Here is a 56,867-nt window from a genome sequence, read left to right on the forward strand (position 1 = left end):
CCCCTACTCCCCTACTCCCCTACTGCCCTATTGCCCTACTGCCCTACTGCGTGAGCATCATGCCCTACCAATCCCCGATCTCCCCCGGCCGTTCCTGGTACGAGGACACGGCCGGCCCGCGACCCGAGTATCCGGCGCTGGACGGTGACCGGAGCTGCGACGTCGTTATCGTTGGGGGCGGTTTCACCGGCTTGTCGGCGGCGGTGCATCTGGCCAAGGCGGGCACCAATGTGGTTTTGATCGAGGCGTATCGCTTCGGAGACGGCGCTTCCGGGCGCAATGGCGGCCAGCTCGGCACCGGGCAGCGCGCCTGGGCCGAGGAATTGGAGGCCGAGTATGGGTTTTCCCGCGCCAAGGCACTGTTTGACCTCGCCGAGGAGGCGAAGGCGCATCTGCTCGAATTCGCCGCCGCCAACCAGATCGATATCGACTACATGCCGGGCCAGCTCTCGGTTGCGCACAAGCCGCGCTATGTCGACGACTACAAGGCGCATGCCGAGATCATGGCCAGCCGCTTCTCCTATCCGCACATTTCGTTCATGGACGCGACGGAAACTGCGCAGCGGCTGGGCTCGACAGCCTATTTCGGCGGGACGCGCGACACCGGCACCGGCCATATCCATCCGATGAAACTGGTGATCGGCACGGCGCGGGCGGCGGCACAGGCCGGCGCACGATTGTTCGAAGCGACGCCGTCGACCGGCATTGTTTCGAGCGGCGGCACGGTGAAGGTTTCGACAGCCAGGGGGACGATCACAGCGCAGAAATGCCTGATCGCGGTCAATGCCTATGGCGGCACGCTCGAACCGGTGAGTGCCGCGCACATCATGCCGATCGGTTCGTTCATCGGCGCGACCGTGCCGCTTGGAGCGGATTCGAACGTGCTGCCGGGCGGCGAGGCCGTCGATGATTCCCGCTTCGTCGTGCGCTACTTCCGCAAGTCGAGGGATGGCCGGCTGCTGTTCGGCGGACGCGAGGTCTACGGCGTCAACGACCCCAAGGACATCCATATCCATATCCGCCGCCAGATCGCGGAACTCTATCCCGCACTAAGGGACGTCGAAATCACGCATGGCTGGGGCGGCTATGTCGGCATCACGGTGCCGAGAAAGCCGTTCGTGCGGGAAGTGATGCCGAATGTGATCTCGGCCGGCGGCTATTCCGGCCACGGCGTCATGCTGTCGAACTTCTTCGGCAAGCTCTATGCCGAAACGGTAGCCGGCAACCGCGACCGGCTAAAGCTGATCGAGGATTTGAAGATTCCGCCGTTCCCGGGTGGCCGGCGCTTGCGCGCGCCGCTGCTTTTCCTGGCGCTCAACTGGTTCGCGTTGCGCGACAGGATTTAACAATTGTTGAGTAATATCATGGGGGCCGCGACATCCAAGCGTTGCAGAATCTTCAGCAATGGCGCACTGATGCCACAATCGCGGGCAAAAAGTGCAATCTCTAGGCGAATATAGACGGGGATTTTCTGCGGGCCCGCCCGCTGTTTGATTTGGGACCGGTGTGATCGACGCACGCATTGCGGTGTTTGATCGAAGAACATCGGCCCCTTATGGAGGTGGCAAGAGTGAGAGAGCCCTTCAGTTTCGGTGCTCCGGAACGTCGGCGCTTTGCCATGCAGTTCGGCTACGACATGCGCCCGTCATTCTGGCAGGAAGTTCGTTCGAACTCGCATCTGGTGATTGCCGCGGTCGGCACGGCCGCGCTGCTCGGCGTGGCCGCGGTGGCACTGTGGCTGGCATTGCCGGCGAACGAGCGGCAAGCGGTTGCCAATCCAGAGCAAGCCATTCCGGCCGTTCCGGTGAAGACGACGAAGATCGCGCCGGCGGGGATCACGGTAGCCGCGGCGGCGGTGCCGCAAGCGGCGCGAAAGTCCGACCAGGTCTCGCCGACCGTGGCTGTCTCGGAAGCCGCCATTCCGGCGCTCGCGGCGAACGATCCGCGCTGGACCGCCTCCCAATCGAAGACCGCACCGGCTGCTTCCGGCCAGACGGCGAGCAAGGCCGGGCAGACGCCTGACAAGCCGGCGGCGGCGGCATTCGCGCAACCCGCTGCCGACACCGACGCCGCCACCGAGCTCGCCAAGGTCGCCGCACCGGCGCCGGCGGCGGGCAGCAGTCCCGATGGCGCGCAGACTGCCGCCATTCCCGCCGCGCAACCACAAGTACCGTCGCAGCAATCTGCCGCGCAGGATGACGACAGCAAGGCCGAACCGCGCAAAGCGACCGCCGGCACCGGGCGCATCCTCAGGGCCGTGACCATGCGCAGCGGCCCGAAGAAGAATGCGGCCGCCATCGTCACGGTGCCCGCCAAGACCTCGGTGCAAGTGATGAGTTGCAAGCGTTGGTGCCAGATCGTCTACAACGGCAAGACAGGCTGGGTCTACAAAACCTACATCAAGACCGGCGCCTGACGCACCAGCGCCACGATCAAGGCAGGCACGGCCGAGCCGATCTTTGGCGCAGCGATGACGGTGTGCGTCAGATGCAGCGACCGCCGTCGACCTCCAGCGCAACGCCAGTGATGAAGGCGGCCTCGTCGGAGGCCAGCCACAGTGCCGCATTGGCGATGTCGAGCGGGGTCGAAAGCCGGCCGAGCGGGATCGAGGCGCGGAATTTCTCGCGGATTTCGGGTGTATCGGCGCCCATGAATTTTTCCAGCATGCCGGTCTCGCCGGCCACCGGACACAGGCAGTTGACGCGGATGTTCTTCGGCGCGAGTTCCACCGCCATCGACTTGGTGGCGGTGATCGCCCAGCCCTTCGAAGCATTGTACCAGGTGAGGCCGGGCCGAGGGCGCAGGCCAGCGGTGGAGGCCGTGGTCAGGATGACGCCCCCGCCTTGCCGCTCCATGATCGGCACGACGGCAAGGGCAGCATGATAGATGGCCTTCATGTTGACCGATGTGATCAGGTCGAACGTCGCCTCGTCGACTTCGAGCATGTCGCCATTGCGATGGGTGAACCCGGCATTGTTGACCATGATGTCGATGCGGCCGAAGGCGCTTTTGGCGGCATGGACCATCTCGTCGAATTCGGAGCGCTGCGAAACGTCGGTCTGGGTCCAGATCGCCGCCTCGCCGATCTCGCCGGCTACGCGTTCGGCACCCTTGGCGTTGAGGTCGGCCACGACGATCCTGGCGCCCTCCTCGGCGAAGCGGCGGGCAATGCCCTCGCCGAAACCCGAAGCGGCCCCGGTGACGATGGCGACCTTGTCCTTCAGACGCATGTTTTTCCGCTCCCTGGGTTCATCGCGTGGCTTTTACCGCGGGCTGCCGGCGTCATGGCCCGTGCCGCGACAGGCAAAGCGCTGATTCTCCCTTAGCTTTCGTCACATTCACGTCCTATGCTGCAACTGCGAAGGCTTGGCGGAGTTGTCGTTTGCCGACAAGCCTCCGCCTGGTGCCAGTGTCAAGCGCACATCTGGACCGACGCAAATATGTAGCGATCGGTCGTCGATGTGACACCATGGCACTGGAAAATTTAAATCGATTAGCATATATCAGCCGCGTACTCGCGACCGGCGTCAAAGCGGATAGACCATGACCAGCCAGATCATCCCCGTCGACCCTTTCGACTTCATCATTTTCGGTGGCACCGGCGACCTGTCGGAACGCAAACTTCTGCCGTCGCTCTACTATCGCCAGCGCGACCATCAATTTTCCGAGCCAACCCGCATCATCGGCACGTCGCGTTCGAAGATGAGCGATGACGAATTTCGGGCTTTCGCCAAGCAGGCTATTTCCGACCACGTCAAGGCGGCCGATATCGATCCCAAGGAGCTCAAGACCTTCCTGGCGCGGCTTTCCTATGTCCCGGCCGATGCCACGAGCGGCGCGGGGTTCGACAGGCTAAAGAAGGCGATCGGCGACAGCGACTGCATCCGCGCCTTCTATCTGGCGGTGGCGCCGGCGCTGTTCGGCGACATCTCGCACAAGCTGAAAGAACACGATCTGATCACGCCGAATTCGCGCATCGTGCTGGAGAAACCGATCGGCCGCGACCTCGCTTCGGCGCAAACGCTCAACGATCTGGTCGGCGACGATTTCCACGAAAGCCAGATCTTCCGCATCGACCATTATCTCGGCAAGGAAACGGTGCAGAACCTGATGGCGCTGCGTTTTGCCAATGCGCTCTACGAGCCGCTGTGGAATTCCGCCCATATCGACCACGTGCAGATCACCGTCGCCGAGACGGTCGGCCTGGAAGACCGTGTCACCTATTACGACAAGGCCGGCGCGCTGCGCGACATGGTGCAGAACCATATGCTGCAACTGCTCTGCCTGGTGGCCATGGAAGCGCCATCGTCGATGGACGCCGACGCCGTGCGTGACGAGAAGCTGAAGGTGCTGCGCGCGCTCAAGCGCATCAACGGCAACGAGGCGCCGAAGCACACGGTGCGTGGACAATACCGCGCCGGCGCTTCCGCAGGCGGGCCGGTGAAAGGCTATGTCGAGGAGCTCGGCAAGGACAGCAACACCGAAACCTTCGTCGCGATCAAGGCCGAGATCGGCAACTGGCGCTGGGCAGGCGTTCCGTTCTACCTCAGGACCGGCAAGCGGCTGGCAACCCGGGTCTCGGAGATCGTCATCGAGTTCAAGCCGATCCCGCATTCGATCTTCGGCGGCGACAGCGCCGGGCCGATCTTCGCCAACCAGCTGGTCATCCGGCTGCAGCCCGACGAAGGCGTCAAGCAATTCATCATGATCAAGGACCCGGGTCCGGGCGGCATGCGGCTGCGGCAGATTTCGCTCGACATGAGCTTCGCGCAGTCCTTCGACGGCCGCGCGCCGGACGCTTATGAACGGCTGATCATGGATGTCGTGCGCGGCAACCAGACGCTGTTCATGCGCCGCGACGAGGTCGAGGCCGCGTGGAGGTGGATCGACCCGATCCAGAACGCCTGGGAAAGCGCCAGGCAGGAGGCGCAGGGCTATACGGCGGGCACCTGGGGACCTTCGGCCTCGATAGCGCTGATCGAACGTGACGGGCGGACATGGCACGAGAGCAATTGAACAGCGCCAGCTACAACTGGAATGGCTTTTCCGACTGCGCGGAACTGGCGGCTGCGCTGGCCGGCCGCGTCGCCGACCGGCTGGCAAAGGCAATCGCGGCGCGCGGCACGGCGTTACTGGCCGTTTCCGGCGGCACGACGCCGGCAAAATTCTTTGCTGCCCTGTCGGGAATACCGATCGCCTGGGACAAGGTAACGGTGACGCTGATCGACGAGCGCTTCGTGCCGGCCTCCTCGCCGCGTTCCAATGCCGGACTGGTGGCCGCCAATCTGTTGCAGAACGCGGCTGCGGCGGCACGGTTCGTGCCGCTCTATCACGAAGCCGTCAGCATCGAGGATGCCGCGGCATCGGACAATGCGGCGCTCCAGTCCCTGCCCTGGCCGCTCGACGTCGCCGTGCTCGGCATGGGACCTGACGGCCATACCGCCTCATTCTTTCCCGACGCCGACGATCTGGCGAAATTGCTCGACCCGTCCTCGCACAGGATCGTGCTGCCGGTTCATGCGGCAAGCGCCGGCGAGCCGCGGCTGACCCTGTCGCTGGCGCGCATCGTCGATGCCGGCTTCCTGGCGCTGCACATAGAGGGCGAGGACAAACGCACCGCCTTCGACGGCGCGACCAGTGCCGGGCCGCGAAAGCCTATCCGCGCCGTGCTCGACGCATCGCCCCGGCCCGTAGAGGTTTTCTGGGCACCCTGATTTCAACTTGCTGCGGTCCCGGTAATGGCGGGAGGATGTTTCCGGGACCATCGCCTGAAAGGACCGACACCATGACCGCCAGACGCGACATCGAAGCCATCACGGAGCGCATCCGCCAACGCTCCAAGCCGGGCCGCGAGCGCTATCTCGGCCGCATCGGCAGCGCATCGAACCAGACCGCCAACCGGGCGGTGCTGTCCTGCGGCAATCTTGCCCATGGCTTTGCCGTGTGCAGCCCCTCGGAGAAAGTGGCGCTGGGTGCCGACAAGGTGCCGAACCTCGGTATCATCACCTCCTACAACGACATGCTGTCGGCGCATCAGCCCTTCGAGACATTCCCGGCGCTGATCAAGGAAGCGGCGCGGGAGGCCGGCGGCATCGCCCAGGTTGCCGGCGGCGTGCCGGCGATGTGCGACGGTGTCACCCAGGGGCAGCCGGGCATGGAGCTTTCGCTGTTCTCGCGCGATGTCATCGCCATGGCGGCCGCGATCGGCCTGTCGCACAATATGTTCGACGCCGCCGTTTATCTGGGCGTCTGCGACAAGATCGTGCCCGGGCTGGTGATCGCGGCACTGACCTTCGGCCATCTGCCGGCGGTGTTCATTCCGGCCGGGCCGATGACGACAGGCCTGCCCAACGATGAAAAGGCCAGGGTTCGCCAGCTCTACGCCGAGGGCAAGGCAGGCCGCGCCGAACTGCTGGAAGCCGAGTCGAAGTCCTATCATGGACCGGGGACCTGCACCTTCTACGGCACGGCCAACTCCAACCAGATGTTGATGGAGATCATGGGCCTGCACACGCCAGGCGCTTCCTTCGTCAATCCGGGCACGCCGCTGCGAGATGCCTTGACCCGCGAGGCGACCAAGCGGGCGCTGGCGATCACCGCGCTTGGCAACGCCTATACGCCGGTCGGGCGGATGATCGACGAGCGTTCGATCGTCAACGGCGTGGTTGGCCTGCACGCGACCGGCGGCTCGACCAACCATACCATTCATCTGATCGCCATGGCCGCAGCCGCAGGCATTGCGCTGACCTGGCAGGATATTTCCGACCTCTCGGAAGCGGTACCGCTCCTGGCGCGCGTCTATCCCAATGGGCTTGCCGATGTGAACCATTTCCACGCCGCGGGCGGGCTCGGCTTTCTCATTCGCGAGTTGCTCGACGAAGGGGTGCTGCATGAAGATGTGCAGACGGTATGGGGCGAAGGCCTGCGGCCTTACGCGGTCGAGGCAAGGCTCGGCGCTGACGGCAATGTGGTGCGCGAAGCTTCGCCGCGCGCGAGCGGCGACGAAAAGGTGCTGGCGCCGTTCAAGAAAGCGTTCCAGCCGACAGGCGGCCTGAAAGTGCTTTCGGGCAATCTCGGCCACGCCGTCATCAAGACTTCGGCCGTGAAGCCGGAGCGGCGCATCATCGAGGCGCCGGCCAAGGTGTTCGACAGCCAGCAAGGGCTGAACGAGGCCTTCAAGGCCGGCACGCTTACCGGCGACTTCATCGCCGTCATCCGCTTCCAGGGACCGAAGGCCAACGGCATGCCGGAACTGCACAAGCTGACCACCGTGCTCGGCATCCTGCAGGATCGCGGCCAGCGCGTCGCACTGGTCACGGACGGGCGCATGTCCGGCGCCTCCGGCAAGGTGCCGGCGGCGATCCATGTCACGCCGGAAGCGGTCGAGGACGGCCCGATCGCCAGGATCCACGACGGCGACATCATCCGGCTGGATGCCGATGCCGGCACGCTTGAAGTCCTGGTACCGGCAGCGGAATTCGCGCTGCGTCGGACGGCGGAAGCCGATCTCATCGGCAATGAGTTCGGCTTTGGCCGTGAGCTCTTCGCCGGATTCCGGCAGCTGGTGGGTCGAGCCGACCATGGGGCCAGCGCGTTTGGAACCGACGCAGCGGAATTCGCGCTGCAATGAAAAGGGACGGCTCCTGGCCGCCGTAGCTGAAATGTGGATTACTTGGCCGTAGCTGAAATGTGGATTACTTGCTTGTCGCAGGGATCGTCGTCAAAGTCGGTTATTTTGTTGCGAAGATTAGGATTTCTGACAATCGGACGTGGCCGAAAGGGCAAAGCGCAAGGCTTTCCGTAGATAACTCGTCCCACTGTGCTTCTGGAATGCAACTGCTCTCCGCTGGCGGCGTACGCTCGCTGTTCATGATTCCTCCGAATCACCACAAAATCGCGATTTTTTGCCAGCTCGCCATATGGGCAAATTCGCGAAGCTGCCGAAACCTACGACATGCAAGCCGAAGCTCCTCGGCAACGCCAGCTATGCGACGACCTTCGCCACCATGTCCGGATGCTGACCGATCACGCGCACATAGGCGATAGCGAAATCCGGCGCGGTTGCCCGCGCCTGCTCCCAATCGCGTAGCGTGCCGACCGGAACCCGGAAGCGGCTGGCGAACTCGGACTGCGACAGGCCAAGCCCGGTCCTCGTCTTGCGGATCAGGCGGGCGCGCTGGCCCCGGTCCATCGCCTCGGCCGTCACGTCGAAGTCTTCGGCGTCAGCCAGGTCAGCAGGTAGCGAGATATGCTCGTTCTTCACCCTTGTTGCTCCTTCTCACTGAGATGAAGCGGGGCTGTTCACCCCGCCAGACGAAGACCCCGGTGAACAGCTTCTCCCCGACGATGCCGACCACCTTGAACCGTTCCTCGCCGTCGATCTCTCGGATGGAGGGGATAATCAGATGGTTGTCGTCCTCAAAAATCCGATCGCCAAAGGCTAGCGGTAATTTGTGCTTCTCGCGGATGGCCGCATCCTTGGCAGAGTCGAACCTGTCTTGCGGCATGGGCTACAATCATACGGGATTTCCGTATAGATCGCAAATCCCTTTTCACTCGTGAAATGTCGAGGGTTTTAGGAGCGCGACAAACCTACAGAGGAAAGGCGCTCAAAGCGCTCGGTATGGTAACTGGAGCCGCTGGGTAAACCTTCGCTCGGCCGGCTAAAGCGCCGGCGATTTCGGGCAGCACATTCATCGCATCTCGGCCATGGTCGAGCTTTCAGCACGGCCGGAATGTCGTAGGTGTCGTTGATTGACTTGACGGTTCGCCAATCGAGACCGGCCTGGTAGGCCGGCTCGTGGGCCGCCCCTTCTGTTGCTGACAACCAAACCCTACTGAACCGTGATCTCGGCCCGTTCGCCAGCCTTGACTGTCACCGGCATCTCCTTGTCATGACCCTCATCCGACATATGCCGGACGACGACATAATCGCCGGCGGGGATCGTCTGCTGCCAGTTGTCGCCGTAGTTGAAGCCGAGCGATTTGCGCTTGCCATCGATGTCCTTTTTCGACGAAAACACCTCAATCGAATAAGCGCCGGGCGCCGATATTGCGAGCACGCCCGCATCGAGCACGACCTTCACGTCCTGGCTGTCGCCGGGCTTGATGCTGAAAGGCTGCTCGACGACGGCGAGATCGAGCGTTGTCACCGCCACATAGTCGTCGGGCGGCAGCCAGAACTTGCTGTCGGCCCCATAGGAGTGCTCGACGCTGTCGCGGCTGCCGTCGATCTTCTTCTTCGCCTTGACGATCTCAAAGCCGATGGCCGAATTGTCGGCCTTCTCGCCGCCAGACGTATAGTAGGCATTGAGCATGGCCTGGCCGACGCCGACCACGACGTCCTTTTCTACGGTCTGCCCGGCGGCGAGCTGGATTGTTTCCGTCACCGTGCCGGCACCGATCTGCACCGTCACCTTCTGTTCGCCCGCCGGCACGATGGCCTGGGTGTCGCCGTAATGGGTGGTGCTGCCACCGGGATAGGCGAAATCGACGCGGGCTTCGCTGCTGATCTCGGCACCCTGGCTGGCATGCGGGTGAATGATCAATGTGCCGGCGTTCAGGATAAAGAGCGGTTTTTGGACCTGGCCGGCCTCGATCTTGACCTTCTGCTCGACCTTGGCTTCGTCGTCGCGCGCGACGACGATATAGTCGCCGGGATCGAGTTTGCCGCTATAGCTGCCATATTCGGTGGTGACGGACTCGCCGCGCGAGCCGTCGGGGTTGGCTTTGTAAATCTCCCAGGCATTGCCGTCGGTGATCGGCTCGCCGCCTTCGGCCATCACCACGGTCGGCTGGAAATTGAAAGCAGGCCTTGCAGGCTCCGGCGCAGGCGCTGGCGCTGGCGCCGGTTCGGTTGCCGGCGCCGGCGCGGGGGGCGGTGACGGCGCCGGTGCGGCGACGGTTTCGACCAAAGCTTGCCGCAGCGCCTTCTCGTCGGACGCCTGGATGTACTTGCCGCCGGTGTTGTCGGCGAGGCAAGCGATCTGCTTGCCTTCGTCGGCCGTAAGGCCAAAGCCGACAACGTCGGCTGTGAAATCGACGCCGGACGATTCGAGTTCCTTGCCAAGCGCGCAAGGATCGCCGCCACAGGTCTCGAGCCCGTCGGTGATGAGAACGACGGTCGCCTTGTCCTCGGTGTATTTCAGCGCTTCGGCCGCCTGCTTGACGGCTGATGTCAGCGGCGTCTTGCCGAGGAATTTCATGCTGTCGGCCGCGGCCGAAATCGCGCTCGCCGAGCCGGCCTGCGGCGGTACGATCAGCTGGATGTCCTCGCAACTGCCTTTCTTGCGATGGCCATAGGCCATGAAACCGAGTTCATCGTCGGCGGGAACCGATTGCAGCACGCTTCTCAGCGACTCACGGGCGATTTCGAGCTTGGGCCTGCCGTCGATCTGCGCCCACATCGACCCTGAAGCGTCGAGGATGATGATGACCTTGTTCGCGGCAAAGCCGAATGTCGTCATCGACAAAAGGAGAAACGCCGCAGCGACGCTCCGTGCAAGTCCCGCCATCAAAATCTCCTGAGTAGCCGCCCGTCCGCCGGCTGAAGCTATTTGAGCCCACCCTGGGACACAAGCCCGGACGCGGCTTGTCCGCGGCTTAGTAGGTGGTGCGGCGCTCTTCGGAAGGCGGGCGGCCAAACTGCAGCCGGTAGCTCTGGGCAAAATAGGAATGCGAGGTGAAGCCGGTGGCGATCGCCACATCGAGGATCGGCATGTTGGTCTGGCGCAACAATTCGCGCGCCCGCTCCAACCGCAGCCGCATGTAGTAGCGGCCGGGCGTGACGTTGAGGTGGCGCAGGAACAAACGCTCCACCTGACGCACCGAAAGGCCGGCCGATTTGGCGAGCTGCACCGCCGAGAGCGGCTCGTCGAGATGGTCGGCCATCAGCTCGACGATGCGCCTGAGCTTCTCCGACTTGCCGGTGAGATCGCGCTCCGGCCCGACGCGCTGGCGGTCGCCGGCCGAGCGGATGCGCTCGTGCTGGAACTGGTTGGCGACGCCATTGGCGAGGTTCGAGCCGAAGTCGCCGCGCACGATCTCCAGCATCAGGTCGATCGAGGTGGTGCCGCCGGCGCAGGTGTAGCGCTTGCGGTCGATCTCGAAGACGTTGCCAGTGCAGTTGATGTCGGGAAAGCGCTCGACGAAGCCGGCGCGGTTCTCCCAATGGATGGTGCAGCGATAGCCGTCGAGCTGGCCGGCCTCGGCCAGCAAATAGGATCCGACCGACAGCGCGCCGAGCGCATTGCCGCGCCGGCCCCAGCTGCGCAGCGCCGCCAGAACCTTGCTCTTGCCGGGAAATTCGGTGGTCAGCCCGACCGAGACGAAGAGGATGTCGACCGGCGGCAGGTCGGCAACCGCATAATCGATCTTGAGCGGCAAGCCGTTGGACGCCATCACCGGATCGCCATCGGCCGATACCGTCGTCCAGCCGTAGAAATCGCGGCCGAGCAGCCGGTTCGCCGAACGGAACGTGTCGATCGCGGCGGCCAGCGAGAACATGGAGAACTTGTCGACCAGCAGGAATGCGAATTGCCGGCCGCCTTGAACGGGATCATTCATGACCGGCCGTTCCAAGGGAATAGTTGGGTTCGGCAAAGCTGCTGCTTTCTGGTGGTCAGAAGGAGGGCCGTTTCAACCCGGCCGCAAGGTAGGCGGAGGCTAACGTATTGGCCATCAGCATGGCAATGGTCATCGGCCCGACGCCGCCGGGCACGGGCGTGATGGCGCCGGCGGCCTTGGCCGCTTCGGCATAGGCGACATCGCCGACGAGGCGGGATTTGCCCTCCCCCTTCTCTGGGGCCGGGATGCGATTGATGCCGACGTCGATGACGGTTGCGCCGGGCTTCACCCAATCGCCCCTGATCATCTCCGGCCGGCCAACGGCGGCGACGAGAATGTCGGCGGTGCGGGCCAGCCCCGGCAGATCCTTCGTGCGGCTGTGCGCGATGGTGACGGTGCAATTGGCGGCGAGCAGGAGATTGGCCATCGGCTTGCCGACGATGTTGGAACGGCCGACGACGACGGCATTGAGGCCCGACAGATCCTTGCCGCGCACGCGCTCGATCAGGAGCATCGAGCCGGCGGGCGTGCAGGGAACGAAAGCGGTGTCGAGTTCGCCGGTGCCGAGCTTGCCGACATTGATGAAATGGAAGCCGTCGACATCCTTCTGCGGCGCGATCGCCTGGATGACCTTACCGGCGTCGATGTGGGCGGGAAGCGGAAGCTGCACCAGGATGCCGTTGATGGCGGGATCGGCGTTGAGGTCGGCGATGATCTTGAGCAGCGCCTCCTGGGAGGTGTCCGCCGGCAGCGTGTGCTGGACCGAATGAAAGCCGCATTCCTTGGCGGTGCGGGATTTGGAGGCGACGTAGACCTGGCTCGCCGGATCCTCGCCGACGATAACCACGGCGAGGCCGGGCTGGATCTTGCCCTTGGCGACAAGCTCCGCGGTCAAGGTCTTCACCGTCCGCACCACGTCTTCGGCAACGCTTTTGCCGTCAATCACTTCGGCCATATGAATCACCCCTCGATACGTTCCGCCAAACCGGCCGCGTCTGAAAATGCGGCGCTTTGGATCCTTTTCTCAATCGCGTGCCGAAGCCTGCATGGCCCGGCCAGCCGGGCTGCGTCTCCGGCAAGACACCGCGCGGCATTTTGACGAAAATTCGAACACGCAATCCCGTCAAAGCGCCGTCCGATGCCGTTTACGCGAAACCGGCCCGCTTTTGTTCGACACAGGAGACTATCTTGTGGCTCAGAAATAGCGGCGGCCGGCGCGGCTCTCGGTAAGCTCGCGAACAGCCTCGCGAAATTCGCGCAGGCTGGCGCGAATTTCCTCGATCGACGCCTGCTCGGCGCCCTTCTCGGCGGCGGCGGGCTGCTCCAGCGGCGCGGCGGGATAGGCCGACGGCTGAGCCGGAGCGGGTGCGGCCGGGTAGGGCATGGGCGCGCCATAGGGCGCCGCGGCCTGGGGATGACCTGCCGCCGACCGCGTCTGCCAAGGCTGCATGTGCGGATAGACCAAGGGCTGCGCATAGGGATGGGACGAGGCCGGATACATCGCCTGCTGCGGCACCAGGGGCGACCGCAATGGCGGTCCCATGGGCCGCGTATAGCCGGCGTCCGCGTCTGGCTGAAAAGATGGCCGCGGATAGTCTGGAGCTGGCGGGCGATGTCCAAAGGCGGAATCCGGAGCCGGATAGTCGGGAAATGCCGGAGTGCTCGCCGGCCGGCCCTCTTCGGCGACAGCGGCCGATGCAGATGCACCGGGAAACGCATCGTCCTGCGCCTCGGTGCCGGGCTTGCGGGACACGGCTTTGCGCAGCCTCGACATCAGCAAGCCGATCCGGCTTGGACCCTCGGTGGCAGCGGCTCCGGGCTGCGCGGCAAGCGGCGGCACTGATGCTGGTGGCGGCGGCGGTGATTGCGGCGGCGATGCTTGCGGTATCGGCGGCGCCGGCGGAGGCGGCGCCCGGAATGCCTGGTCATCGAGCGGCGCCCGGCGTTCGTCCATCTTGCGGTCACGGCGGGATCGTGACCCGGCGGTCTCACGCAGGCTTTCATAGGCGCCGCGCATGGCGCCGAGACCGACGCCGGAGGCAAAGCCCAGCAGCAGGCCGGCAAGCGCCACCACGGCGCGCGACGGCCCGTTCGGCTCCAGCGGAATGGAGGCGGGCGAGATGACGCTCATATTGGCGGTGTTGATATTCTTCTGCTCGCCGGTCTCCTTGGCGCGCAGGAGATATTGCTCATAGACCGAGCGCTTGGCCGAGGCCTCGCGTTCCAGTTCGCGCATCGAGACAAGGTCGCTGTTGACGTCGCCGCTGCGCACCTTCATCTGCGCCAGGCGGGAAGCAAGGTCCTGTTCGAGCTGGACCGAGCGTTTCAGGTCAACCTGCAGCGACGACGCGATGCGGCTGAGTTCGGCGACGATGCGTTCGCGCGCGCCGGTGAGCTGGGCCTCGAGCGCCTGGCGCTCGGGATGGCGCGGTCCGAGCCGGACCGCTGCCCGATCAGCCTCCTGTTTGAGCGTTGCGTATTGCGAGCGCAGATCGCTCATGGAGTTGGAGTTGATCTCTTCCGGCAAGGTGCCGCTGAGCACCGAATTCACGTTGACCTGACGTGCCGAGGCCGCGCGGGCGTTCAGCTCCAGCGTGCGGGCGCGGGCGACGGAAAGCTGCTCGTTGAGCTTGAGCATCTGGTCGTCGCTGATCAGATGGCCCTGCGCGTCGACAAGATCATGGGTGGCCCTGAAATCCTCGACCTTGCGCTCGGCGGCTTCGACGCCCTTGCGCATCTCGTCGAGTTTCGCCGTCAGTTCGTTGTTGGCCCGGCCGGCAGTGTCGGACTGGATTTCACCCGAGGTTTGCAGGAAGACCTTCGTCATCGTTTCGGCGATGAGCGCCGATTTCTGGGCATCCTGCGTGGTGACGCCGATGGTGATCACGGAGGTCTTGCCGCCGCGCTCGACCGAAACGCTCTCGGCCAGGTTGACGATCGCAAGGGAAAGGCGGCGGGATTGGTCGACACCGCCCGGTCCGTCCTGGCGCAACAGGATCGAGCGGATCAGCGACATGACACCCAGGCCGCCATTGCCTTGGCCGTTGAACTCGGGGTCGTCGACCAGGTCGAGCTCCTGGACAACCTTGTTCAACACGGTGCCGGAGGTCAGCAACTTGATCTGGTTCTCGACGTTGACGAGCGCCGCGTCGGGCATGACCACCGCCTGGGTGAGATCGCGATCCGTAAGCTTCAGGTCGCGCGGGTCGACGATCAGTTCGGTGGTGGACTCGTATTTCTTCGGCGTCGACAGGGCAATCGCAACGCCGAGCGCCGCGCCCAGTACCGTCGTGGTGATGATCAGCGCTTTGGACCTGGCGACGCCGCGAACCACCTGCATCGGATCGATCAGGGGCTTCCATTGCTGGCTGTCGGCATCCTCGCCAGGAGATGTTCCCGCTTCGCTCGCGCTCAGCGGTTCGGATGTGCTGCGCGGGGAATCAACGCTCGAGGCGATCTCAGGAACCGTCTCTTCATACGGCATCGCCGGGTCCGAACCGCCGATACCGGCCCCATGGTGCGAATGCGAAATGCCGGCGGACGCCGGAGCCGGCTCGTCGCCCGGCTGCAAGCGTTGCGTTGCGGCGGATGCGGAAGGCGCCGGATTCATCTTCGCCTCGCGCTGCGAACGCGCCAGGCGATGACGTGTGGCGGCATCCTCGCGCCATGACGGATTTGCCCGATCCCCTAGCGAGACCAGCGATGCCTCGTCCTCACCGCGCACGGCTTGGTTAAGCGCCAGCAAGGATCGCTCGCGCCTCCAGTCCTCACGATTTTCCCTGTCGCCCATTGTCGCGGAGCTTACTTTCAGCCGCCAGACAGCGGCAGTCGGCCATTTGTTAAGCCACGCTAAACAAGCATAGGAAACAAAAGGTTAATTTTAGGCGGCCGAAAGCATTGCTTGATGCCGGCTGCTTGGAATTTCAGCAGATGCAGGAAGATTTCAGAAGGGCACGTTAAACTTTGCCGCCTATGCCTTTCCCTGACCTATGACTGAGGCCAGCGACATACCGCAGAGGCGGCCCCTCGCCCGGATCGGCACCTTCGTGGCCGAAAGACGGGGGATGGTTCGCGACTATTTTTCAGCGATCAGCGGCGCCGGCGGGCGGCTGGTGTTTTCACTCGCCTACTTCATCGCCTTGGCCAATACGCTTTCCATCGCCGAGTTCGGCATGTTCGCCACCGCCTCGGCCGCCGGAGTGATGCTGTCGCGGCTTCTGGCCTTCGGCTTCATCTCGGCACTCTACCGCACCGCCACCATCCGCCCCAACCTGATTGGCACCTTCACCGCAGGCTTCCTGCTGCTGGGCATCGTCTCGTTGCCGCTGCTCGCCGCGGCCTCCTACATCGTCTACCTGATCTTCTTTGCCAGCACCGTGCCGCTGCCGGTGTTCGCGGCAATCGTCTTTGCCGAGGCGCTTCTGTGGCGGCCGGTGGAGGTGGCGCTGATCGTCAACAACGGTCTCGGCAAATTCGGCCGTGCCGCCGTGCTGGCGATCCTGGCGACGGCGTTGCGGGCAGCCGGCGCGGTGCTGTTCATGTTCTGGGCGCAACACAGCGTCTGGGTGTGGTCCTGGTTCTATATCGGCGCGAACGCGGCCTCGCTGCTGGTCGCGTTCGGCCTCTTCTATCCGCGCCAGCGGCTGCGGCTGCGCGGCGAGCTCTATCTCAGGCGGCTCGCCGATTCGATCTACGTCGCCGGCGCCGAGGTGTTGTTCTACCTGCAGATGGAGTTCGACAAGCTTCTGGTGCTGGCGATCGGCGGGCCGCACCTGGCCGGCATCTATGCCATCATCATGCGGCTGGTCGACCTGACGGCGATCCCGATCCGCACCTTCTCCATGATGCTGGTGCAGCGCATAATGCGTGCCCCGGAGCTCTTGTCACGGCTGGCGGTCAAGAGCGGCATCGAAGGCGGCGTGTTCGCGGTCTCGACGCTGGCGCTGCTGGTGCTTGCCGTGGTGCTGCATTTCTTCCCCGGGGCGCTCGGCAAGAACGTCTCGGAGGCCGCTCCCCTTGTGGCGCTTGCGATCGGCGTTCCGGGACTGCGCAATCTGGTCGAATACCAGGCGGAGCTTCTGTTCGCGCGCGGCCAGACGCTGGTGCGGGCGCTCAATCTCGGCCTGCTCGCCGCTCTCAAGGCGCTGCTGCTGACCTATGTGCTGACAACAATTGCCGACACATCGAAGCTGGTGCTGTCGCTCAACGTCGTCTTCCTGCTACTCTATCTCGCGTCGATGCTGCTGACCTATTCGGCGCTACGCAAGCCGGCGAAGGCGATCTGATCCTTCATCCGGGCAGTCTTTCCGCGAACCGGTTCGCTTTTCAGGATCAGGATCGGTCGAGCCCGATCAGCCGGCGGATGCGGCCGGTATCGGTGCCGATGAAGGACTGCATGCCGATCGCCACCTGTTCGGGCGCCATGGCGGCAACGAAGCGACGGAATTCATCATCCGACAGCGCCTCACCGGTCCAGTGGACGCGGCAGAATTCTTCCGAGCCATGGAAGTGACCGGCGCCGTCCAGCAGATCGTCGACATAGCGGCCATAGATCATGCATTCGGAGAATTTGCGCGCCGAGCCGACGACCTCGACCCAGTTTCGGCCATGCACCTCCTCGATCCGACTGCACATGGCCAGCACGGTGTCGCGGCGCCAGGCGATCAGCGTCGAAATGTAATCGTGAACCGAATTCCTCGACGGATCGATGCCGAGCGCGGAGCCGGCATTGCGCGACCATATGCGATGCTCGTCATGACCGTCCTGCGCAAGCACGCCGTCACGGCGGAACAGCCGCGCCTTGCCGTCGCGCCAGAACGCGCCGCAATCGAAAGGCTTCAGAAAGGCGACGTCGGAATCGCAGAAGACCAGAACGTCCTGGCATGCGTGCGCCGCAACTGCAATGCGGCGCAGTTGCTGCACGTGCCAGCCGCGCAGCGGCTGCGTCTTCAGGCTGAGCCAGACGCGCCGCCGGAACAGGCTAAGCGGATCGTCGAAGACATGCAGCCAGCGCGGCAGCAACTCACGTTCGTCGACGACGGATCGGTTGGCGCTCTCCAACCGGCGAAACAATTTAACGTCCCGGGCTTCGACCAGAATGTAATGATGCGCGACGCCCGTGACGTGGCGGTCGAGGGTTTCGCAGAGCAGGCGGCAACGCTCGAAATCCGGCGCATAGCTTGCCGTCACCATGGCTGCCGTCGGCGTTGCCCGAAGCAGTCCGGGTTCGGCGATCGCGCCCGGAACGAACCTCTCGTTCAACGGACGTCTCCGGCTTGGGGCCGGAACAATTTCTGTTTGAGGACCCGCCACAGGAACAAGGGGTTGCCGACCACATAGCGGCGCCAGAGCCGTCCCGGCTCGACCGCCAGGCGAAACAGCCACTCCAGCCTGAGGCGCCGTATCCACAAGGGCGCGCGCGGCACGGCGCCGCTGAGAAAATCCAGCAGCGCGCCGACCGCGACCGGCAGCGTGCAGTGGCGCTCGTCGATGTGCCGTTCGATCCACAATTCCTGGCGCGGCACGCCCATGGCGACCAGCAGCATATCAGGCCGCAGCGCCGCGATGCGTTCGATGATTTCCGGCTCCTGCGCAGCGGAGAAGTAGCCGTCATGGATGACCACGAATCTGTGGTGGACGGCAATCGCCGCGAGCTTCTTCGACGCGGCCTCGGCATTGACGCGCGTCGCGCCGAGCAGCCCCACGGTCAGCGGCCGGGTCACCGACCGCAGAAAGGCCGGTACGAAGTCGGTGCCGTTGAGATTGTCCGGGAACGGCGCGCCATAGAGAAGCTGCGCTGCGAGATCGACGCCGATGCCGTCCGGCAGGATGAGAAAATCGTCGAGCGCCTGGGCGAACACCGGATCGGTGTAGGCGAGATTGGCGTTATGGGCGTTGAGGAAGCTGACCTTGGTGAAGCGTCGTTCCACGATCAGCCGCGTCAGCAGGGCGATCGCGTCGTCCCAGCGAATGGCGAGCACGGAGATGCCGAAGATCGTCTTCAATGTGTCGGGCCCGAACGAGGCGCGGGCGGCGTGCATGTTCATGCAAACGCCTCCTGCATGACCGGACCGAGCTTCTCCAGGCCAAACCGAATGGCGGCGTCCAGCGCCTTGAGCTGCCGGCGGTGGAACGCGCTGCCGTCAACGTCGCTTATGTCGGCCGCCGCGGTCTCCAGCGCCTTGGCAAAGGCGACCGGATCGTCGGTGACCGCGCAATTGACCGGGCGATGGTCGATGCCGCGCAGCGCGTGGCTGGTGGCAACGGCGGGCAGGCCGAGCTCGAACGTTTCGATCGTCTTCAATTGCACGCCGCTGCCGGCGGTGCTGATGAGCGGGATGACGGCGCCGCCGCGTATGAAAGCCTGGGCGTCCGGCACGCGTCCGACGAAAGCGACGCCGGGATGCGTCGAGGCGATGTCAGACGGCATGCTGCCGGCGATCCTGATGCGGAAGTCCGGGCGCAGATGCGGTACCACCTTGTCCAGGAACCAGCCGAGCCCGATGCGGTTCGGCTGCCAGGTCCAGGTGCCGATCAGCGCGGCGTCGCACTCAATCTTGCGCCGGCCGTTACGCGCCGGTGGCGTGGCGCCCGTCACCAGCGGCAGCACCGCCGAGCGGTCGTCGGAGGCCACGCCAAGTGCCGAACGGTCTTCCTCGGCCAGCGTGAAGACGAAACGCGCGCGGCGGCACAGACGCTCTTCCACGCTCTCGAGCAGCCTTGCCTCGCGGCGGAACAACAGGCGCTGGAAGATGCCCGGGGCGGCAGCGGCATTTTCCCGCGCCGAAAGATGCTCGACATTGTGGGCGACGAAGATCGAAGGCCGCTCGTCGAAGAGTTTTTCGAAGGCGCCGGCGAACTGCACGGAATTGAGCACATAGCCGTCGAAGGGGCCGGCGCGCTCGATGGCGGCGAGGGCTTCGGCATCGGAGACCGCACGCAACTTGGCCGACGCGAAGGTGAGGCCCGAAAGCATCGCCTTGCCGACCCAGGCAAGCTTTTGCAGCGCTGAAGCATCTTCGGTGCGCACGTCGACGGCACCCAGAACGATGGTGCTTTCAGGATCGGCGGCGGCTTTCCCCGGCCAGATGAAGCCGATGACGGTGACGCGCGCGCCGGCGCGCCGCAAGGCAGCGATGATTGCAGCATTGGCGATCTCGTAGCCCGATGCGAGAGCGCCATCGGGCACGATCGATGTGGCGAACAGCAGATGCATCTCACCTATCCTGTGGTGCAGCCGGTAGCAAAGCGCGGTGAACCCTTGATTAAACGCGCGCGCATCGACGGCCCAAAACCTCGGCTTGAAGAGCCACTCCGTGAAAGGTGATTAACGAAACGTTATCGTCATGGTGCTAACAGAACTCGACCCACCATGCGGCTGACACGGATGATCCCTTTGCCATCGGACGGTTCGGTATCGATCGCGGGACGATCCCCCCGGCTTGACACGGAGGGCGTCGAAGCCGTCGTCACCTTGCCGACCTTCAAGCGGCCGGACCAGGTCCTGCAAACGCTGGCGTCGCTGCGGGCACAGCAGACCGGCAGGCGCTTTGCCGTCATCGTCATGGAGAACGAGGCCGAGGCACGTGCCGGCGCCCAGGCGTCGCTGCCGCTGTTCAAGCGCGGCGAGATACCGGGCATGGTGATCATCGCGCATCAGCGCGGCAATTGCAGCGCCTACAATGCCGGCTGGCAGGCGGCGATCCTGCACTTTCCGAATTTCAGGCACCTGCTGGTCATCGACGATGACGAGATAGCCGACCCGCACTGGCTGGAACGGATGTGCGGGGCGGCCGAGAGCCTTGGCGCCGATATTGTCGGTGGCCCGCAAGTGCCCGACTTCGCCGATCCCGCCCATGCGCGCTGGGCCAAGCATCCGGTCTTCGCGCCGCCCTACCGCAAGACGGGCCTCGTGCCGGCGCTCTATTCGTCCGGCAATCTCCTGGTGGGGCGCAACGTGCTTACCGCCATGGGGCCGCCGTTCCTCGACCTGAGATTCAATTTCATGGGCGGCGGCGATTCCGACTTCCTGAGCCGGGCGGCGCAGCGCGGCTTCGCGCTTGGCTGGTGCGCCGAGGCCAGCGTGACCGAGACCGTCCCGGCCCGGCGGGTCGAGGCCGACTGGATCCGCGCCCGCAGCCTGCGCAACGGCGTGATCTCGACGCTGGTCGAAAAGAAGAAACGCGCCGGCACCCCGCTGGCCGGCGTCAAGGTGTTGCTGAAGAGCCTGGCCCTGCTTGCCGCCTCGCCATTTCGCGGGGCCGCCAGGCTGGCACGGACAGGATCGCCCGCGGCCGCAATCTACCCTGTCCATGTGGCGCTGGGCCGCGTGCTGGCCGAATTCGGATATGCCAATGAGCAATACCGCCAGCCTGAAAAGAACTGAGCGCGCGCCGCTCGGCGCCGCGTTCACGCGCGACGGCGTGGCAACCGCGATCGCGGCGTTGCTGTTCACCGTCGTCATGGTGTCCTTCCGCCCGTTCCAGCCCGCGGGCGCGGAACTCACCGGCGAAGGCGGCGACATCGTCAACCAGCTCGGCTTCGGCTCGCTCGGCGCCGTTTCCGTCTTTTCGCTGATGGCTTTCGCCGATCCGCGCATCGTGCGCTCGCTGCTCAGCCCTTCCTGGGTGCTGATGCTGGGCTTCTTCTTTCTGTCGGTGGTGCTGGCGACAGACCCGCCCTCGGCGATGCGCGCCGCCTCCTTCACCATGATCGGCATCCTGACGATGGCGACGATCCTCGTGCTGCCGCGCGACGCGGACGCCTTCTCGAAGGTCATCATCTTCACCGCGGTGGCGGTCATGGGCCTTTCCTATCTCGGCCTCATCGCCTTTCCGCACGAGGCAATGCACACGGCCGATTCGCAGGAACCCGAACATGCCGGCCTGTGGCGCGGCGTCTTCACCCACAAGAACATCGCCGGTCCGGTCATGGCCTGCTTCAGTTTCGCCGGCCTCTATCTCTTCCGGCGCGGGCAGCGGTTCTGGGGCGCCGGAATTTTCTTCGCGGCGATGGTGTTCATGCTGCACACCGGATCCAAGACCACGGCCGGCCTGGTGCCGTTCTCGATCCTGATCGTCATGTTTCCAAGCCTCATGGGCATGCGACTCGGCACGCCGATCCTGTTCGCGCTGGCGATCATCGCTACCGCGGTCGGCACGCTGGGCATCGTTTTCCTGCCGCCGGTGAAACAGCTGGCGGCGATCTATTTTCCCGGCCTGACCTATACCGGGCGCACCACGCTCTGGGAGTTCGCCGGCGAGATGCTGGCGAAGAAACCGTGGACCGGCTACGGTTATGAGAGTTTCTGGGGAACGCCGCTGCTGCTCAACCAGGATCAGCCCTTCGACCGGCCGTGGGATATCAGGACCATCGTGCACGGCCATGACGGTTATCTCGACATCGCGGTGCTGATGGGCATTCCGGCGCTTTGCGTGGCGGTCTACACTTTCCTGATCGCCCCTTTGCGCGACTACATGCGCATTCCCTTGCGCAAGGAAAACATCTATCTCGGCGACTTCTTCATGATGGTGGTGCTGTTCGCCGCGCTCAACGCCTTCCTCGAAAGCTTCTTCTTTCATCGCGGCGATCCGGTGTGGCTGTTCTTCGTGCTCGGTGTGCTTGGGCTCAGACAAGTTTCGCTGCGTCCGGTCGCGCTGCGTAACGCCGGTCGTGGCGCGCGATTGGGCCACTCCACCTGACAGGGCTTCCCCGTTGATCCGCGAGCGTCTATGTGAAGCCTTTCCTCGGAGGGCTTTCGATGACGATCAGGCTTGTTCTCGCCGGCTGCGGCAATATGGGCTACGCCATGCTCTCGGGCTGGCTGAAATCCGGAAAGCTTGCACCGTCGGCCGTTTTCGTGGTCGAGCCCAATGCCGACCTGCGCCAGCGCGCGGCCGCACTGGGATGCGGAACGGCTGCCGACCCCACCGATATTCCGGCCGGTGCCGTGCCTGATCTCATCGTTATCGCCGTGAAGCCGCAGGTGATCCGCGACGTCACCGCCGCCTACAAACGTTTCGGCGATGGGCGCACCATTTTCGTCAGCATTGCCGCGGGCACGCCGGTCGCCACCTTCGAGGAAATCCTGGGCGACCGCGCGCCTGTTGTGCGCTGCATGCCCAACACGCCTGCTTCCGTCGGCAAGGGCATGATGGTGGTGTTTTCCAATCCGCTGGTTTCCGACGACACCAAGCGTTTCGTCGCCGACCTCTTGGCGGCCAGCGGCGAAGTGGCCACAATCGACGACGAGGGCCTGATGGATGCCGTGACCGCCGTCTCGGGATCTGGCCCGGCCTATATCTTCCATTTCATCGAAGCGTTGACCGTCGCCGCCGAGAAGGCGGGCCTGCCGGCGGCGACCGCCAAGCTGCTCGCCATGCAGACCGTCTATGGCGCTGCCTCGCTCGCCGCCGAAAGCGGCGAGGAGCCGGGCCTGCTACGCCAGCAGGTCACCAGCCCCAACGGCACGACGGCGGCCGCGCTGGCAGTGCTGATGGGCGAGGACCGGTTGACCAATCTCCTCACGCAAGCGGTGGAAGCGGCGCGGCTGCGGTCGATCGAACTGGGGAAATAAGGCCGTCTGGTCGCTTCAGCTTTTCGCGGCGCCGATGCGCCGCAACAAGGCTGTGAGTGTCGCGCACTGCGCCGACGTCGATAAACTGGTCGTTTCAGGTGCCCCACAGCATCTCATCCTGCAGCCGGCGCAGAGCGAACAGTCTCGTCGCCCGGTCGGGTGCGGCGTTGTCGGCCGTCAACAGCTCGCCTTTCCTCACCGGTTTCAGCACCTTGCCGCCCTCGAGTAGGCCGACCGGCACGGCACGCCGGGCGCGAGCGTCTTCGACGGTCATCGTCCAGGAGCGATAGCAGGTCTCGCCGATCGCATCGAAGGTTTCGCCGGCGAGCAGATCCCGCTTGGCGACGGCGCATACCTCGGCGACCGGCCTTGGCAGCGGCACCATGTCGGGCTTGCCGAAGAGCACGATGCGGGCTGCGGTCAGCGGGACTTCCAGCGAGGTCAAATGGTAGGGCCGGAACAGGCTGTAATAGGGACCGTGGCCGATATGCAGGTCGTCCATGCGCTCGACGATGCGCGGGTGGGTCGCCTCGACGATGACGAAGACACCGGGTGCGACACCCTTGCCGACCGTGTAGTCGACAACGCCCTTTTTCGTGAGCAGCCCGCCATGCTCGCGCGGAATGAGCACCTTGACGAGGTCGTCGCGGTCGGCCTTCGGGCCGTGCATGCCGGGCACATCGGGCACCAGCCCGGTGGCGTTGGCGATGGCGCACATCTCGACCATGGTTTTCGAACCGTCGACGAACTCGACCAGCATGCGCGGGTTCATGTTGCGGCGGATCGCTTCCTCGCGATAGTCGTCGGGCACGGCATCGTGGTTAAGCGGGTTGTTCTTGCCCTTGCCGGCCGAGACGATGGTCAGGCCCAGTGCGGAGGCGAACTCGATCAGCTCCATGCAGCTCGAGGGCTCGTCTCCGGCGCCGACCGAATAGACGACGCCGAGGCGATCTGCCTGCTGCTTGAGATAGCAGCCGATGGTGACGTCGGCCTCGACATTCATCATCACCAGATGCTTGCCATGCTGCATCGCCATCAGGTCGAAGTCGGCGGCGACGCCGGGCTTGCCGGTGGCGTCGATGACGACGTCGATCAGCGGATTGGTGACCAGCATCTCGTTGGAGGTGATGGCGATCTTTCCCGACTCGATCGCCGCGGTGACTTTCGAAGTGGTATCGGCTTCGACGGCCATCGCTTCGTCACCATAGGCGATGCGGATCGCTTCGCGCGCCGTGTGCGGACGTCTTGTCGAGACCGCGCAGACCGAAATGCCGGGCATCAGCATGCCTTGCGTGACCAGATCGGTGCCCATTTCGCCCGAACCGATGACGCCGATGCGTACCGGGCGGCCCTCGGCGGCACGGCTGGCGAGATCGCGGGCGAGCCCGGTCAAGGCGACATTGGTCATGCGGGGATGTCCACAGCTTCCTGGTTCGCGTCGGATTAGCAGGGAATAGCTCCTCCTTGCCAACGAAACTGGCCTCGGCCCGTCAATTTCCCATGAAATCGCGCAGGACAGATGCGCTCGCCACGGTTCGGTTGGCCCAAAGACTGGGCTCCGAACTCGGCGACAAAGACCTGACGACTGCCAGTCCGCTGTGCCGGCAGTTTCTCCTGATAGGAATTTTTTCTTGACTGGGTGAGGGCAACTATGCTACATATTTGCCTATGGTGCTGAGTTGCGCCAAGGGCCCGCCGCACAGGCGGGTTTTTCCGTTCAATGGTCCGTCAAGAGCGCACAGGCGAAGGCTCCGTCAGCCCGGATGCCTTGGGTTCAAAGACTTGCCAATTGACATTGCCTTGAACTGCCTCAATAAAACATTCGTTCGCCAGCGAAGGCAAATGTTCATCCCGCATCACCGAGCGGGACGCATTCCGCCTCGCGGGCAGAACGGGGAGTGCCTTTGCGCCGAGGTTGGCGGCAAAGGCGTTGGAGGTCAACGGAGCATCATTTCGAACCCGGGGGTCGGGCTCGGTGCTCCAGGGGAGGACAAATGGATACTATTCTTGCGGGCCTCAAAGGGGCCATCGACACGCTCGGCGCAACAGTGCTGTTGCCGATCGTCATTTTCATCATAGCCGTCGTTCTGGGCGCAAAGGTCAGCAAGGCTTTTCGCGCCGCGGTCACCATCGGCGTCGCCTTCATCGGCATCAATCTCGTGCTTGGCCTGATGTTCACGTCGATCGGCGACGTCGCCAAAGCCATCGTCACCAACACCGGCATTCATCGCGACATCATCGATGTCGGCTGGCCGTCGGCGGCCGCCATCGCCTTCGGCTCGTCGGTCGGCCTGTGGGTCATCCCCGTCGGCATCCTGGTCAACATCGTGCTGTTGCTGACGCGCATGACGCGCACGCTCAATGTCGACGTCTGGAACTTCTGGCACTTCGCCTTTGTCGGCTCGCTGGTCGTGGCGGCGACCGACAATCTGGCCTACGGCATCGCCATCGCGGCGTTGGTCGCGGCGCTGTCGCTGCTGTTCGCCGACTGGTCGGCGCGCGCGGTGCAGCAGTTCTATGGCGTGCCCGGCATTTCGGTGCCGCACCTGGCTTCCGCGCAGATCCTGCCGATCGCCATCATCCTGAACTGGATCATGGACCGCATTCCCGGCATCAACCGCATCAACATCAACACCGAGACGATCGAGCGCCGGTTCGGCGTGTTCGGCGAACCTGTCGTGCTCGGCTTGATCATCGGTCTCGTGCTCGGCGCCATCGCCTTCTACAATGCGGGCGATCTCGGCACGGTGCTCGCCAAGGTGCTTGGCACCGGCATGACCCTGGCAGCCGTCATGCTGCTTTTGCCGCGCATGGTGAAGATCCTGATGGAGGGCCTGATCCCGGTCTCCGACGCGGCGCAGGAATTCGTGCGCAAGCGCACCGGCGACCGCGAGCTTCTGGTCGGTCTGGACTCCGCCATCCTGATCGGTCATCCGGCCGCGATCTCGTCATCGCTGATCCTGGTGCCGATCGCGATCATCCTGTCGGTGATCCTGCCGGGCAACCGCGTCATCCTGTTCGCCGACCTGGCGGTCATTCCCTTCATCGTCGCCATGACCGCCCCTCTGGTCAAAGGCAATGTGTTCCGCATGGTGGTGATCGGCACGGTGACGCTGGCGATCGGTTTCTACGTCGCCAACGCGCTGGCGCCGCTGTTCACAAGTGCGGCCGTCGCCTCGGGCTTCAAGCTGCCGGCAGACGCGCTGCAGATCACCTCCGTCGTCGACGGCTTCCTGTGGGTGCCCTATGTGATCATCGAGGCGATCCAGGGACTTGGCCTTGCCGGCATCGTCGTGATCGCCGTGGTCATCGCGGCACTGTTCGTCCTCTATCGCCGCAACACGCTCGGCTGGGAACGGGCAGCGGGCGCCGAGGACGAGCCGGCCGAAGGCACGGCCTGAGCCTCATCACGCCTGACGTTTGAAATGATCGTGCGCCCTCCCCGGGCGCAAGATTTTATCGACGGAGCAAAAACATGTCTGACGGACTCATGCAGCTTCTGGACCCCGAAGCGATCGTGCTCGGATCCGATGCCTCGACCAATGAGCAGATCATCCGCATCCTGGCCGGCCGGCTCGAGACGCTCGGCTATGTCAGAAGTTCCTACGCCGACGCGGTCGTGCGCCGCGAGTTGACCATCCCGACAGGACTGCCGCTGGAGCGCCCCGACAATGTCGCGGTGCCGCACACCGATCCGGAACATGTCCTGAAGCCCGGGATCGCTTTGGGCACATTGAAGCATCCCGTCGTCTTCGCCAACATGGAAGACCCCGACGAGAAGCTGCCGGTCGGCTTCGTCTTCCTGCTTGCCATCAATGACAAGGACAAGCAGATTGAAGCGCTGCAGGCCGTCATGGCCACCATCCAGAATCCAGATGCATTGGACGGCCTGAGGTCGGCCACGACGCTAGACGACGTTCGGGCCGTGCTCGGCTGAACAAGGAGAAGCAAGAGATGTCCAGACAGAAAACAATTCTCTTTGCCTGCGGCACGGGCATAGCCACCTCGACCGCGGTCAACGTCGCCGTCACCGAGGCGATGAAGCAGCGCGGCCTGACCTTCAACGCCCAGCAGGCCAAGGCGACCGAAGTGCCGGGGCTGGCCGACAGCGTAGACTTCATCGTCGCCACGACGCCGATCTCGGCTTCGGTGACCAAGCCGGTCATCAAGGGCCTCGCCTTCCTCACCGGCATCGGCAAGGACAAGGTGCTCGACGAGATCGAGGCGCAACTGCGCAAGTAGGCCGCGGCACGCGACTCGATTTCAGGTCACCCTGACGTAGCTCGTCATGCCCGATTTCTGATGCTCGATGATGTGGCAGTGCAGCAGCCAGTCGCCGGGATTGTCGGCGACGAAGCCGAGGCTCACCTTCTCGTTGGGCTGGATGAGATAGGTGTCGGAAACCAGCGGCTGCACGGGCCGAGTCGAGGATGACAGCACTTTGAAGCTCATGCCGTGCAAATGCATCGGATGCGATTGCGGCGTCAGGTTCTCCATGTCGATGACATAGCTCCTGCCAAGCTTCAATTCGGCCAGCGGCGCGGTCGGATCCGGCGTGTCACCCGGCCACGGCACCTTGTTGATGGCCCAGAAACTGTAGCCGAGCGAACCGCATATGCCGTCGCTCGGAATGTTCTCGGCCGTGGCGCTGAGCGCCAGCGAAATATGCTGGGCAGCGGAGAGATCGACCTCCGCCACCGGATTGGCCTCCAGCGGCGCGACATCACGAATGTCGCGCTTCAGCGAGCTGCCAGCCGCACGCAAGGTAGCCAGCACCTTGGGCTTGGTGCCCCTGACGTCCCGCAGGCTCACGACCGCGCCCTCCGCGTCAGGCATGCGGATGGCGAGTTCCATGCGCTGTCCCGGGCCAAGCAGCAAGGCATCGGGCGAAAAACGCTGCGGCACCGGATTGCCATCCAGCGCGATCACCGTCGCCTCCGCGCCGTCGAGGCGAAAGGCATGGATGCGCGTCACGTCGGTGATGGCGACGCGCAGCCGCACCAGCCCGCCGGCCGGCGCGTCATAGTGCGGCTGGTCGAGCCAGTTGGCCGTGCGCACCGTGCCATAGGTGCCGGTTCTCGCGGCATCGCGCGGCCGGAACTGATCGATGAACTGGCCATCGTCGCCGAGGCGCCAGTCGCGCAGATTGAGGACGATTTCGGCATCGAATTTCGGATCACCGGGATTTTCGACCACGATGACGCCGGTCAGGCCGTGCCCCATTTGCTCCAGCGTATTGCAATGCGGGTGATACCAGAAGGTGCCGGCATCGGGCGGCGTGAAGGCGTAGTCGAAATGATCGCCGGTATAGACGTAGGGCTGGACCAGGAACGGAACGCCGTCCATCTTGTTGGGGACCCGAACGCCGTGCCAATGGATCGTCGTCGGGTCGTCGATGGCGTTGACGAGCCGGGCGGCGAAGGGCTCGCCCTTTTTCATCCTCAGCACAGGCGGCATCCCGGCGCTGCCATAGGTCAGCACGTCCCGGGTCGGACCGATCTCCATCAGCCTGGCCTGGATCTTGGCCGTCCGCAGCACCACCGGCTCGGGCGTGGCGGCGGCCCAGCCGCCAAGCCTCCCCATCGCGACGAGCCCGCCCGCACCGGCAAACGCTGCCGATTTCAGAAGTCGACGGCGTGTGATCAAGGTCATGCTGCGCTCCAGCGGGAAAGCCCTCGGAATCGCCGACTTGAATCACGATCGGGCGACCAGCGCAAATCCCGATATCGGCATTTGCGTTCCGATGAAGCCGCAACCAGCGCCGTCTGCGCGGACGGCGCTTCGCCCTGCGACTCTGATCGGGACGACGGCCGCGCCAGGTGATGCTTCAAGGTACTGACCGGAGCGGGACTCGCCCGGGTCGCCAATGCCGATGTTTTCAACCGTCCGATCGGGCGGGTGGGGGGCGGAAGGGCGCCAAGCGGTCGCCCGCTATGGGCCGGCGCTCGTCGCGGAGGAAAGCAAGCAGGCCGATTTGCTCCCGCCATGAAAGCGCGACGAGAACCAACCTTGCGCGAAATCTCGGATTCAGGTGCCGGATGCGCCTTTTTTTGCCCGTTCGTGCCGCAAGGGCTTAAGAATGGGACGGATGGCGCTGAAAATGTCGGGCAGTCTGGTGCTGCGAGAGAGGATTGAACTCTCGACCTCTCCCTTACCAAGGGAGTGCTCTACCACTGAGCTACCGCAGCCGCTGATGGCGGGGCTTCTGCCATATCGAACCGGCAAGCGCAAGGCCAAGTGCAAAGCATCTGTGAAAGCCTTTGCCGGATACGTTTTGATGACATGGCCGCGCCACAATGTTGGTTATGCCTGAAATAGCGGCCTGGCCGGCCGCCGGCTAGGACGGGACGATGAACGACAAGACAATTCCACCGAAAAAGGGCGGCACCGGCCGCAAGGACCGGCTCGCCGAGCAGCTGCGCGCGAATCTGCTGAAACGCAAGGCACAGTCGCGCTCGCGGCGCGCCGGCGACGCCGACAAGCGGCGCGCCGGGGACGCCGACAAGCGGCCGGACGGGGTCGGCGCGGCGAAGGAAATACAAAAAGATTAACTCAAATCCGCCACTCTTGGGTCGGGTGCCAGGAAATCCTATTTCTTGAACCAGCTTGGCCGATGGTCTAGACGGGCCGATAATCAAACGATTGAAACCGGCTTTCAGGGCCGAGGGGATAGTCTTCATGGATCGCATCAGAATTGTCGGCGGCAACAAGCTCGCCGGAAGCATTCCGATCTCGGGCGCGAAAAACGCCGCCCTGCCGCTGATGATCGCGTCGCTTCTGACAGACGACACGCTGACGCTCGAAAACGTGCCGCATCTGGCCGATGTCGAGCAGCTGATCCGCATCCTGGGCAATCACGGCGTCGATTATTCGGTCAACGGACGCCGCGAAAAGCAGAATGAAGGCTATTCGCGCACCATCAATTTCTCCGCCCGCAACATCGTCGACACGACGGCCCCCTACGAGCTGGTGTCGAAGATGCGCGCTTCGTTCTGGGTCATCGGCCCGCTGCTGGCCCGCATGGGCGAGGCCAAGGTGTCGCTTCCGGGCGGTTGCGCCATCGGCACGCGGCCGGTCGACCTGTTCCTGGAAGGCCTGCAGGCGCTGGGCGCCGACATCGACGTCGACACCGGCTACGTTATCGCCAAGACCAGGAACGGCCGCCTCGTCGGCAACCGTTACGTCTTTCCGAAAGTGTCGGTCGGCGCCACCCATGTGCTGATGATGGCGGCGTCGCTCGCCAAGGGCGAGACGGTGCTTGAAAACGCCGCCTGCGAGCCCGAGATCGTTAACCTCGCCGAATGCCTCAATGCCATGGGCGCCAAGATTTCCGGCGCCGGCACGCCAACCATCACCATCGACGGCGTCGAGGCACTGTCGGGCGCGCGCGTACGCGTCATCCCGGACCGCATCGAGACCGGCACCTATGCCATGGCCGTCGCCATGACCGGCGGCGACGTCGTGCTCGAAGGCGCGCGTCCCGATTTGCTGCAGACCGCGCTGGACGTGATCTCGCAGACGGGCGCCGAGATCACGCCGACCAATTCCGGCATCCGCGTCAAGCGCAACGGCGCCGGCATTTCACCGGTCAACGTGACGACGGCGCCCTTCCCGGCCTTCCCCACCGATCTGCAGGCGCAGTTCATGGGGCTGATGACCATGGCCAAGGGCAAGTCGCGCATCACCGAGACCATCTTCGAAAACCGCTTCATGCATGTGCAGGAACTGGCGCGCCTGGGCGCCCACATCACGCTTTCGGGCCAGACGGCAATCGTCGAGGGCGTGCCGAAACTGAAGGGCGCGCCTGTCATGGCGACCGACCTTCGCGCTTCCGTTTCGCTGGTCATCGCCGGCCTGGCGGCCGAAGGCGAAACCACGGTCAACCGCGTCTATCATCTCGACCGCGGCTTCGAGCGGCTGGAGGAAAAGCTGTCCAATTGCGGCGCGGTGATCGAGCGGATCTCGGCTTAGGCCGATCCCCGCCCGCCTCACGGCTGCGCGGACCGGAACGACCTCCGGATTCCTGCTTGAGCATGATCTTTTCCGAAAAGCGGTTTCCACTTTTCGGGATCATGCTCTAACAGAAGGCTGAACAGTCAATTTTCAGGTGCGAGATCCGCATGAACGGCCTCAAGCTTATCGCCCTCGACGACCAGGACCTGAGCATCGTCTCCGCCCATGTCCAGGACGCCGTGATGAAAGTCTCTGACCTTGAATACCTTCCCGCGGCCAAGCGTTTCGTGCTGACCATGAACCGTTTCGTCTGGGAGGCCAAATCGGGCTTCTTTCGCCAGCACAACGAACGGCGCCAGGCCGTGCTGCATTTCGATCGGGTTTTGGGCGCCAAGACCAGCGGCATAGCCCGCGACAAGCCGGCCGAAGTGCTGTCGCTGCTGGCGATCAGCTTCATCGAGATCAGCAAGCCGGCCGGCATCGTCGAGCTGATCTTTTCGGGAGGCGGCGCAATCATGCTCGATGTCGAATGCATCGAGGCCCGCCTTGCCGATGTCGGCGGCGCGTGGGAAGCCACGTCGCGTCCCGTGCACAGGGCCTGAGCGATGGCCATCACGCTTCGCCAGTCCGACGCCGATTTCGAACAGCGTTTCGCCGCTTTCCTCACCACCAAGAGAGAAGTGTCGGCCGATGTCGACGCGGCCGTGCGCCAGATCATCGCGCGCGTGCGCGCCGACGGCGACGCCGCCCTCGTCGACTTTACCAGACGCTTCGACCGGGCCGACCTCAGGGAACTCGGCATTGCCGTGTCGAAGGACGAGATCGCCCGCGCCTATGCCGCTTGCGACCACCAGACGATCGAGGCACTCGAATTCGCGCGCGACCGCATCCGCGCCTACCACGAGCGGCAGCGGCCGAAGGACGACCGCTTTACCGATGCCGCGGGCGTCGAGCTCGGCTGGCGCTGGACCGCGGTCGAGGCGGTCGGGCTTTACGTGCCGGGCGGTACTGCGAGCTATCCGAGTTCGGTGCTGATGAACGCCATACCGGCCAAGGTCGCCGGCGTGGAGCGCATCGTCATGGTGGTGCCGGCACCCGGCGGCGTCATCAATCCGCTTGTGCTGGTGGCGGCCGACCTTGCCGGCGTGCCGGAAATCTATCGCGTCGGCGGCGCCCAGGCGATCGCTGCCCTGGCCTATGGCACCGAGACGATCAAGCCGGTCGCCAAGATCGTCGGCCCTGGCAACGCCTATGTCGCGGCGGCCAAGCGCCAGGTGTTCGGCACCGTCGGCATCGACATGATCGCCGGCCCCTCGGAAGTGCTCGTCGTGGCCGACGGCGACAATGATCCCGACTGGATCGCCGCCGATCTCCTGGCCCAGGCCGAACATGACGCGTCCGCGCAGTCGATCCTGATCACCGACGATCCGGCCTTTGGCAAGGCGGTGGAGGAGGCGGTCGAACGGCAGCTGCCAAACCTGCCACGGGCGGAGACGGCAGCGGCGAGTTGGCGCGATTTCGGCGCGGTGATCGAGGTTGCGGCGATCGAGGCAGCGCTGCCGCTGGTCGACCGTATCGCGGCCGAGCATGTCGAACTGGCAATCGACGATGCCGAGGGCTTCCTGTCGCGGATGCACAATGCCGGTGCCGTGTTTCTCGGCCGCCATACGCCGGAAGCCATCGGCGACTATGTCGGCGGTTCCAACCACGTGCTGCCGACGGCGCGCTCGGCGCGTTTCTCGTCAGGGCTTTCGGTACTCGATTTCGTAAAGCGCACCTCGATCCTGAAGCTCGGGCCCGAGCAATTGCGCGCGCTGGCGCCCGCCGCGATCGCGCTGGCCAAGGCGGAAGGGCTCGACGCGCATGGACGCTCCGTCGCTATCCGGCTGAACATGTAGGCGCCATGTCGGGCTCCGATCAAACCCGGGCGAGGCTGATCGATGTCGAACTCGATGAATCGATCGGCCGTTCGACGCCCGACGTCGAGCACGAACGCGCGGTGGCGATCTTCGACCTGATCGAGGAGAACAGTTTTCAACCGGTCAATGACAGCGGCGCCGGCCCCTACCGGCTGAAGCTGTCGCTGGCCGAGTCCCGCCTGGTTTTCGCCGTGACGCGCGACGACGGTTCCGCCGTGGTGACCCATATCCTGTCGCTGACGCCGCTCAGGCGCATCGTCAAGGACTACTACATGATCTGCGAAAGCTATTACGACGCCATTCGCTCCTCGACGCCGAGCCATATCGAGGCGATCGACATGGGTCGCCGCGGCCTGCACAACGAGGGTTCGCAGACGTTGATGGACCGGCTCGCCGGCAAGATCGACATCGATTTCGACACGGCGCGCCGGCTGTTCACGCTGGTCTGCGTGCTCCATTGGCGGGGTTAACCCCTGACCGCCGGCGCACCGCCCCGTTCGATCCTGTTCCTGTGCGGCATGAATGCCGTGCGCTCGCCGATGGCCGAGCTGTTGGCGCGGCGCATGCTGCCGGCCAGCACCTTCGTCGCCTCCGCGGGCGTGCGCAGCGGCGAGCGTGACCCGTTCGTCGATGCCGTGCTTGCCGAGGAAGGCCTGTCGCTGGGCGAGCGCCATCCAAGGACGATGGACGAGCTGGAAGACGACTATTTCGATCTCATCGTCACGCTCGCGCCGGAGGCGCACCATGCCGCGCTGGAGCTCACCCGCTCGCTCGCCGTTGAGGTCGAATACTGGCCGACGCCGGATCCTACCGGCGCCAGCGGCACGCGCGAGCAGATCATCGCGGCCTATCGCGATGTGCGCGAACGGCTGAAGTTGCGCATAGGCCGACGTTTTTTGCTTCCAGAAGCAAAAAACGCGACGGATTAAGCGTGTTCACAAGCCGACGATTATCATATAGGTTCCGCCGAATTTCCGGCTAGAGTCGGATGCGGTTGGGTCTCTTCGACCTGACAGCTTCCGACTCTAGATCAAAGAAGTAGAGCATGATGTCGTCCGAAAACCGCTTCATACTTTTCGGCATCATGCTCTAAACGCCGGGAAACCATCCAAGCAAAGGTATCGAATGCCGAAGGAAGAAGTCCTCGAGTTTCCGGGTGTCGTCACGGAACTGCTGCCCAACGCCATGTTCCGGGTGAAACTCGAAAACGAACACGAAATCATAGCCCATACGGCCGGCCGCATGCGCAAGAACCGCATCCGCGTGCTGACCGGCGACAAGGTCCTGGTCGAGATGACGCCCTACGACCTGACCAAGGGCCGCATCACCTATCGTTTCAAGTAAGATCAAGGCCGACTGGTCCGCGATGAGCATTTTGCTGAAGCTGGTGCTTGCCTCGGGTTCGCCGCGCCGCATCGAACTCCTGCAGCAGGCCGGCATCGAACCGGACCGCATATTGCCTGCCGACATAGACGAGACGCCGCTGCGTGCCGAGCATCCGCGCTCGCTGGCCAAAAGGCTGTCGAAGGAAAAGGCCGAAAAGGCATTCGCCTCGCTGAAGTCGGAAACCGACTACGCGCCGGCCTTGGTGCTGGCCGCCGACACGGTGGTCGCTGTCGGGCGGCGCATCCTGCCCAAGGCCGAGACGCTCGATGATGCCGCCAACTGCCTCGGACTGCTGTCGGGGCGTTCGCACCGGGTCTATTCCGGCATCTGCCTGATCACGCCCGGCGGCAAACTGCGCCAGCGGCTGGTCGAGACGCGGGTGCGGTTCAAGCGGCTGCCGCGCGAGGAGATCGACGCCTATGTCGCGTCGGGAGAATGGCGCGGCAAGGCCGGCGGCTATGCCGTGCAGGGGCTTGCGGGCGCTTTCGTCGTCAAGCTGGTCGGCTCCTACACCAATGTCGTCGGCTTGCCGCTTTACGAGACCGTAGCGTTGCTTTCGGGCGAAGGCTTCAAGGTCCATCAAAACTGGTCCTCGGCGCGGCCATGAGCGCGGACGACAAGGTGACGCCGCTGCGGCCAAGGCGCCCCTGCCCCGAATGCGGCAAGCCTTCGGCGCGCGAGACCTACCCGTTCTGCTCCAAGCGCTGCAAGGACATCGACCTCAACCGCTGGCTGAAGGGCGCCTATGTCATCAAAGCCCGCGACGACGAGGAAGAACCCGACGCCGACGAGCCAAAATAAGCTAAGAGCGACGCTTGGTCAGGCGGCTTGGATCTTGCGGCTCACGCGTGCCCAGGCCGGCAGCCAGTCGCCGTGAGCGGCAAGAAGCTCGTCCACCAGTGACCATATCTGGTCGAGGTCGAGCTCGGCTGCCGTGTGCGGATCCATCATCGCCGCATGGTAGATGTGTTCCCGGTTCTCGCTCGTCAGCGCCCGCACCGTCAGTTCCTGCACGTTGATGTTGGTGCGGATCAGCGCCGTCAATTGCGGCGGCAGGTCGCCGATGTAAGTCGGCTGGATGCCGGAGGCGTCGACCAGGCACGGCACCTCGGCGGCGCACTCGCGGGGCAGCGGGGTGATGCAGCCATTGTTGCAAACATTGCCGTAGATCACCGACGGCTCGCCGGTCCAGACCGAATTCATGATCGAGGAGGCATATTCCTTCGATTGCTCGACCTCGATGCGCTCGGCCGAACGATAGGCTTCCGCCTGCCCCTGCCAACGCTCGATCTGCTCGATGCAGCGCTTGGGATATTCATCCAGCGGGATACCGTATTTCTCGATCAGGTCGGGACGACCGCTCTTGATGAAATAGGGCGTGTATTCGGCGAAATGCTCCGAGCTTTCGGTGACGAAATAACCGAGCCGGGTCAGCATCTCGTAACGCACCTTGTTGGGGCAGCGCGGATTCCAGCCGGGCTTGGGCGCACGCCCTTCGCGATAGGCGCGCAGGAGATCCGGGTAGAGGTCGCGGTAGGAGCCGTCGGCCTGGCGGTGCTCGAACTTCAGGTAGAAGGCCATGTGGTTGATGCCGGCGGAGCGATAGCGGATGTCCTCGTAGGGAAGATCGAGATCGTGCGCCAGTTCCATCGCGGTGCCCTGCACCGAGTGGCAGAGGCCGACCTGCCTGATCTCTGGATATCTCTCCGAGATCGCCCAGGTGTTGATCGCCATCGGATTGACGTATTGCAGCATGATCGCATCGGGGCAGACGGCGAGCATGTCCTCGCAGATCTTCCACAGATGCGGCACGGTCCTCAAGCCTCGCATGATGCCGCCGACGCCGAGCGTGTCGGCGATGGTCTGGCGCAGGCCATATTTCTTCGGCACTTCAAAGTCGGTGACGGTGCAGGGCTCGTAGCCGCCGATCTGGAAGGCGACGACGACGAAATCGGCACCGGCCAGCGCCTTGCGCTGGTCGGAATAGGTCTCCGCTTTCGCCTTCACGCCGAGCGTCGCGATCAGCTTGTTGACGACGACGGCACTCTCTTCCAGCCGCTGCGGATCGATGTCCATCAGCGCGATCGTCGCGCCCGAAAGCGCCGGCCGCTGCAGCACGTCACCGACGATGTTCTTCATGAACACGGTCGAGCCGGCGCCGATGAAAGTGATCCTGGGATTTCTTGCCACGCTAACCTCCGGCATGTGTTCAGGCCACGTCGAAAGCGGCCCGGACGAGCCGTTCGGTGTAGGCGGTCTTGGGATTGGTGAGGACCTCGTCGACAGGTCCCTGTTCGACGATCTTGCCGTGCTGCATGACGATGACGCGGTGACACAGAGCGCGCACCACCTTGAGATCGTGCGAGATGAAAAGATAACTCAGGCCACGCTCGTCCTGCAGCCTGCGCAAGAGATCGATGATCTGCGCCTGGACGGAGAGGTCCAGCGCCGATGTCGGCTCGTCGAGCAGGATGAATTCCGGTTCCAACGCGATGGCTCGGGCGATGGCGACGCGCTGCCGCTGTCCGCCGGAGAACTCGTGCGGAAATCGCGAAAGGATGTCGCCCGGCATGCCGGCGCTGACCAGCGCCTCGCGCACCCGCTCGACCCGCTCGCGCCGCGTCGCTCCGATGCCGTTGACGATCAGCCCTTCCTCGATGATCTGCCCGATCGTCATGCGCGGGTTGAGCGAGGAGAACGGATCCTGGAAGACGACCTGCATGCGCGATCGCAGCGGCCGCATCTCGGCCCGTGACAGCCCATGGATCGGCTGGCCGTCGAAACGGATCTCGCCGCGCTTGGCATCGATCAACCTGAGCAGGCACTGGCCGAATGTGGTCTTGCCGGAGCCGGATTCGCCGACCAGTCCCAGTGTTTCGTGGCGGCAAAGCTTGAGATCGAGATCGTCGACGGCGACCAGCTCGCGCCAGTCGGGTTTGAGGAAGGTGCCGTGACGCAGCATGAAGCAGACGCGCACCCCGTTCGCTTCGAGGATGGTGCCGGAGCCCTCCGGCAGCGGTTGTGGCCGCCCGCGCGGTTCGGAGGCGAGCAGTCGTTGCGTATAGGGATGCTGGGGATCGGAGAACAGACGTTCGGTGACGTTATGCTCCCGCATCTCGCCATGCTGCATGACATAGACGTAGTCGGAGAATTTGCGCACGACCGTGAGGTCATGGGTGATCAGGATCACCGCCATGCGCAGCTCTTTCTGCAGATTGCGGATCAGGTTCAGGATCTGTGCCTGGACGGTGACGTCGAGCGCCGTCGTCGGCTCGTCGGCGATCAGCACGTCGGGGTCGTTGGCCAGCGCCATGGCGATCATCACGCGCTGGCGCTGGCCGCCCGAGAGCTGATGCGGATATTGCTTGAGCCGCGCGACGGGATCCGGGATCTGGACATGCTGCAGGAGTTCGAGCGCCCGTGCCCAGGCTTGCCGCCGGCCGACCTTGCGATGAACCCTGATCGCCTCGACGATCTGGCTGCCGATCGTATAGATCGGATTGAGCGAGCTCATCGGCTCCTGGAAGATCATCGAGATGCGGTTGCCGCGCAGCTTGCGCCGGGCGCTTTCGGGGAACTTCAGGATGTCCTGCCCATCATAACAGACGGTCGATCTCGGCGACACGGTGGCGCGCCGGGACAGCAATCCCATGACGGTGCGCGCCGTCACCGATTTGCCGGAACCGGATTCGCCGACGATGGCGATCGTCTCGCCGCGATAGAGCTGGAACGAGACGTCCTTGACCGCCTCGACCGTGCCGTGCTCGACCTTGAAGACGACCTCGATGTTGCGGGCATCGATGACGGGTTCTCCCTGGCGTCCGTCATGGTCGTGCCGGACGGAAGGTGCGAAAGGTTCGGCGAGCGCGAGCGTCATCCCAGCCACCTCAATAAGGATCGACGGCGTCGCGCAGCCCGTCGCCCAGCGCGTTGAAGGCAAAGACGGTGACCAGCACGAAACCGACCGGCGACAGTATCCACGGATAGGTGCCTATGACGGAGTAGGTCGCGGTGTCCTGCAGCATCAGCCCCCAGGAGATCAGCGGCGGTTTCACCGCAAAGCCGAGGAAACCGAGGAAGGATTCGAGCAGCACAACGGTCGGGATCGCCAACGTCACCGCAACGATCACATGGCTCATCACATTGGGGAAAATGTGCTGCATGATGATGCGCCGGTCGGTGGCGCCCACCGCCATGGCGGCACGTACGTATTCAATGCGCGCAAGCGCCAGCGTCTTGCCGCGCACCTCGCGCGACATCTGCGCCCAGCCCAGCGCCGACATGACGATGATGACGAAGGCGAGGAAGACGTTGGTGGGCGCGGTGACCGGGATCAGCGTCGTCAGCGCCAGATAGAGCGGCAGCTGCGGGAAGGCCAGCACGAGTTCGACGAAGCGCTGCATCCAGACATCGAACCGACCGCCGAAATAGCCGGAAGCCATGCCGACCGTAGTGCCGATGACGGTGATGATGAAGACCACCGTCAGCGCGATCATCAGCGAGACGCGCGAGCCATGGATGGCGCGCGAGAGCACGTCGCGTCCGAACTTGTCGGTGCCGAGGAAATGCACCGGCTGGCCGTCCATCGAACCGAAGAAATGCCGGTTCGCCGCAATGAGCCCAAAGAGCCTGTAGGGCGCGCCCTCGACGAAAAGGCCGAGCAATCTTGGATGATCATAGTCGGGACCGACGATGGGCTGAAAGGTGACCGGATCGAGATCCGCCGAATCCGCCAGCGCATAGACCCTGGGCCGGGCGACGAAATCGCCGTCCCTGTCGTGGAAAGCAGGCAGTTGCGGCGGCGCGAAGGCGACATCGGTCACCTTCGGGTCCATCGGCGCCAGGAACTCGGCGAATACCGCCATGAGGATCAGCAGCACGACGAGCCAGAACCCCGCCATGCCGGTCCAGGAGCGCTTCAGCCGGCGCCAGACGAGCGCGGTGTAGCTCTCGTTGCCGCGCGCGGGTCTCTCGACGGGTCCTTCGGCCGGCAGCGGCGGTGGCGATGTATCGCGGGCCAACATCTAGCTCTCCCCGAACTGGCGCACGCGCGGATCGAGCAGGACCAGCAACATGTCGGCGATGATGTTGCCGACGATCAGCGTCGCCGACAGCACCATCATGAAAGTGGCGGTGACATAGACGTCGCCGACCGCCATCGAGCCGACGATCGCCGGGCCGACGGTCGGCAGCGCGAAGATGATCGCCGTCTCGATTTCGCCGGTCAGCATGTAAGGCAGCACCACGCCCTGATACATGACCAGCGGATGCAGCGCATTGGGCACGGCGTGTCGCATGACGACGGCGCTGCCGGTCAACCCCTTGGCCTTGGCCGTCTCGACATATTGGGCGTTCAGCGTGTCGAGCAGATTACCGCGCATGACGCGCATGTTGTAGGCGAGCCCGCCGAAGGTGGCGATCGCAACCACCGGCCAGACATGCTTGACCAGATCGAGGAACTTGGCCCACGACCATGGCGCGCCGCCATATTGCGGCGAGAAGAAGCTGCCTATCTCCGAGACGTTGAACTGGAAGACCAGGAGATAGACGATGATCAGCGCCATCAGGAAGCGCGGCACCGTCATGCCGAGGAAGGAGATGGCCGAAAGTGTCGAGTCGATCCAGGTGTATTGCCGGGTCGCCGCCCATATGCCGAAGGTGATGCCGAGCACCGAGGCGAGCAGATGGCACACAAGCGCCAGGATGAGGGTGCGCGGCAGGCGCTCGCCCACGACGTCGGCCACCGGCTTGTTGTAGTAGAGGCTGTAGCCGAAATCGCCGCGGGTGACGATGCCGCCGATCCAGTTGAGATACTGGACGGGCAGCGGCTTATCGAGGCCATGTTCGATCCGGTAGGCGTTGGCCTGCGCGTCGGCTTCGGCGAAGGAGGCGCCTCCCTGGTTGATCAGCTGCGAGCGGATGTAGTCGGCATAATCGCCGGGCGGTGCCTGGATGATGGCGAAGGTGACGAGGCTCAGTATGGCAAGGACCGGGATTGCCGACGCTATGCGCATGAGCAGAAATCGCAGCATGGACGGTCCGCTTCCTCGTCTTGCCGATCGCGTCCTTTTGGTGCGTTCGGAGGTTGCCTTTGTCCGGCCGCGCCAGCGGCGCGGCCGGAGGTCTCAGTCAGGGGAGGTAAACTTACATCGGGCCCTTGTCTCCAGGCTTGCCGGGCAGCTCTTCCGGGAACAATTCGTATTTCGCCTGCTTGTCGGCCGCCACGAAGACCCGCTCGCGGATGATCGAATCCTCTGCCCAGTTGAACATGTAGATCGGCGTGCCCCTTGGAACGTTGGAGAAGCGCTTATTGACGATCAGCGCACCGGGATATTCCGTCAGGCCGACATTGTAGACGTGCTCCGTCGAAATCTTCTGGAAGTCTCTCATCAGGGCGGCGCGCTGGTCATTGTCCTCAGACGTGACAAATTTGTTGACGATGTCGACGAGGTCCTTCTCGAAAGGCATCAGGTCGACCTCGCCGCTTTCAGGTGCGCGGTGATCCCAGCTGGTCTTGGGGCCGACGGGAGCGAGCTGCACGGTGTTCTGCACGATGGAGGTCAACTCCTGGTCGTTGCGCCGGATCAGCCAGTCGAAGCGCCCGGAATATTGCGAGGCATCGCGCTGCGTGCCGTTGAGACCGTTGAGCACGATCCGCAGCCCGAGCTTCTCCATCTGGGCGACAACGCCTTCGGCGAGGCTCTTGTCGGTGCCGTAGTCATTGTTGACCAGCATGACGATCTCGACATTCTTGCCGCCGGCCGTGCCGGCCGGGAAGTTCACGAAACCGTCGCCATCGGTATCCTTGAGTCCGGCCTTGGCGAGTTCGGCCTTGGCGCCCTCGAGGTCGAAGGGATAGTAGACCGTCGACTTGCGGTCATAGAAGCTGGTGCCGGAGGACAAGCCGCCGGGGTAGATGGCGGTGAACGGCCCCTTGACCAGGGAGTTGCCAAGCGCCTTGCGGTCGAGCGCCATGGTAACGGCCTTGCGGAAATCCTCATTGCGGTTCAGCTCGCGAATCGCCTGACCGCGCTCGTCCGGGTTGCCCCAGCCATTAGCGGAAAAATTGAGGCGCAGATTATAGCCGATCAGCCGTGGACCGAACGCCAGGCGTGCAGGCGCATTCGCCTCCGCGGCCCGCTTCAGCGAGGCGACGAAGTTCTCCGGCTGCTCCAGATTGGAGAAATCGCCCGAGCCGGCCACCGCCTGGACATCGCGGTCGGCCCAGGTGGACAGCTTGTAATGTAATTCGTTGAGGTAGGGCAGCTGATTGCCCTTCTCATCGACCTTCCAATAATAGGGATTGCGGCGCATGACGATGATGTCGTCTGGCCGGTATTCAACCGGCACCCAGGCGCCCATGACCGGCATGTTCATATATTCCGGCGGGAAGGCGTTCTTGAACTGGTCGTAGGTGTTCTTCGAATATTTCGGATGCTGCGGCTTCAATATGTGCGCGGGGCCAGGACAGAAAGTGCCGTAGGCCATCGCGTAGAGATACTGTTTCGGGAAGGCTTCCTTGAAGGTCCACTCGACGGTGTAGTCGTCGACCTTCTTGAGCGTGGTGCCGACGCCGAACGTTTCCTGGGTGGCACCATTGAGCGGCGAGACATTGGGATCGACGACCTCGTCGTCCCAGTAGAACATGACGTCGTCTGAGTTGAAGGGCGCGCCGTCGGACCATTTGGCACCCTCGACGAGGTGCATGGTGAGCTTGTGGCCATCCGCCGACCAGTCCCAGCTTTTGGCGAGGTTGGGCAGCGGTTCGGTGTCCTTGGCCTCGACCTGGAACAGCGGCGCGGTGCGCGTCAGGCATTCGGACAGGCCGATATCGATGCCGCCCCATCCCTGCGTCTGACCGGCGCCGTAGTTCCAGCCTTCCGGCCGCCCGCCGATAACGTGGCGCATTGTATCGCCGTAGACGCCGATGCCATCAGGCATGTTGCCCGTCTTGAAAACCAAGGGCTCCTTCGGCAGCCTGTCTTTCACCGGCGGCAGCTTGCCGGCCTTGACGTATTTCTCGGTCACCCAGTCCGGCTCGTGATAGTCGGGCAGCGCCTTGAACTCCAGGATGGAGTCGCGCGGCACATAAGTGATCTTGCCTTCGGCCGGAAACGCCGCCGGTACCGGCGGGACCGTCGGCTCGGAGGCGAAAGCGTTAAGCGCCGGGACGGAAACGCCCAGCGCCAGTCCCGCGACCATGCCAATGCTGCGTAGGTTCCTCATTGTCTCCTCCCTCGTGTTCGGACGTTTTGTTTTGCTGCTGCTCGTCTTCTGCCCGGACGGCGACCGCGGCGGACCTGTCTCCCGCAGGCCCGTCGCCGCCACCTGGGTTTTCAGCCGGCCTGCTTCAGCGCGGCCTTTTCGGCGCGCAACTCCTCGATCGAGCGGACGCTGCGCCAAGCGGCGCCCGCCCATTCGCGGGTCTTGACCCTGGATTTCGACAACCTCTCTTTTGCCGCCGGAACCGCATGCGCAAATTGCGGCAGCCAGGCCGCTTGGGCGACGACCATTTCGTCGACCATCTGCCAGACCTCCTCCGGTGTCGATACCGCACCAACCAGCGGGTCATGCAGCACGGCAAGCTTGAGCAGGTCGATGTCGCCGGATATGGCGGCATGCACCGACATGCGCTGGACATTGATCGAGGATATGCAGGTCGCGGCACATGCCTCCGGCAAGGTGATGCCGGCCGCCATGTTAATGCCGAAGCGGTCGACGAAGCCGGGCGATTCGACGATGGCGTCCTGCGGCAAATTGGTGATGACACCGTCATTCTTGACGTTGAAGTGGCCGCGATAGACGCGGTTGGTCTCCAGCGCCTCCAAGATGTGGCTGGCATGCTCGTTGGAGCGTTTTGACGGATCGATCGGCTTCGACGCCGCTTCGAGGAATTGCGGATATTCCGTCTCGAACCAGTTGCGGGTCTCGGTGGAATAACGGAGATAGCCGCCCGTCTCGCCATGGATCCAGTCGGACATGTCGATCCAGCGGGTGATCTCGTCCGGGCGCTTGCGGTACCAGGGAAGATACTCGGACAAATGGCCGTTGCTTTCGGTCGAATAGACGCCGAAGCGCTTCAACACGTCTATGCGCAGCTTTTCCTGCCTGGAATAGACCGGGTGAGCCTCGAAGGCGGCGACCAGCTCGTCCTTGCCGATTTCGCGCCCGTTCAGGCGCAACTCGATGAACCAGGTCTGGTGGTTTATGCCGGAACAGACATAGTCGAGCTCCCGAGGTGACTTCGCGCCCAGTACCTCGGCGATCTGCTCGGCGCCGTGCTGGACCCCGTGGCACAGCCCGACCGTGTCGACCTTGCCGTACTCGATCGCCGCCCAGGTGTTCATCGCCATCGGGTTGGCATAGTTGAGGAATTTCGCATCGGTCTCGGCGACCTCGCGTATATCCTTGCAGAAATCGAGGATCACCGGGATGTTGCGCTGGCCATAGAGGATGCCGCCGGCGCAGATCGTGTCACCGACGCATTGGTCGATGCCGTATTTCAGGGGGATCCTGATATCGTCGGCATAGGCTTCGAGGCCACCGACCCGCACACAGCTGATGACATAACGTGCGCCCTCGAGCGCCTTGCGGCGGTCCGTCGTCGCCGTCACCGTGGTCGGCAATTTGTTGGCCTCGACGATCCGGTCGAGGATCGCCTTGATCATCTGGAGATTGTGCTCGCTGACATCGGTCAGCGCGAATTCGATACCCTTGAATTCCGGCACGCACAGTATGTCGGTGAACAGTTTCTTGGTGAAGCCGACGCTGCCGGCGCCGATAATAGCGATTTTGAAACTCATCACCTTCACCTCGATCCGATCGGATGCTAGGCAAGGAGCAGCAAGGGAGGATATGGCCACACGCCAAGGCGCGCGTGCCAATCGAGCCGAATTCCGGCTTTTCTCCTCCCGCCCGCTCCTCGACTGCGGGTTCTTCACGTTCTTCGAGGATGGATTATGCGCTTATTCGCGAGCGCGGCCAGAGAAGGATTATGCTTTCAAGGGTAATTTTGTGCTGCGGGATCTGATCGCCAACGGACAGTCGATGCGCACGATCTCGCTGCCGCGCGGTCGCCAGCGCCTGCATGCCATGCCGACGAGCACCGGCTACGAAGTGCGCGAAGGCGAAATCTATGATTGGGACGGGCGCAAGCGCGGCCAGACGCCATTCACCGTGCTCCAGCACACGATCAACGGAAGCGGCCGGCTTCGCTATGAGAACCGCGACTATCGCCTGCAGCAGAACGACACGCTGCTGGTGCTGGTGCCGCACAACCACCGCTACTGGCTGGCCAAGGACGAGCGCTGGGAATATTTCTGGATCTCGATGAATGGCGAGGAGGCGCTGCGCATCCACAAATCCATCCTCGACGTCTCGGGTCCCGTGTTCCGGCTGCAGCCGGAGACGATCGATCACCTCGCCGATTGCAGCCTGCGTCTCATCAACGGGGCCGCTGCGCCGGGGGCGGCTTCGGCGATCGCCTATGAGGCGGCGATGGCGCTCTACGACGATGTCTTCGGCTCACATGCCTTTGCCGAGAAGCAGAGCGCCATGCAGCCGGTCATCGACCACATCAACGCCAATCTCGACAGGCCGCTGCCGGTAGCGGACCTCGTGGCGATCAGCGGCCTCAGCCGGGCGCACTTCTCGCGCTGCTTCGCCGAGAGCGAAGGCATCCCGCCCGCGGAGTTCGTGCTGCAGCAGCGGCTGCAACGCGCCGCCAAGCTTTTGACCAAGGCTGACTTCCTGCCGGTGAAGGAAGTCGCCATCCTGTGCGGCTTCGAGGACGCGAACTATTTCTCGAAGGTCTTCCGCCGCTGTTACGGCATTAGCCCGGGCCAGTTCCGCACCACCGGCATGTATGCCAGCATGAGGGTTCCGGCCAGGCGCGACATCAGGGTGTCCGACGACGAGACCTGACCCCGTAGCCGTCCAGCGCAGCCTTGCAGGACATGCACTACGCCGCTTGCCGACTGCCGCCGTCCAGCCATTGGAGATCGGCAGGTGAAAGCGCGATGTCGAGGGCGCGCAAGCTGTCGTCCAGTTCGCCCAGCGTGCGCGGGCCGATCAACGGCACCGATGGGAAAGGCTGGTTGAGCACATAGGCGAGCGCAACATGGATCGGGCTCTTGCCCAGCCGCGCGGCAAGTTCGATCGCCCGGTCGCGGCGGCCGAAATTGCGCTCCGAGTACCAGACCCGCACCAGTTCTTCATTGTCGCGCCGGTCGCGCCCGGCGCGTTCGGTGAAGAAGCCGCGCCCTTGGCTCGACCAGGCGAAATTCGGCATCTGCCGGGCGGTCAGCCAGGCCTTCCAGTCATCGGTGGAGGAGGTCACGCAACCGGCCCAGATCGGCTCCAGCATTTCAGCCAGCGAGAAGTTGTTGGAGAGCGCGCCGGGCTTTTGCTTGCCGGTGCGCTCGGCATAGGCGATCGCCTCGTCCATGCGCTGCATCGTCCAGTTCGAGCCGCCGAACGGGCCACGGATGCGGCCTGCCTTGACCTCGCGGTCCATCGCATCGACGAACTCGCCGACGGGCACGTCCGGATTGTCGCGATGCATGAAATAGATATCGACATGGTCGGTTTGCAGGCGGTCGAGCGACTGGACGAGCTGCTTGCCGATCACGTCGGGATAGCAAAGCGGCGAATGTGCCCCCTTGGCGATGACCACCGACTGCTCGCGAACGCCACGGTTCTTCAGCCATTGCCCAAGCAGCGTCTCGGTGTAGCCGCCGCCATAGACATAGCCGGTGTCGAACAGATTGCCGCCAGCCTCGAAGAAGGCATCGAGCAGGATCGAACCCGAGGAGAAGGTGCGGAAATCCTCGAAACCGAGCGCCACGATCGAGGCCGGCTTCGACAGGCCCGGAATGGCGCGTTTGGCGATCGCCGTGCCGCCGGATCGCAAGGGCCGGTCGGCGATGGTGTTGGTGCGTCGCGAGGCCTTTTCGATCTCGTACTCCAACCCCACAGCCGCGCGCCATCTGTCGAGCACGCGCAAGGTGCCGAGGCTGTCGGCCCAGGCCATGCCCGGCCAGGCGAACTCCTGCCGGCCGGCAAGGATGGCGTCCCCGGCGGCGTCGACTTCGAAGGAATAGACGTGACGCTTTTCGTTCACGCTGATGGTTTCGCGCACGCCGTCCGCGCCGATCACATCGATCCGGCCGAGGCCGACATCGCGGTCGCCGCCGGCGAACCAGAAATCCGGCACTTCGATGCGGCCCCTGGTGCCGAAAATCCTGAGCACATTGTCCTGGTTGAGGGAGATGCTGCAGGAGACCTCGGCGACGATGCCACCCGGGAAATGCAGCAGCGCGGAGGCCCATTCGTCGACGCCGGACTGGCCAAGATGGGCAACGCCGGTCACCTTGTCCGGCTCGAGGAACGGCTTGCCGGCCGCGGCGCCGGCAATCAGCCGCGCCATCGAGACGGGATAGCCGCCGACGTCCAGGATGCCACCGCCGGCGAGGTCGTTGGCATAAAGCCGGTGCTGCGGCATGAAATCAGGCATGGCAAAACCGAAGCTCGACTTGATCATCCTGATCTCGCCGATGACGCCGGATTTGATCAGTTCCACCAGCTTCAGCGTCTGCGGGTGCAGCCGGTACATGAAGGCCTCGCCGAGAAAGGTGCCGGCCTTGCGCGCCGCATGCATCATGGCGTCGGCCTCGAACGCGGTCAGCGCCAGCGGCTTTTCGCACAGCACGTGCTTTCCCGCCTCCGCCGCCCGGATCGCCCATTGCGCGTGGCCCGGGTGCGGGACCGAAATGTAGATCGCGTCGATTTCCGCGTCAGTGAGCAACGCTTCGTAGCCCTCGAGAATGCGCGCGCCGGGAAAGCTCTGCGCCAAACTCGGCTTGCCCGGATCGCGCGCACCGATGGCGACCAGCTTTCCGTTGCGGGAGCCGGCGACGCCGCCGGCGAAGGCCTTGGCGATGCTGCCCGGGCCGAGAATGCCCCAGCGGATGGGCGTGGTTGCAGTCATTGTCATTCTCCTTGCGGGATGGGAAAGGGCAGCCGATCAGCGCAGCCGCAGCCCTTTTTCGTCGAACAGGTAGGATTTGCGGATGGATACGATGATCTCTGATGTCTCGGGGACCTTGGCCGCGTCGCGCTGGATCACCACGTCCTCCCCATTGGCCGTTCTGGCGTAGAGAAAGCTCGTACCGCCCAGGTGCTCGACCACATCGATGGTGACGGCAAGATCGGCGTCGCCTTCTCCGGCGCTGCCAAAATGTTCGGGTCGCACGCCAACGATGACCTTGCTGCCGATTGCGGACGCGGCGCCCTTCAACGGCTGCGTGATACGGGTCTTCTCCTGGCCAGCGAATTCCACCACGACCCCGCGCGCATCGCAGCCGACGACGCGGCCCTTGATGAAATTCATCTTCGGCGAGCCGACGAAACCGGCCACGAACTGATTGTCGGGATTGTCATAGAGATCGAGCGGGCGGCCGATCTGCTCGACATGGCCGCCGCGCAGCACGACGATCCGGTCGGCGAGCGTCATCGCCTCGGTCTGGTCGTGCGTGACATAGACCATGGTGGTGCCGAGCTCCTTGTGCAGGCGCGAGATCTCGACCCGCATCTGGACGCGCAGTTCGGCGTCGAGGTTGGACAGCGGCTCGTCGAACAGGAACACCTGCGGCTCGCGCACGATGGCGCGGCCGATGGCAACGCGCTGGCGCTGGCCGCCGGAGAGTTTCTTCGGACGGCGCTCCATCAATTCGCTGATGCGCAGGATCTCGGCCGCCCGTTTCACCCTGCGGTCGGTGTCGGCCTTCGGATTGCCGGTCATACGCAGGCCGAAGGAGAGATTCTGCTCCACGTTCATATGCGGATAGAGCGCGTAGGACTGGAACACCATGGCTATGCCGCGGTCGGCCGGCTCGACATCGTTGACCACCTTGCCGCCGATGGCGATCTCGCCATCGCTGATATCCTCCAGCCCGGCGATCATCCTGAGCAGCGTGGACTTGCCGCAGCCAGACGGGCCGACGAACACGACGAACTCGCCATCCCTGATGTCGATGTTGGCGCCATGGACGACCTCGAAAACGCCGAAGCGCTTGACGACATTCGTGAGCGTGACGGTTGCCATGCCTACCCTTACTTGACCGCGCCGGCGGCGATGCCGGCAATGAAATGGCGTTGCAGCAGCACGAACACGATCAGCATCGGCACCGTCAGCATTACCGCGCCCGCCATGATGCCGCCCCACGACACTTTGGTGAGGCCGATCAGCGTGCCGAGCGCCACCGGTGCGGTCATCGCGCCGGGCTGGCTGTTGATCAAAAGCGGCCAGAGATAATTGTTCCAGGAGGCGAGGAAGAGGATGATGGCGAGCGCCGCCAGCATCGGCCGCGCCAGCGGCAGCGCGATGAAGACGAAGATGCGCCACTCCTTCACGCCTTCGACGCGGGCGGCGTCGAACAGGTCATCGGGCAACATGGAAAAGCTCTGGCGCATGAACAGCACGCCCAGCGAATTGAACAGCGGCGGCACGATCAGCGCCACCCAGGTGTTCGCGAGCTTGAAATCGCGCGCCACCATGATGAATTGCGGGATCAGCACCACCGCATAGGGAAGCGTGATGGTGCCAAGGATGATGGCGACGACCAAGCCCTTGCCGACGAACCGGTAACGCGCCAGCGCCCAGCCGGCCATCGACGTCAGCAGCACCGACAGAAAAGTGTAGGTGACCGCCACCGAGACGGAGATGAAAATCGCGCCGACAAAGTCGGTGTCGCGCTGCAGGTTGTTGAAATTGTCCACGAAATTGCCGTGCGGCAGCAACTCGATGCCGGGGCTGAAGATGCCGTTGTCCGGCATGGTCGAGAACACGACCATCATCCATAGCGGAAACAGCCAGATCAGCGCCAGTGGCGTGAGGAAAAGATGCAGCAAGAGGCTGCGCTTCAGCCTGGCCGAGGCGAGCGAGCTCATTTCGGTTCCCTCGTCAGCCACAGTTGCACCAGCGTGATGGCGATCGCCAGCCCCGCCATGGTGTAGGCGACGGCCGAGGCGTAGCCGAAATTGAGCGACCGGAAGCCCTGGCGATAGAGCAGCAGGCCGAGCGTCTCGGTGCCGCCGCCCGGTCCGCCGCGTTCGGTGATCAGGAACGGCTCGGTGAACAGCTGCATGGTGCCGATGATCGACAGCACGGTGCAGAACACGATGACCGGCTTCAACAGCGGCAAGGTGATGAAGAAGAACTGCTTGAGCTTGCTGACCCGGTCGAGCGTCGCCGCCTCGTAGACGTCCTCGGGGATGGACTGCATGCCGGCCAGAAGGATGATGGCGTTGTAGCCGGCCCAGCGCCAGGTGACCGCGATCATGATCAGCGCCATGGCCGGCGTGACATTGGAGAACCAGTCGATCTTGGGCAGCCCAACGCTGTTCAGGAGCTTGTTGATGATGCCGAAATCGAGGTTGAACATCAGCCGGAACACCGCGGAATAGGCGACCTCGCCGACCACCACGGGAGCGAAGAAGGCGAAGCGGTAAAGTCCTCTCGCCTTCAGGAGCGGCGAATTCAAAAGCACGGCCATCACCATCGCCAGCGCGATCATCACCGGCACCTGGATGACGAGGATGAGCAGCGTGTTCTTCAAGGCATTGAAGAAGGCCGGATCGCCGATCAGCCGGCCCCAGTTGAAGCCGGGCGCAAAGCGCCAGGGCACGGTGCGCGTCGCCTGGAACGAGATCAGGAACGAAGAGATGATCGGCCATACCCAGAAGACGGAGAAGATCAGCAAATAGGGCGCGAGGAAACGATAGGCCGTGGCGTTGCGGTTGCGCATCGTGCTCCTCCTTCTCTCGTCGGCGTTTCAAGCTGTGGTCCCGCGCGCAGCGGCAACCGGTTGGTCGGGACATGCGACATTTCACACGTCCCGCGAGGAAGCCCCGCGGGCCGCGGTCGGGGCCGGGCGGCGCATGCCTGCCCGGACCCCGTCTGGGAGGTTATGACTTGACCGGCAGTCCGGTCGCCGCCGCGATCTGGCCGGCGGCATCGTCGAGTGCCGCCTTGGCATCGGGATAGCCGCCGGCGAGATATTTGGTCTGCACCGCGCGCATGATGATTTCGGCATCGCTCTGGAACTGCGTGCCGCGGCTGGGGACGATCTTGGGCAGAGTGGCGAGGATGTCCTTCCACACCGCCTGGCCGCCCCAATAGGGCAGGCCTTCAGACACGTAGGGGTCGTTCAGCGCCGACACCAGCGAGGGAACGAGGCCGAACTCCTTCAGCATGGTGATCTGGCCCTCATTGGTTTCGAGCGTGTATTTCAGGTACTCGTAAGCCGCTTCCTTGTTCTTCGACCCGGAAGTGATGGCCAGCGACGACCCGCCGAGATTGGCGGCGCGTGGCCCGTCGGCGGTAAGGCTCGGCATCAGGTAGACGCCCCATTTGCCGTTTTCGCCGGCCGATTCGGTGCGGATTGTGCCTTCATACCAACCGCCATAGACCTGGGTGGCGACGGTGCCGGCGGTGTTGTTGGTGATCTTTGTGCCCCAGTCGGCCGACGAGATGACGCCGGCGTCCTTCATCTCCTTGATCTTGGCCAGCGTATCGATGCATTTCGGCTGGTTCACCGTGATCGACTGGCCATCCTCGGAGAAATAGCCGCAGCCCTGTTCATTGGAGATCATGCGGAAGAATTCGGTGTCGCCGTTGAAGTCGGCGTTGGTCATGGTGACGCCGGGATTGGCGGCCTGGATCTTCTTGCCGGCGGCAATGAAATCGTCCCAGGTCTTGATCGACGCCGGATCGACGCCGGCCTTTTCGTAGAAGTCGCGGCGGTAGAAGGCGGCGACAGGGCCGGAATCCCACGGCATTGCATAGGCCTTGTCGCCGACTTCGAGCTCGGTGCGCTTGAAATCGGGGAATTTCGCCTGGTCCTCGGCGCTGTAGCCCAGCGTGTGCAGGTCGACAAAGCAATCGGGAAACTGGCTCCAGTAATTCTCGGCCTCGCCGTTCTCGATGGTGACGACGTCAGGCAGGCCGACGCCGCCGGCGGCACATCCGGCGATCGACTTGTCATAGGTCGGCTGGTTGCCGAGATCCTGGACGGTGACCTTGATGTCAGGATGCAGCTTGTTGAAGCCGGCAATCGTCGCCTTCAGCGACGAGGCGGCGATGTTCCAGCTCCAGATGGTGATTTCGCCCGATTGCGCGAAGGCCGGGGCTGAACCCAAGGCAAGCGCGAGCGCGGCGCAGGACAGTGTGATGCGCATTGAAATCCTCCCATTTCATTTGCTCTCTCTGCGAGCCGGGCTAGACTATGCGGCGCGGAAGGCTTGTCCCCGACAAAGGGAATACGAAATTGGCGGAAAGTAAGATGCCGGACCGGCCGTTTTACCAGCCTGGCGCCAGCAGCGTGGAAGGAATGCCGCTGCTGTTGCAGATGTTCCACACCGCTCCCCTGGTGATGCTCAAGCCGCATTGGCATGCGCAGGTCGAGGTGAACTTCATCGTGCGCGGCAGCGTGCATTACCGCATGAACGACCACGAAATCTCGCTTTCGGCCGGTGAGATGTGTCTGTTCTGGGGCGGACTGCCGCACCAGATGGACGATTTGAGCGACGACGCCATCTATGCCGGCGCGCATCTGCCGCTGGTGCATTTCTTCCGGCTGCATCTGCCGGCTGACATACGTCACCGGCTGATGACGGGTGCCACGCTGGTGACCAGCGCCACGGATCAGTCCGACAACGATAATTTCGACCGCTGGAACCGCTACGCCCGCTCCGGCGACCCGGCCAGGGCGGAGCACGCCGTCAACGAACTGTTGCTGCGGCTGGAGCGGGTACGGTTCGAGCCCTACAGGCTGGTGCCGGAAAACGCGGCCGGACAGGAAGCGGGCAGCCCGTTCGACCAGCAGTCGTCGCGCAATGTCGGGCGCATGTGCGATTTCATCGCCGAGAATTTCCTCTACGACATCGATTGCATGAACATAGCGGCGGCCGCCGACCTCCATCCCAAATACGCCATGAGCATCTTCAAGAAATCGACCGGCATGACGCTCAACGAATATGTCAACCTGTTGCGGCTGAGCTATGCGCAGGCGCTGCTCATGCACCAGGACGCCAATGTGCTCAGGGTCGCGATGGATTCGGGCTTCGGTTCGCTCAGCGCCTTCAACAAGTCGTTCCGGAAGCTCGCCGGCATGACACCTACGGATTTTCGCAAGGGATTGGCGGGCGCCAGATAGCGGCGGCGTGGCGCGGAAACCAGCGCATCGGGCGGCACTTCTTTTCCTGCCGGAAATCCACATCTGGGCGCTGGACAGGCCGGATTCCCATGCTATAACCCACGCGCTTTCAAGGGACGCCCACGGCGCTTCCATGAAATCCGGAGCGCGAGTTTTCGTTAGCCGGAACAGGCCCAGATAGCTCAGTTGGTAGAGCAGCGGACTGAAAATCCGCGTGTCGGTGGTTCGAATCCGCCTCTGGGCACCATTTCCCCCTAAGCCGCTGATTTTCCTGAAGCGTTATTTTCCAAGGGTTTGACCCACCTCGACTGTCATACACGCTGTGATACAGTCGAGGAATGGACGACATGCGCAAGATACCAAACACAATCATCCGAAATGGCATCTACTATGTTCACGTCCGCGTGCCGAAAGACCTCATAGAGAGTTAGCCGCCCTGCTTGGGGCAAGAGTTGTCGAAGGTGACGATGGCCCAGCGGTTCTGGCGCAAGGCCAACTTGCGCATCCATCCGGTCCTCTCCCCGAACTTGGCGCGGCACCAGGCGCCGTCGGTCGCCGTCATGCACAGTTCGGTCGTGACGCAGGTTTGCGACGGAACCACGCCGACCACCTCAGCGTCGTCGCGCGCCTCGGCGCGGACGTTCAGGTTAACCAGGACCTGGACGCTGGCGCCTTCCGGCGCGGGAGGCGCGGCCTGTGCCGCATCCGCGCACTTGCTGGTGAAGCCCGAATAGAAGCAGCCCCCGGCCCGCTTGGCAGTCTTGAGCATGGCCGCCGTTCCGGCAACACCGACCTTCTCGAAGATCAGGGGAGCGCCCGATACGCTGGTGCCGCTGATCCGCCGCTGGTTGCCGCCAAGACGGGCGATCACCGCTCCGGCCGCATCGAACAGGGCCATCTGACCCTCGCTCACGCCCCAGGAACTGACCAGAGCGGCATCGCCGCGGCAGCCCAGCCCCTTAATGGCGAAGCGGCCGTTCGCATCGGCTGTCGACCCCAGCGCCATGTGGCAAGTTGAGGGAAGGTTGGAATAGCGCGCATCGACGAGCTGCCAGGTGCCGCTGAATGCCTGAACGAACTGGTCCACGGACTGCGCCCGTACCACCGTGGCCGGGAACGACATGCCCGCCACGGCCAGAACGACGGTCAAAAATCTCGCAACCTTCATGATGCCCTCTCCGCTGCGCAAAAGTCGAAAATTAGGGAGCTAGCGACTTCCTCAGGGCTCGCCCGCCGAAACCTCGGCCTGGCCGACGACCCTGCCGTCCTGCCGGAGAACAACCCTGATGGAGATGTGGTCGCCCTTGGCGAGAGACAGCGCAGTCCTGGCTATGTCCTGGGATTGGCCGGCGGAGAGCCTCAGTGTGCGGTTCTGGCGCGTGGTCATCGTGCCCGAGCCGCCCGTCCGGTCGATCTCAACCGAGCCCTCGATCTCCACAACGCCAAGGCCGACGGCCGATGCAGTGATCTGGACCCCGGCGCCCGTGGGCACAATGGCGATGGAGGGGACCGCGACGGCGCCTCCGTGCTGCGCCACCGCGCCGCCTGCACCGCAGGCGGCGGCAAGACCCACGACGAGTGCAGCCGCGCCGCGCATCGCTAGAAACCGGTCTGGGTGATCGAAACTGTTCCCGGCGCCGTCGAGAACACCTGCATGCCTGTCACGCCGACCGGGCTAAGATTGTTGCCGTTCTGCGTGATGGTCACGGCGGTGTTGGCCGCCACGGACGTGGAGAAGGTGTTGCCGTTGCCGTTCTGAACTATCTCGCCGCTGCCACCAGAACCCACGGTGAGTGAGTTGGCATTGCCGCTGCCGTTCTGCACGATCAGACCGGTTGCGCCACCGCCTACGGTCAGCGATGCATCGTTGCCATCGCCGAGCTGCAGGACGGCGCCAAGGGAATCGGCTCCAAATGCGCTCAACTGAGCCGAATTGCCCAACGTCCCGCCAGCCGAATTGTCCTGGAGAAGAAACAACTGACCACCATCGCCTTCGATGGTCAGCGTTGCGGTGTTGCCCTGGCCTGTCTGAAGCGCGGACGGCGCAGTCGCCTGGTCCATCCGGTACAGGTCGCCGACAGCAAGCGTGCCGCCGAGCGCGTTATCCATCATCTGCTGCGTCGGGCCGGCGACAAGCGAACCGGTGGCGCGCGACTGGTCTGACGACAGGACGTTTCCCTCGAGCGCGCCAGGAGGGCTGGTCTGGATGATCTTCAGGACGTTATTGTCGCCAGCAAAGGCCGGAGAGGAACATAAGACGAGAGCGCTCGCCAGAACAGCCGTAGATTTGCGCATGATGCGAACAAGCTCCCTGTGTTGCGTCACCAGGATGTCTGCGAGACGCTGACCGTATTGCCGTTTCCGGACTGTGAAAATCCCACGACGTTATTTCTTCCGGATTGGGTGACGGCTGCCTGATTTGCCATGCCCGAGATCGAGGCTGTAAGCCGGTCGCCGCTGCCCTCCTGCGCGAAAGCGAAGAGATTGTAGCTGCCGGTTACGCTGGCGATGATGTGGTCGTCGAATCCGCTCTGTGTGATCGAACCGGGCGTGAGGCCAGCCGAGAGGATCGCTCCGATGAAGGACGGGCCAAGCGGGCCGCCGTTGAAATCGCTCTCGATGTTGACGTCGATCACGTTCGCCGCGCCGAGACCGTGGTGGGCCTGAAGAACGGACACCGCATTGAGGCTGCCGCTCACGCCGAGCATGAGCGAATTGGACAACCCGTGCTGGGCCAGGATAACCAGTTCGTTGCCGGCCTGGGCAGGCGCCGACGCCAAGACGACGCCCGCAACAAAGACAGAATGCAGATTCATTGTTACAGTCCCCTCGTAATGTGGGGAGATCATCGCAAGTGCTGCCTAATATCCGGGCCTCGGGATCGATCAAAGTTGAAGCAACGTCGCTTTCTCCGGTCCGACCGAAGACAAGGTCATTGCTGGAGCACGACGGCGCTCTGCCAGAACCAGCCTGAGGCGCCACGCCACCGAACTGGTTGCTGTCGCCGTGCACCGACGCCAGGAGGGTAAGCGCCGCGCCGCCCTTTGCGTTGGAGAACGGATTGAGAGGGTCCATGAGCATCGTCAACGCACCGGCGCTATCGAGGCCACATAGTCACGTTGCCGGGCCGCCTTCGGAGTCGCGGCAGGGTTTGGCGCCGTCGCCGCGCCGGCGACCGCAGGCGAAGCCTCGGGAACGGCCACGCCCGGCTCAAGCGAGCCGACGGTTTCGTCCGGCGCTGCGGGAGGCGGAGCCACGGGAACGGGCGCGCCCGGCGGCGGAGCCGCCAGGGCCGGAGTCGTGCGTCGCGGCGCAGCCGCCGCGCGCGGCCATGCGGCTGTCGTCTCGACGACGTCCGCGGCGTTGCGTGTCTTGGGCGGCGGCACGATTTCAGCGGCCGCGGTCAGCTTGGTGCCATACTTCTCGTTGCGGTAGTCGGCTATCAGCTCGCGTCCTGCATCCCGGTCCTCGAACGACCAGACACCGAGTTCGGCGCCCTCGATGATCATACCCATCACCGCCTTCTCGATGGCCTGCTGCACGGCGATCTGCTTGGGCTCGTTCTGGGTGACGCCCGCCTCAGCCTCGAGGATCTTGTCCAGGGCGACATAGCGGAATGCACCGCCCTGCAGCGCGTAGGAGGCGATCATCTTGTGAACCGCCACGCTGGACAGCACCTCTCCCGTGTTCGTCGAAACGGCCCGCAATGTGACGGTCACAGTGTCCTGCTGCCACTTCACATCGCCGCCGATGCCCAGGTGGCGCGCGCCGATGCCGCCCGTCATGGTGTTGGTGTCGTAACCGGTGATTCCGCCCTGGAGGATGATGCCCGCATGATCGAGCGGCGGCAGGACCCGCGCGTCGATACGCTGCTCGTTGCGGTAGAGCCGCCGCATCTCGGTGACGATCTGCCGTTCCTTGAGCAGGTCGTCAAGGCGGGCACGGTCGAGCACGGTGAACCAGCGCTTCTCGCCAGCATCCTGCAAGGCCTTGATCAGCATGGGCGCACCGCCCTGGGTGACAGCCCGCGACAGAGTCTGGACGTTCTCGCGTTCCTTGTACTGGCCGGTGAGATCGGGGAAATCGTAGACGGCGACGGTAATTCGCTTCGAGGGGGCCGGGATGGTGCGCAGGCTGTGGCTCTGCTTCGTCACAGGCGTATAAACAGGCTGCAGAACGCCTTCGGTCGGCACCGCCTGGCATCCGCCAAGCACTGACACGAGTGCGCCTACGACGGCGACCCTTGCGATCTTT

At 63.9% G+C, this 56,867-nt stretch carries 51 protein-coding genes and 2 tRNA genes (1 of these 53 running past the window's edge); 24 read left to right on the top strand and 29 right to left on the bottom strand.

All coding sequences use genetic code 11. The features are described 5' to 3' along the window. The first annotated feature begins 59 nt into the window (after positions 1–59). Entirely contained in the window at positions 60–1,346 is a 1,287-nt protein-coding gene (locus LB545_RS27615; RefSeq protein WP_140558566.1) for an NAD(P)/FAD-dependent oxidoreductase, read from the top strand. Between the two features lie 224 nt (positions 1,347–1,570). Continuing rightward, positions 1,571–2,416 (top strand): SH3 domain-containing protein, encoded by an 846-nt coding sequence (locus LB545_RS27620; RefSeq protein ID WP_224706130.1) that lies wholly within the window; start codon positions 1,571–1,573, stop codon positions 2,414–2,416. Positions 2,417–2,483: 67 nt separating this feature from the next. Here the strand turns inward: LB545_RS27620 and LB545_RS27625 are convergent, their stop codons facing one another. Then, positions 2,484–3,230 (bottom strand): SDR family oxidoreductase, encoded by a 747-nt coding sequence (locus LB545_RS27625; RefSeq protein ID WP_140501098.1) that lies wholly within the window; start codon positions 3,228–3,230, stop codon positions 2,484–2,486. Between the two features lie 313 nt (positions 3,231–3,543). Here LB545_RS27625 and zwf point away from each other — a divergent pair, with 313 nt between their 5' ends. The 3 genes from zwf (at position 3,544) to edd (ending at position 7,630) form a co-directional block, all read left to right on the top strand. Next, positions 3,544–5,016 carry a glucose-6-phosphate dehydrogenase gene (gene zwf, locus LB545_RS27630; protein ID WP_140501096.1) on the top strand — a complete coding sequence of 491 codons (1,473 nt, stop codon included), beginning with the start codon at positions 3,544–3,546 and terminating at the stop codon, positions 5,014–5,016. After that, entirely contained in the window at positions 4,998–5,714 is a 717-nt protein-coding gene (pgl, locus tag LB545_RS27635) for a 6-phosphogluconolactonase (RefSeq protein WP_224706131.1), read from the top strand. Before zwf ends, pgl begins: the two co-directional genes overlap by 19 nt. Before the next feature lie 71 nt (positions 5,715–5,785). After that, the gene (edd, locus tag LB545_RS27640) at positions 5,786–7,630 is read left to right on the top strand and encodes a phosphogluconate dehydratase (protein ID WP_140513386.1); all 1,845 of its coding nucleotides are present in this window, start codon (positions 5,786–5,788) and stop codon (positions 7,628–7,630) included. A gap of 354 nt (positions 7,631–7,984) precedes the next feature. On the opposite strand, the gene LB545_RS27645 is transcribed toward edd, so the two are convergent. From LB545_RS27645 to LB545_RS27675, 6 genes are all read right to left on the bottom strand, one after another. Next, positions 7,985–8,263 carry a helix-turn-helix domain-containing protein gene (locus LB545_RS27645; RefSeq protein ID WP_140513384.1) on the bottom strand — a complete coding sequence of 93 codons (279 nt, stop codon included), beginning with the start codon at positions 8,261–8,263 and terminating at the stop codon, positions 7,985–7,987. Further along, positions 8,232–8,507, bottom strand: coding sequence for a BrnT family toxin (locus LB545_RS27650; RefSeq protein ID WP_140513382.1), 276 nt, complete (start codon positions 8,505–8,507; stop codon positions 8,232–8,234). The genes LB545_RS27645 and LB545_RS27650 overlap by 32 nt, the downstream gene beginning before the upstream one ends. A 327-nt stretch (positions 8,508–8,834) precedes the next feature. Then, complete coding sequence (locus LB545_RS27660; protein WP_140568173.1) at positions 8,835–10,514, bottom strand: vWA domain-containing protein; 1,680 nt, start codon at positions 10,512–10,514, stop codon at positions 8,835–8,837. Between the two features lie 88 nt (positions 10,515–10,602). Further along, a complete protein-coding gene (locus LB545_RS27665) occupies positions 10,603–11,565 on the bottom strand; it encodes a GlxA family transcriptional regulator (RefSeq protein WP_140501084.1) in 963 nt (320 codons plus the stop codon). A 55-nt stretch (positions 11,566–11,620) separates the two neighbouring features. Then, positions 11,621–12,520: a bifunctional methylenetetrahydrofolate dehydrogenase/methenyltetrahydrofolate cyclohydrolase FolD gene (folD, locus tag LB545_RS27670; RefSeq protein WP_140501082.1), complete on the bottom strand. Its 900-nt coding sequence runs from the start codon at positions 12,518–12,520 to the stop codon at positions 11,621–11,623. Positions 12,521–12,760: 240 nt separating this feature from the next. Next, the gene (locus LB545_RS27675; RefSeq protein ID WP_224706132.1) at positions 12,761–15,355 is read right to left on the bottom strand and encodes a GumC family protein; all 2,595 of its coding nucleotides are present in this window, start codon (positions 15,353–15,355) and stop codon (positions 12,761–12,763) included. Positions 15,356–15,554: 199 nt separating this feature from the next. Between LB545_RS27675 and LB545_RS27680 the strand changes: the two genes are divergently transcribed. Then, entirely contained in the window at positions 15,555–16,850 is a 1,296-nt protein-coding gene (locus LB545_RS27680) for a lipopolysaccharide biosynthesis protein (protein ID WP_224706133.1), read from the top strand. A gap of 46 nt (positions 16,851–16,896) precedes the next feature. On the opposite strand, the gene LB545_RS27685 is transcribed toward LB545_RS27680, so the two are convergent. From LB545_RS27685 to LB545_RS27695, 3 genes are read right to left on the bottom strand one after another with little or no spacing between them, the layout of a single operon-like run. After that, the gene (locus LB545_RS27685; RefSeq protein ID WP_224706134.1) at positions 16,897–17,826 is read right to left on the bottom strand and encodes a DUF6492 family protein; all 930 of its coding nucleotides are present in this window, start codon (positions 17,824–17,826) and stop codon (positions 16,897–16,899) included. Further along, a complete protein-coding gene (locus tag LB545_RS27690; RefSeq protein WP_224706135.1) occupies positions 17,823–18,611 on the bottom strand; it encodes a WecB/TagA/CpsF family glycosyltransferase in 789 nt (262 codons plus the stop codon). Before LB545_RS27690 ends, LB545_RS27685 begins: the two co-directional genes overlap by 4 nt. After that, entirely contained in the window at positions 18,608–19,780 is a 1,173-nt protein-coding gene (locus tag LB545_RS27695; protein WP_140558577.1) for a glycosyltransferase family 4 protein, read from the bottom strand. Before LB545_RS27695 ends, LB545_RS27690 begins: the two co-directional genes overlap by 4 nt. A gap of 171 nt (positions 19,781–19,951) precedes the next feature. Between LB545_RS27695 and LB545_RS27700 the strand changes: the two genes are divergently transcribed. Genes LB545_RS27700 through proC form a run of 3 tightly spaced genes read left to right on the top strand, consistent with a single transcriptional unit; the run spans position 19,952 to position 23,140 of the window. After that, positions 19,952–20,950, top strand: coding sequence for a glycosyltransferase family 2 protein (locus LB545_RS27700; protein ID WP_140558579.1), 999 nt, complete (start codon positions 19,952–19,954; stop codon positions 20,948–20,950). Further along, positions 20,919–22,265: an O-antigen ligase family protein gene (locus LB545_RS27705; RefSeq protein WP_140562190.1), complete on the top strand. Its 1,347-nt coding sequence runs from the start codon at positions 20,919–20,921 to the stop codon at positions 22,263–22,265. The genes LB545_RS27700 and LB545_RS27705 overlap by 32 nt, the downstream gene beginning before the upstream one ends. A 59-nt stretch (positions 22,266–22,324) precedes the next feature. After that, positions 22,325–23,140, top strand: a complete 816-nt coding sequence (gene proC, locus LB545_RS27710; protein ID WP_224706136.1) for a pyrroline-5-carboxylate reductase — start codon at positions 22,325–22,327, stop codon at positions 23,138–23,140. A gap of 94 nt (positions 23,141–23,234) precedes the next feature. Here proC and LB545_RS27715 read toward each other — a convergent pair whose 3' ends face one another. Next, a complete protein-coding gene (locus LB545_RS27715; protein WP_224706137.1) occupies positions 23,235–24,548 on the bottom strand; it encodes an NAD(P)H-dependent oxidoreductase in 1,314 nt (437 codons plus the stop codon). Positions 24,549–25,134: 586 nt separating this feature from the next. On the opposite strand from LB545_RS27715, the gene LB545_RS27720 reads away from it, so the two are divergent. From LB545_RS27720 to LB545_RS27730, 3 genes are all read left to right on the top strand, one after another. Next, positions 25,135–26,541 (top strand): PTS galactitol transporter subunit IIC, encoded by a 1,407-nt coding sequence (locus tag LB545_RS27720; RefSeq protein ID WP_140562198.1) that lies wholly within the window; start codon positions 25,135–25,137, stop codon positions 26,539–26,541. Between the two features lie 74 nt (positions 26,542–26,615). Beyond that, on the top strand, positions 26,616–27,077 hold the full coding sequence (locus LB545_RS27725; protein WP_224706138.1) for a PTS sugar transporter subunit IIA: 462 nt from the start codon (positions 26,616–26,618) through the stop codon (positions 27,075–27,077). Between the two features lie 17 nt (positions 27,078–27,094). Next, complete coding sequence (locus LB545_RS27730) at positions 27,095–27,382, top strand: PTS sugar transporter subunit IIB (RefSeq protein ID WP_140513359.1); 288 nt, start codon at positions 27,095–27,097, stop codon at positions 27,380–27,382. Between the two features lie 21 nt (positions 27,383–27,403). On the opposite strand, the gene LB545_RS27735 is transcribed toward LB545_RS27730, so the two are convergent. Together LB545_RS27735 and LB545_RS27740 are read right to left on the bottom strand one after the other, a co-directional pair. Then, the gene (locus LB545_RS27735) at positions 27,404–28,792 is read right to left on the bottom strand and encodes a multicopper oxidase family protein (RefSeq protein WP_224706139.1); all 1,389 of its coding nucleotides are present in this window, start codon (positions 28,790–28,792) and stop codon (positions 27,404–27,406) included. Positions 28,793–29,253: 461 nt separating this feature from the next. After that, positions 29,254–29,328 (bottom strand) — tRNA-Thr (locus tag LB545_RS27740). A 162-nt stretch (positions 29,329–29,490) separates the two neighbouring features. On the opposite strand from LB545_RS27740, the gene LB545_RS27745 reads away from it, so the two are divergent. The 9 genes from LB545_RS27745 to yacG all read left to right on the top strand — a co-directional run bounded on the left by LB545_RS27745 (position 29,491) and on the right by yacG (position 35,199). Further along, positions 29,491–29,691, top strand: coding sequence for a hypothetical protein (locus LB545_RS27745; protein WP_140676736.1), 201 nt, complete (start codon positions 29,491–29,493; stop codon positions 29,689–29,691). 127 nt (positions 29,692–29,818) lie between these two features. Further along, positions 29,819–31,111, top strand: a complete 1,293-nt coding sequence (murA, locus tag LB545_RS27750) for a UDP-N-acetylglucosamine 1-carboxyvinyltransferase (protein WP_224706140.1) — start codon at positions 29,819–29,821, stop codon at positions 31,109–31,111. 149 nt (positions 31,112–31,260) lie between these two features. Continuing rightward, entirely contained in the window at positions 31,261–31,695 is a 435-nt protein-coding gene (locus tag LB545_RS27755) for a DUF2948 family protein (protein WP_140501047.1), read from the top strand. A 3-nt stretch (positions 31,696–31,698) separates the two neighbouring features. Continuing rightward, a complete protein-coding gene (hisD, locus tag LB545_RS27760; protein ID WP_140525560.1) occupies positions 31,699–32,991 on the top strand; it encodes a histidinol dehydrogenase in 1,293 nt (430 codons plus the stop codon). Between the two features lie 5 nt (positions 32,992–32,996). After that, positions 32,997–33,482, top strand: a complete 486-nt coding sequence (locus LB545_RS27765) for a UPF0262 family protein (RefSeq protein WP_140501043.1) — start codon at positions 32,997–32,999, stop codon at positions 33,480–33,482. A 48-nt stretch (positions 33,483–33,530) separates the two neighbouring features. Next, on the top strand, positions 33,531–33,941 hold the full coding sequence (locus LB545_RS27770; protein WP_140501041.1) for a low molecular weight phosphatase family protein: 411 nt from the start codon (positions 33,531–33,533) through the stop codon (positions 33,939–33,941). A gap of 196 nt (positions 33,942–34,137) precedes the next feature. Further along, positions 34,138–34,356 (top strand): translation initiation factor IF-1, encoded by a 219-nt coding sequence (gene infA / locus LB545_RS27775; protein WP_006200926.1) that lies wholly within the window; start codon positions 34,138–34,140, stop codon positions 34,354–34,356. A gap of 22 nt (positions 34,357–34,378) precedes the next feature. Then, on the top strand, positions 34,379–35,005 hold the full coding sequence (locus LB545_RS27780) for a Maf-like protein (RefSeq protein ID WP_140501039.1): 627 nt from the start codon (positions 34,379–34,381) through the stop codon (positions 35,003–35,005). Further along, positions 35,002–35,199 (top strand): DNA gyrase inhibitor YacG, encoded by a 198-nt coding sequence (gene yacG, locus LB545_RS27785; RefSeq protein WP_140501037.1) that lies wholly within the window; start codon positions 35,002–35,004, stop codon positions 35,197–35,199. The genes LB545_RS27780 and yacG overlap by 4 nt, the downstream gene beginning before the upstream one ends. Positions 35,200–35,217: 18 nt before the next feature. Here the strand turns inward: yacG and LB545_RS27790 are convergent, their stop codons facing one another. The 6 genes from LB545_RS27790 to LB545_RS27815 form a co-directional block, all read right to left on the bottom strand. Continuing rightward, positions 35,218–36,588 carry an alpha-glucosidase/alpha-galactosidase gene (locus LB545_RS27790; RefSeq protein ID WP_224706141.1) on the bottom strand — a complete coding sequence of 457 codons (1,371 nt, stop codon included), beginning with the start codon at positions 36,586–36,588 and terminating at the stop codon, positions 35,218–35,220. Positions 36,589–36,607: 19 nt separating this feature from the next. Continuing rightward, a complete protein-coding gene (locus LB545_RS27795) occupies positions 36,608–38,275 on the bottom strand; it encodes an ABC transporter ATP-binding protein (RefSeq protein WP_224706142.1) in 1,668 nt (555 codons plus the stop codon). Positions 38,276–38,285: 10 nt separating this feature from the next. Further along, positions 38,286–39,422 (bottom strand): ABC transporter permease, encoded by a 1,137-nt coding sequence (locus tag LB545_RS27800; protein ID WP_140525558.1) that lies wholly within the window; start codon positions 39,420–39,422, stop codon positions 38,286–38,288. Continuing rightward, a complete protein-coding gene (locus LB545_RS27805; RefSeq protein WP_140513339.1) occupies positions 39,423–40,430 on the bottom strand; it encodes an ABC transporter permease in 1,008 nt (335 codons plus the stop codon). Between the two features lie 112 nt (positions 40,431–40,542). After that, a complete protein-coding gene (locus LB545_RS27810) occupies positions 40,543–42,624 on the bottom strand; it encodes an ABC transporter substrate-binding protein (protein ID WP_140672509.1) in 2,082 nt (693 codons plus the stop codon). 110 nt (positions 42,625–42,734) lie between these two features. Next, the gene (locus LB545_RS27815; RefSeq protein ID WP_224706143.1) at positions 42,735–44,201 is read right to left on the bottom strand and encodes an alpha-glucosidase/alpha-galactosidase; all 1,467 of its coding nucleotides are present in this window, start codon (positions 44,199–44,201) and stop codon (positions 42,735–42,737) included. Between the two features lie 211 nt (positions 44,202–44,412). Between LB545_RS27815 and LB545_RS27820 the strand changes: the two genes are divergently transcribed. Then, positions 44,413–45,321 (top strand): AraC family transcriptional regulator, encoded by a 909-nt coding sequence (locus LB545_RS27820; RefSeq protein WP_181165447.1) that lies wholly within the window; start codon positions 44,413–44,415, stop codon positions 45,319–45,321. 37 nt (positions 45,322–45,358) lie between these two features. On the opposite strand, the gene LB545_RS27825 is transcribed toward LB545_RS27820, so the two are convergent. From LB545_RS27825 to LB545_RS27845, 5 genes are all read right to left on the bottom strand, one after another. Then, positions 45,359–47,386 (bottom strand): aldo/keto reductase, encoded by a 2,028-nt coding sequence (locus LB545_RS27825; protein ID WP_140817752.1) that lies wholly within the window; start codon positions 47,384–47,386, stop codon positions 45,359–45,361. Positions 47,387–47,422: 36 nt separating this feature from the next. Then, on the bottom strand, positions 47,423–48,502 hold the full coding sequence (locus tag LB545_RS27830; protein WP_140817750.1) for an ABC transporter ATP-binding protein: 1,080 nt from the start codon (positions 48,500–48,502) through the stop codon (positions 47,423–47,425). An 8-nt stretch (positions 48,503–48,510) separates the two neighbouring features. Next, complete coding sequence (locus LB545_RS27835; protein ID WP_140817748.1) at positions 48,511–49,347, bottom strand: carbohydrate ABC transporter permease; 837 nt, start codon at positions 49,345–49,347, stop codon at positions 48,511–48,513. Further along, a complete protein-coding gene (locus tag LB545_RS27840) occupies positions 49,344–50,204 on the bottom strand; it encodes a carbohydrate ABC transporter permease (protein WP_140501017.1) in 861 nt (286 codons plus the stop codon). The genes LB545_RS27835 and LB545_RS27840 overlap by 4 nt, the downstream gene beginning before the upstream one ends. A 160-nt stretch (positions 50,205–50,364) precedes the next feature. Continuing rightward, positions 50,365–51,636: an extracellular solute-binding protein gene (locus LB545_RS27845; RefSeq protein WP_140501015.1), complete on the bottom strand. Its 1,272-nt coding sequence runs from the start codon at positions 51,634–51,636 to the stop codon at positions 50,365–50,367. A gap of 104 nt (positions 51,637–51,740) precedes the next feature. On the opposite strand from LB545_RS27845, the gene LB545_RS27850 reads away from it, so the two are divergent. Together LB545_RS27850 and LB545_RS27855 are read left to right on the top strand one after the other, a co-directional pair. Next, a complete protein-coding gene (locus LB545_RS27850; RefSeq protein WP_140501013.1) occupies positions 51,741–52,613 on the top strand; it encodes a helix-turn-helix domain-containing protein in 873 nt (290 codons plus the stop codon). Positions 52,614–52,784: 171 nt separating this feature from the next. Continuing rightward, a tRNA-Phe gene (locus LB545_RS27855) sits at positions 52,785–52,860 on the top strand. A gap of 180 nt (positions 52,861–53,040) precedes the next feature. On the opposite strand, the gene LB545_RS27860 is transcribed toward LB545_RS27855, so the two are convergent. The 5 genes from LB545_RS27860 to LB545_RS27880 form a co-directional block, all read right to left on the bottom strand. Continuing rightward, entirely contained in the window at positions 53,041–53,781 is a 741-nt protein-coding gene (locus LB545_RS27860; protein ID WP_140501010.1) for an AprI/Inh family metalloprotease inhibitor, read from the bottom strand. Between the two features lie 51 nt (positions 53,782–53,832). Then, positions 53,833–54,210, bottom strand: coding sequence for a curli-like amyloid fiber formation chaperone CsgH (csgH, locus tag LB545_RS27865; protein WP_140501008.1), 378 nt, complete (start codon positions 54,208–54,210; stop codon positions 53,833–53,835). 2 nt (positions 54,211–54,212) lie between these two features. Further along, positions 54,213–54,908 (bottom strand): hypothetical protein, encoded by a 696-nt coding sequence (locus LB545_RS27870; protein ID WP_140501006.1) that lies wholly within the window; start codon positions 54,906–54,908, stop codon positions 54,213–54,215. 26 nt (positions 54,909–54,934) lie between these two features. Beyond that, positions 54,935–55,429, bottom strand: a complete 495-nt coding sequence (locus tag LB545_RS27875; protein ID WP_181165453.1) for a hypothetical protein — start codon at positions 55,427–55,429, stop codon at positions 54,935–54,937. Between the two features lie 267 nt (positions 55,430–55,696). Beyond that, positions 55,697–56,867, bottom strand: the 3' portion of a protein-coding gene (locus tag LB545_RS27880; RefSeq protein WP_224706144.1) for a CsgG/HfaB family protein. Its footprint extends 26 nt past the window's final position; 1,171 of the gene's 1,197 nt are visible here — the last part of the coding sequence; its start codon lies off the right edge, out of view — the gene reads right to left on this strand; it ends in the stop codon at positions 55,697–55,699.

Origin of the sequence: Mesorhizobium sp. BR1-1-6 (assembly GCF_020165355.1) — a bacterium.
Lineage (GTDB): Bacteria > Pseudomonadota > Alphaproteobacteria > Rhizobiales > Rhizobiaceae > Mesorhizobium.

Coding starts and splice junctions, on each gene's coding strand:
- LB545_RS27615 (WP_140558566.1), top strand. CDS start 60: ATGCCCTACCAATCCCCGATCTCCCCCGGCCGTTCCTGGTACGAGGAC.
- LB545_RS27625 (WP_140501098.1), bottom strand. CDS start 3,230: ATGCGTCTGAAGGACAAGGTCGCCATCGTCACCGGGGCCGCTTCGGGT.
- zwf (WP_140501096.1), top strand. CDS start 3,544: ATGACCAGCCAGATCATCCCCGTCGACCCTTTCGACTTCATCATTTTC.
- pgl (WP_224706131.1), top strand. CDS start 4,998: ATGGCACGAGAGCAATTGAACAGCGCCAGCTACAACTGGAATGGCTTT.
- edd (WP_140513386.1), top strand. CDS start 5,786: ATGACCGCCAGACGCGACATCGAAGCCATCACGGAGCGCATCCGCCAA.
- LB545_RS27650 (WP_140513382.1), bottom strand. CDS start 8,507: ATGCCGCAAGACAGGTTCGACTCTGCCAAGGATGCGGCCATCCGCGAG.
- LB545_RS27660 (WP_140568173.1), bottom strand. CDS start 10,514: ATGGCGGGACTTGCACGGAGCGTCGCTGCGGCGTTTCTCCTTTTGTCG.
- LB545_RS27665 (WP_140501084.1), bottom strand. CDS start 11,565: ATGAATGATCCCGTTCAAGGCGGCCGGCAATTCGCATTCCTGCTGGTC.
- folD (WP_140501082.1), bottom strand. CDS start 12,520: ATGGCCGAAGTGATTGACGGCAAAAGCGTTGCCGAAGACGTGGTGCGG.
- LB545_RS27675 (WP_224706132.1), bottom strand. CDS start 15,355: ATGGGCGACAGGGAAAATCGTGAGGACTGGAGGCGCGAGCGATCCTTG.
- LB545_RS27680 (WP_224706133.1), top strand. CDS start 15,555: ATGACTGAGGCCAGCGACATACCGCAGAGGCGGCCCCTCGCCCGGATC.
- LB545_RS27690 (WP_224706135.1), bottom strand. CDS start 18,611: ATGAACATGCACGCCGCCCGCGCCTCGTTCGGGCCCGACACATTGAAG.
- LB545_RS27695 (WP_140558577.1), bottom strand. CDS start 19,780: ATGCATCTGCTGTTCGCCACATCGATCGTGCCCGATGGCGCTCTCGCA.
- LB545_RS27700 (WP_140558579.1), top strand. CDS start 19,952: ATGATCCCTTTGCCATCGGACGGTTCGGTATCGATCGCGGGACGATCC.
- LB545_RS27705 (WP_140562190.1), top strand. CDS start 20,919: ATGAGCAATACCGCCAGCCTGAAAAGAACTGAGCGCGCGCCGCTCGGC.
- proC (WP_224706136.1), top strand. CDS start 22,325: ATGACGATCAGGCTTGTTCTCGCCGGCTGCGGCAATATGGGCTACGCC.
- LB545_RS27715 (WP_224706137.1), bottom strand. CDS start 24,548: ATGACCAATGTCGCCTTGACCGGGCTCGCCCGCGATCTCGCCAGCCGT.
- LB545_RS27720 (WP_140562198.1), top strand. CDS start 25,135: ATGGATACTATTCTTGCGGGCCTCAAAGGGGCCATCGACACGCTCGGC.
- LB545_RS27725 (WP_224706138.1), top strand. CDS start 26,616: ATGTCTGACGGACTCATGCAGCTTCTGGACCCCGAAGCGATCGTGCTC.
- LB545_RS27730 (WP_140513359.1), top strand. CDS start 27,095: ATGTCCAGACAGAAAACAATTCTCTTTGCCTGCGGCACGGGCATAGCC.
- LB545_RS27735 (WP_224706139.1), bottom strand. CDS start 28,792: ATGACCTTGATCACACGCCGTCGACTTCTGAAATCGGCAGCGTTTGCC.
- LB545_RS27745 (WP_140676736.1), top strand. CDS start 29,491: ATGAACGACAAGACAATTCCACCGAAAAAGGGCGGCACCGGCCGCAAG.
- murA (WP_224706140.1), top strand. CDS start 29,819: ATGGATCGCATCAGAATTGTCGGCGGCAACAAGCTCGCCGGAAGCATT.
- LB545_RS27755 (WP_140501047.1), top strand. CDS start 31,261: ATGAACGGCCTCAAGCTTATCGCCCTCGACGACCAGGACCTGAGCATC.
- hisD (WP_140525560.1), top strand. CDS start 31,699: ATGGCCATCACGCTTCGCCAGTCCGACGCCGATTTCGAACAGCGTTTC.
- LB545_RS27765 (WP_140501043.1), top strand. CDS start 32,997: ATGTCGGGCTCCGATCAAACCCGGGCGAGGCTGATCGATGTCGAACTC.
- LB545_RS27770 (WP_140501041.1), top strand. CDS start 33,531: ATGAATGCCGTGCGCTCGCCGATGGCCGAGCTGTTGGCGCGGCGCATG.
- infA (WP_006200926.1), top strand. CDS start 34,138: ATGCCGAAGGAAGAAGTCCTCGAGTTTCCGGGTGTCGTCACGGAACTG.
- LB545_RS27780 (WP_140501039.1), top strand. CDS start 34,379: ATGAGCATTTTGCTGAAGCTGGTGCTTGCCTCGGGTTCGCCGCGCCGC.
- yacG (WP_140501037.1), top strand. CDS start 35,002: ATGAGCGCGGACGACAAGGTGACGCCGCTGCGGCCAAGGCGCCCCTGC.
- LB545_RS27795 (WP_224706142.1), bottom strand. CDS start 38,275: ATGACGCTCGCGCTCGCCGAACCTTTCGCACCTTCCGTCCGGCACGAC.
- LB545_RS27800 (WP_140525558.1), bottom strand. CDS start 39,422: ATGTTGGCCCGCGATACATCGCCACCGCCGCTGCCGGCCGAAGGACCC.
- LB545_RS27805 (WP_140513339.1), bottom strand. CDS start 40,430: ATGCTGCGATTTCTGCTCATGCGCATAGCGTCGGCAATCCCGGTCCTT.
- LB545_RS27810 (WP_140672509.1), bottom strand. CDS start 42,624: ATGAGGAACCTACGCAGCATTGGCATGGTCGCGGGACTGGCGCTGGGC.
- LB545_RS27815 (WP_224706143.1), bottom strand. CDS start 44,201: ATGAGTTTCAAAATCGCTATTATCGGCGCCGGCAGCGTCGGCTTCACC.
- LB545_RS27825 (WP_140817752.1), bottom strand. CDS start 47,386: ATGACTGCAACCACGCCCATCCGCTGGGGCATTCTCGGCCCGGGCAGC.
- LB545_RS27830 (WP_140817750.1), bottom strand. CDS start 48,502: ATGGCAACCGTCACGCTCACGAATGTCGTCAAGCGCTTCGGCGTTTTC.
- LB545_RS27835 (WP_140817748.1), bottom strand. CDS start 49,347: ATGAGCTCGCTCGCCTCGGCCAGGCTGAAGCGCAGCCTCTTGCTGCAT.
- LB545_RS27840 (WP_140501017.1), bottom strand. CDS start 50,204: ATGCGCAACCGCAACGCCACGGCCTATCGTTTCCTCGCGCCCTATTTG.
- LB545_RS27845 (WP_140501015.1), bottom strand. CDS start 51,636: ATGCGCATCACACTGTCCTGCGCCGCGCTCGCGCTTGCCTTGGGTTCA.
- LB545_RS27850 (WP_140501013.1), top strand. CDS start 51,741: ATGCCGGACCGGCCGTTTTACCAGCCTGGCGCCAGCAGCGTGGAAGGA.
- LB545_RS27860 (WP_140501010.1), bottom strand. CDS start 53,781: ATGAAGGTTGCGAGATTTTTGACCGTCGTTCTGGCCGTGGCGGGCATG.
- csgH (WP_140501008.1), bottom strand. CDS start 54,210: ATGCGCGGCGCGGCTGCACTCGTCGTGGGTCTTGCCGCCGCCTGCGGT.
- LB545_RS27870 (WP_140501006.1), bottom strand. CDS start 54,908: ATGCGCAAATCTACGGCTGTTCTGGCGAGCGCTCTCGTCTTATGTTCC.
- LB545_RS27875 (WP_181165453.1), bottom strand. CDS start 55,429: ATGAATCTGCATTCTGTCTTTGTTGCGGGCGTCGTCTTGGCGTCGGCG.